This is a genomic window from Erwinia artemisiae, from assembly GCF_051400835.1.
Lineage (GTDB): Bacteria > Pseudomonadota > Gammaproteobacteria > Enterobacterales > Enterobacteriaceae > Erwinia > Erwinia aeris.
Map to the genome: position 1 here is coordinate 269940 of NZ_JBLFFM010000004.1, position 57671 is coordinate 327610.

41 protein-coding genes and 1 riboswitch (1 of these 42 only partly in view) are annotated in these 57671 nt (G+C 56.5%); of the genes, 23 read left to right on the forward strand and 18 right to left on the reverse strand.

Translation table 11 applies throughout. The features are described 5' to 3' along the window. The coding region (locus ACMGEE_RS11765; RefSeq protein ID WP_436830066.1) for a S6 family peptidase at window positions 1-2857 on the reverse strand (2857 nt) is incomplete at its 3' end. Between the two features lie 756 nt (window positions 2858-3613). After that, window positions 3614-3710, forward strand: a riboswitch (TPP riboswitch). Window positions 3711-3742: 32 nt separating this feature from the next. Here ACMGEE_RS11765 and thiM point away from each other — a divergent pair. Together thiM and thiD are read left to right on the forward strand one after the other, a co-directional pair. Next, entirely contained in the window at window positions 3743-4528 is a 786-nt protein-coding gene (thiM, locus tag ACMGEE_RS11770; protein WP_436830067.1) for a hydroxyethylthiazole kinase, read from the forward strand. Then, the gene (gene thiD / locus ACMGEE_RS11775) at window positions 4525-5322 is read left to right on the forward strand and encodes a bifunctional hydroxymethylpyrimidine kinase/phosphomethylpyrimidine kinase (protein ID WP_253460005.1); all 798 of its coding nucleotides are present in this window, start codon (window positions 4525-4527) and stop codon (window positions 5320-5322) included. Before thiM ends, thiD begins: the two co-directional genes overlap by 4 nt. A 169-nt stretch (window positions 5323-5491) precedes the next feature. On the opposite strand, the gene ACMGEE_RS11780 is transcribed toward thiD, so the two are convergent. The 13 genes from ACMGEE_RS11780 to ACMGEE_RS11840 form a co-directional block, all read right to left on the reverse strand. Further along, the gene (locus ACMGEE_RS11780) at window positions 5492-6178 is read right to left on the reverse strand and encodes a GntR family transcriptional regulator (protein WP_436830068.1); all 687 of its coding nucleotides are present in this window, start codon (window positions 6176-6178) and stop codon (window positions 5492-5494) included. A 105-nt stretch (window positions 6179-6283) separates the two neighbouring features. Then, the gene (locus tag ACMGEE_RS11785) at window positions 6284-7741 is read right to left on the reverse strand and encodes a mannitol dehydrogenase family protein (protein ID WP_436830069.1); all 1458 of its coding nucleotides are present in this window, start codon (window positions 7739-7741) and stop codon (window positions 6284-6286) included. A 40-nt stretch (window positions 7742-7781) separates the two neighbouring features. Continuing rightward, the gene (locus ACMGEE_RS11790) at window positions 7782-9065 is read right to left on the reverse strand and encodes an MFS transporter (RefSeq protein WP_253460011.1); all 1284 of its coding nucleotides are present in this window, start codon (window positions 9063-9065) and stop codon (window positions 7782-7784) included. Between the two features lie 117 nt (window positions 9066-9182). Continuing rightward, entirely contained in the window at window positions 9183-10193 is a 1011-nt protein-coding gene (locus tag ACMGEE_RS11795) for a Zn-dependent oxidoreductase (protein WP_253460013.1), read from the reverse strand. 10 nt (window positions 10194-10203) lie between these two features. Then, window positions 10204-11418 carry a D-mannonate dehydratase ManD gene (gene manD, locus ACMGEE_RS11800; RefSeq protein WP_301251126.1) on the reverse strand — a complete coding sequence of 405 codons (1215 nt, stop codon included), beginning with the start codon at window positions 11416-11418 and terminating at the stop codon, window positions 10204-10206. 493 nt (window positions 11419-11911) lie between these two features. After that, window positions 11912-12814: a lipid kinase YegS gene (gene yegS / locus ACMGEE_RS11805; protein ID WP_301251123.1), complete on the reverse strand. Its 903-nt coding sequence runs from the start codon at window positions 12812-12814 to the stop codon at window positions 11912-11914. 245 nt (window positions 12815-13059) lie between these two features. Next, the gene (gene trhP, locus ACMGEE_RS11810) at window positions 13060-14400 is read right to left on the reverse strand and encodes a prephenate-dependent tRNA uridine(34) hydroxylase TrhP (RefSeq protein WP_253460020.1); all 1341 of its coding nucleotides are present in this window, start codon (window positions 14398-14400) and stop codon (window positions 13060-13062) included. A gap of 88 nt (window positions 14401-14488) precedes the next feature. Beyond that, window positions 14489-15196 (reverse strand): envelope stress response regulator BaeR, encoded by a 708-nt coding sequence (baeR, locus tag ACMGEE_RS11815; RefSeq protein ID WP_301251121.1) that lies wholly within the window; start codon window positions 15194-15196, stop codon window positions 14489-14491. A 26-nt stretch (window positions 15197-15222) separates the two neighbouring features. Beyond that, window positions 15223-16614 carry an envelope stress sensor histidine kinase BaeS gene (baeS, locus tag ACMGEE_RS11820; protein WP_436830070.1) on the reverse strand — a complete coding sequence of 464 codons (1392 nt, stop codon included), beginning with the start codon at window positions 16612-16614 and terminating at the stop codon, window positions 15223-15225. Continuing rightward, a complete protein-coding gene (gene mdtD, locus ACMGEE_RS11825; protein ID WP_436830071.1) occupies window positions 16615-18018 on the reverse strand; it encodes a multidrug transporter subunit MdtD in 1404 nt (467 codons plus the stop codon). Beyond that, window positions 18018-21095 (reverse strand): multidrug efflux RND transporter permease subunit MdtC, encoded by a 3078-nt coding sequence (gene mdtC, locus ACMGEE_RS11830; RefSeq protein ID WP_436830072.1) that lies wholly within the window; start codon window positions 21093-21095, stop codon window positions 18018-18020. Before mdtC ends, mdtD begins: the two co-directional genes overlap by 1 nt. Beyond that, complete coding sequence (locus ACMGEE_RS11835) at window positions 21092-24211, reverse strand: MdtB/MuxB family multidrug efflux RND transporter permease subunit (RefSeq protein ID WP_253460031.1); 3120 nt, start codon at window positions 24209-24211, stop codon at window positions 21092-21094. The genes mdtC and ACMGEE_RS11835 overlap by 4 nt, the downstream gene beginning before the upstream one ends. Continuing rightward, window positions 24211-25425: an MdtA/MuxA family multidrug efflux RND transporter periplasmic adaptor subunit gene (locus ACMGEE_RS11840; RefSeq protein WP_301730475.1), complete on the reverse strand. Its 1215-nt coding sequence runs from the start codon at window positions 25423-25425 to the stop codon at window positions 24211-24213. Before ACMGEE_RS11840 ends, ACMGEE_RS11835 begins: the two co-directional genes overlap by 1 nt. 282 nt (window positions 25426-25707) lie before the next feature. On the opposite strand from ACMGEE_RS11840, the gene ACMGEE_RS11845 reads away from it, so the two are divergent. Further along, a complete protein-coding gene (locus tag ACMGEE_RS11845) occupies window positions 25708-26667 on the forward strand; it encodes an aldo/keto reductase (RefSeq protein WP_436830073.1) in 960 nt (319 codons plus the stop codon). Here the strand turns inward: ACMGEE_RS11845 and yegD are convergent, their stop codons facing one another. From yegD to ACMGEE_RS11860, 3 genes are all read right to left on the reverse strand, one after another. Further along, window positions 26668-28020, reverse strand: coding sequence for a molecular chaperone (yegD, locus tag ACMGEE_RS11850; RefSeq protein ID WP_253460040.1), 1353 nt, complete (start codon window positions 28018-28020; stop codon window positions 26668-26670). Between the two features lie 120 nt (window positions 28021-28140). Beyond that, window positions 28141-30798: a diguanylate cyclase gene (locus ACMGEE_RS11855; RefSeq protein ID WP_301251115.1), complete on the reverse strand. Its 2658-nt coding sequence runs from the start codon at window positions 30796-30798 to the stop codon at window positions 28141-28143. Window positions 30799-30945: 147 nt separating this feature from the next. Then, window positions 30946-31575: a phosphatase PAP2 family protein gene (locus ACMGEE_RS11860; protein WP_253460046.1), complete on the reverse strand. Its 630-nt coding sequence runs from the start codon at window positions 31573-31575 to the stop codon at window positions 30946-30948. Between the two features lie 241 nt (window positions 31576-31816). Here ACMGEE_RS11860 and udk point away from each other — a divergent pair, with 241 nt between their 5' ends. The 3 genes from udk (at window position 31817) to asmA (ending at window position 35047) form a co-directional block, all read left to right on the forward strand. Continuing rightward, on the forward strand, window positions 31817-32458 hold the full coding sequence (gene udk, locus ACMGEE_RS11865) for a uridine kinase (RefSeq protein ID WP_125288134.1): 642 nt from the start codon (window positions 31817-31819) through the stop codon (window positions 32456-32458). Window positions 32459-32556: 98 nt separating this feature from the next. Beyond that, the gene (gene dcd / locus ACMGEE_RS11870; protein ID WP_253461273.1) at window positions 32557-33150 is read left to right on the forward strand and encodes a dCTP deaminase; all 594 of its coding nucleotides are present in this window, start codon (window positions 32557-32559) and stop codon (window positions 33148-33150) included. Between the two features lie 64 nt (window positions 33151-33214). Next, entirely contained in the window at window positions 33215-35047 is a 1833-nt protein-coding gene (gene asmA, locus ACMGEE_RS11875) for an outer membrane assembly protein AsmA (protein WP_436830074.1), read from the forward strand. Window positions 35048-35090: 43 nt separating this feature from the next. On the opposite strand, the gene ACMGEE_RS11880 is transcribed toward asmA, so the two are convergent. Further along, on the reverse strand, window positions 35091-36662 hold the full coding sequence (locus tag ACMGEE_RS11880) for a TerC family protein (protein WP_436830157.1): 1572 nt from the start codon (window positions 36660-36662) through the stop codon (window positions 35091-35093). Between the two features lie 788 nt (window positions 36663-37450). On the opposite strand from ACMGEE_RS11880, the gene wbaP reads away from it, so the two are divergent. The 17 genes from wbaP to ACMGEE_RS11965 all read left to right on the forward strand — a co-directional run. After that, window positions 37451-38884: an undecaprenyl-phosphate galactose phosphotransferase WbaP gene (gene wbaP, locus ACMGEE_RS11885; protein WP_253460055.1), complete on the forward strand. Its 1434-nt coding sequence runs from the start codon at window positions 37451-37453 to the stop codon at window positions 38882-38884. 259 nt (window positions 38885-39143) lie between these two features. Continuing rightward, entirely contained in the window at window positions 39144-40277 is a 1134-nt protein-coding gene (locus ACMGEE_RS11890) for a polysaccharide export protein (protein WP_495849201.1), read from the forward strand. 12 nt (window positions 40278-40289) lie between these two features. Next, window positions 40290-40724, forward strand: a complete 435-nt coding sequence (locus ACMGEE_RS11895) for an arsenate reductase/protein-tyrosine-phosphatase family protein (RefSeq protein ID WP_253460058.1) — start codon at window positions 40290-40292, stop codon at window positions 40722-40724. Window positions 40725-40736: 12 nt separating this feature from the next. Continuing rightward, entirely contained in the window at window positions 40737-42905 is a 2169-nt protein-coding gene (gene wzc / locus ACMGEE_RS11900) for a tyrosine-protein kinase Wzc (RefSeq protein ID WP_301251113.1), read from the forward strand. A 96-nt stretch (window positions 42906-43001) separates the two neighbouring features. Further along, window positions 43002-43907: a glycosyltransferase family 2 protein gene (locus ACMGEE_RS11905; protein WP_253460065.1), complete on the forward strand. Its 906-nt coding sequence runs from the start codon at window positions 43002-43004 to the stop codon at window positions 43905-43907. A 33-nt stretch (window positions 43908-43940) separates the two neighbouring features. Then, window positions 43941-45071: an EpsG family protein gene (locus tag ACMGEE_RS11910; RefSeq protein ID WP_125288128.1), complete on the forward strand. Its 1131-nt coding sequence runs from the start codon at window positions 43941-43943 to the stop codon at window positions 45069-45071. 48 nt (window positions 45072-45119) lie between these two features. Continuing rightward, window positions 45120-46175, forward strand: a complete 1056-nt coding sequence (locus ACMGEE_RS11915) for a glycosyltransferase family 4 protein (RefSeq protein ID WP_436830076.1) — start codon at window positions 45120-45122, stop codon at window positions 46173-46175. A gap of 11 nt (window positions 46176-46186) precedes the next feature. After that, complete coding sequence (locus tag ACMGEE_RS11920; RefSeq protein ID WP_301251112.1) at window positions 46187-46987, forward strand: glycosyltransferase family 2 protein; 801 nt, start codon at window positions 46187-46189, stop codon at window positions 46985-46987. A 69-nt stretch (window positions 46988-47056) separates the two neighbouring features. Then, a complete protein-coding gene (locus tag ACMGEE_RS11925; RefSeq protein WP_253460074.1) occupies window positions 47057-49273 on the forward strand; it encodes a phage tailspike protein in 2217 nt (738 codons plus the stop codon). Between the two features lie 293 nt (window positions 49274-49566). After that, on the forward strand, window positions 49567-50796 hold the full coding sequence (locus ACMGEE_RS11930; RefSeq protein WP_301251111.1) for a glycosyltransferase: 1230 nt from the start codon (window positions 49567-49569) through the stop codon (window positions 50794-50796). A gap of 425 nt (window positions 50797-51221) precedes the next feature. Continuing rightward, window positions 51222-52118: a UTP--glucose-1-phosphate uridylyltransferase GalF gene (gene galF, locus ACMGEE_RS11935; RefSeq protein ID WP_301251110.1), complete on the forward strand. Its 897-nt coding sequence runs from the start codon at window positions 51222-51224 to the stop codon at window positions 52116-52118. 47 nt (window positions 52119-52165) lie between these two features. Next, complete coding sequence (gene galE, locus ACMGEE_RS11940; protein ID WP_253460080.1) at window positions 52166-53179, forward strand: UDP-glucose 4-epimerase GalE; 1014 nt, start codon at window positions 52166-52168, stop codon at window positions 53177-53179. A gap of 518 nt (window positions 53180-53697) precedes the next feature. Then, window positions 53698-54777: a dTDP-glucose 4,6-dehydratase gene (gene rfbB, locus ACMGEE_RS11945; RefSeq protein ID WP_301730471.1), complete on the forward strand. Its 1080-nt coding sequence runs from the start codon at window positions 53698-53700 to the stop codon at window positions 54775-54777. Next, on the forward strand, window positions 54777-55664 hold the full coding sequence (gene rfbD, locus ACMGEE_RS11950; protein WP_436830077.1) for a dTDP-4-dehydrorhamnose reductase: 888 nt from the start codon (window positions 54777-54779) through the stop codon (window positions 55662-55664). Before rfbB ends, rfbD begins: the two co-directional genes overlap by 1 nt. A gap of 48 nt (window positions 55665-55712) precedes the next feature. After that, the gene (gene rfbA / locus ACMGEE_RS11955; RefSeq protein ID WP_436830078.1) at window positions 55713-56594 is read left to right on the forward strand and encodes a glucose-1-phosphate thymidylyltransferase RfbA; all 882 of its coding nucleotides are present in this window, start codon (window positions 55713-55715) and stop codon (window positions 56592-56594) included. A 1-nt stretch (window position 56595) separates the two neighbouring features. After that, a complete protein-coding gene (gene rfbC / locus ACMGEE_RS11960; protein WP_436830079.1) occupies window positions 56596-57144 on the forward strand; it encodes a dTDP-4-dehydrorhamnose 3,5-epimerase in 549 nt (182 codons plus the stop codon). 119 nt (window positions 57145-57263) lie between these two features. Then, window positions 57264-57671, forward strand: partial view of a glycosyltransferase family 2 protein gene (locus ACMGEE_RS11965; protein ID WP_436830080.1) — the beginning only. It continues 534 nt past the right edge of the window; the window shows 408 of its 942 coding nt (coding positions 1-408); the start codon lies at window positions 57264-57266; its stop codon lies off the right edge, out of view.

Here is a 57671-nt window from a genome sequence, read left to right on the forward strand (position 1 = left end):
CCGGAGCCGGAGCTTCATCAGCCGGAACTTCGGGCGCCGGAGCTTCATCAGTTGGCGCTTCGGGTACCGGAGCCGGAGCTTCATCAGATGGCGCTTCGGGTGCCGGAGCCGGAGCTTCGTCAGTTGGCGCTTCAGGTGCCGGAGCCGGAGCTTCATCAGCCGGAACTTCGGGCGCCGGAGCTTCATCAGTTGGCGCTTCGGGTACCGGAGCCGGAACTTCATCAGATGGCGCTTCGGGTGCCGGAGCCGGAGCTTCGTCAGTTGGCGCTTCGGGTACCGGAGCCGGAACTTCGTCCGTTGGCGCTTCAGGTGCCGGGATCTCGCTATTACCCGATTCGGATAATAAAATATTTTGCAGACGATAATCCCAGAACTGATTGCCGGAACCGCCGACCTCGCGCTCGCTTTCTGCTGCCTTACCCGGTGCGAAAGCGTAAAGGCCGTAAGCCCAGGCACCCTGGGCCACGTAGTCGCCCGCAAGCCGGAAGCTGTTCTTTGTCGCCTGGCCGCCAACCTGAATAATCGACACGCCTTCTGTATTGTCAGCGCTGCCGTTTTGATTGCTGTCACTGTCGGTCCACGCGCTTTGGCTGTTCACGGTTACCAACACGGGCTCGCTCTCACTGATATCGCCGTCTATTAGCAGCTTATCCGTAGCGCCGGGGCGGAAGCCGCTGTTCAGCGACAGGCCGACCGTTCGCGAGGTGGTCAGCGAACCCAGGCGCAGCGTGGCGTAATCTGCGCTATCGGTCAGCAGCGCGCCGGGATAGATGGTCGAACCGCTGGCCGCCTTCAGCGATTGCAGCTTACCGTTACCCGCCAGCACCGTTTCGTTGGCTATCGTGACCGGGGAGGTGACGTTGCCGTTCAGCGCCAGCGTGCCCGCCAGAAGTTCGGTAATGCCGGTAGTGGTGATATCGCCATCCATCTGCAAGATGCCCGTGCCGTTTTTTATCAGCTGGCCTTTACCGCTGATGTCCGCCGTAATCGTCGAGAAAAGTCCCGCCACGCTGCTGGCCCGTTCGGAAATATCCGCCTGTAACAGGCTGCTTGTCTCAGTCAGTTCGACGCTGCCCGACAGCAAAGTATGCGCGTAGAGATTTAGCGCGGCTTGTTCAAATACGGTGACATCACCTTTCAGAACCGCGTGATCGCTTACCGTTAACGCCGTACCGGACTGTACCTCTACCGTGTCAGCGTAGTAACTTTGCTCGCGCCAGTCGTCGCTGAAGAGTGCGCCGCCCGCATGAGGCGTTTGCTCGCCCGACAGCACCAGTTCGCCGCGTTTGACTTTCAAGGCGGAGACATCGACTCCGCCCGAGAGCGTCGCACGATAAGCGCTGTCGGCAGCGTAATAGCTCAAATTGAGCCGCCCGCTCTCTTGCTCACCAAAATGACCAGCAAAATTAAAGCCGTTGCCGTACAGCGTCACCGTCCCGGTTTTATCCGCGTTACGGTTTACGATCGTTGCGCCGCTGTCGTTATGATTGATTTCGCTAAAGCTCAGGCTGTTGCCGTTGATATCCAGCGTGCCGCCACGATAGCCAAAGCGGATATTTTTCGCCGCTACCTGATCCGCGTCCGCCAGCTTCACTACCGGCCGGCCGCTTACCAGCGTCACGGTGGAGAAAGCCTGCTTCAGGCCGTTTTCGTCCGCCTGCTGATCGAGAACAACCGTACCGTTGCCCACGTTCAGATCGCCGTTGTTGATGCCGGTCGCGTTAACGTACAGGGTTCCCTCGCCGATTTTGTGCAGCGCGTCGCCTGCCAGGCCGTTCACCTGCCACAGGACTGATTTGCCCGCATCCACCTCAATGCCGCCGCCTGCCCACGTATAATGCTGATTATCAGCCGATTTAACCTGATAATTATTAGAAAATTGCAGTTTACCCGCGCCCTGATTAACGGACTGATTGAGCACCAGCGTGCCGCCTTCGCCGTTGAAGCGCAGATCCTTGCTGCTGTCCAGTTCAGCATTGGTCGCGGCGGCAGGGGTCAGCGCCTCAACGCCATGCCATGCCCAGCGATCCGCGCCCTGGATAATGGCTTCCTTATTCCAGTACATCGTGCCGTTTGCCTGAGCATCGGTAATATCAGGATCGCTGTTGGCCGCCATCACCTGCGCGACAAAGCTGTCCTGAATAAATAAAACGTAGGTACGCAAAGAGTAGGGGGCCGATCCGGCGATCGATGTCGCTACGCCAGCCAGTTTCCAGGTTTTCTCTACGTTGTCATAAACCAGCAGCGGGCTGCCGCTGTCGCCACCCTGTCCGGCGCTGTCGAAAGGCTGTACGTCGGGGTTATCCGGGCTGTAGTTATACCAGCGCAGCCGCCAGTTTTCGAAAGTAGGATTAGTTATCGTACCGCCCGACTTCCAGCTATAGGCACCGGCAAGCTGGATTAGAGTCTGCGTATCGGCATCAACCTGATATTGTGTGCCGGCACCCGCACGCGCATACCAGGTATAGCGTTCAGGATTAGCGCGCAGCTCGGTACCGACCATCGAAGGGACAGGAGCGGCTTCGGTAACGACTTTATTTAAGCGAGGTAAATGAAAATCCTGTTCATCATGTTCATTACGATTAATTACTTTATAGATCGTTTTATATTTTGCATCGTTGCCAAAATCTACCGACTGGTAACCGGTATTATGTTTAACGCTTACCAGAAATGAGGGAGAAAACAGCGTCGCGTAGCCACCGGACACCACGGCGCCGAAATCAGGTATGGGGAAGTTAAGTACGCCAGCCAGCGTGCCGTCCGTTTTATAGACCGAAACGTTCTCTTTCCCAACGCCATACTTGCCCAGGTTTTCAGCGAAATCCCGATAGTCCTGCACCGGGACATCCTCACGCATCACGCCTGCAAATAAAGATGGCGATAAACAAAAGTAGCAACATAAAAACGCATTTATTTTAAAGTTCATCGCTCTCTCTTCTGGCTTATTATTGTCGTGTGTCTTCAATGGCAGGATGTTGTTATAATTTTTTATTAACATCGTTACGCAGGCCGCTGTTTTTACGGACTTATCTGATATCTTAGCAATAAGTTATTATTGCGCAGGCTGTTTTTACGCCTGTTTGGCAGAATGATATAAAAGGTTGATCCTGATCAATTGATATTGGTATGGTTAATTATCCTGATTTTTCAGTTTTCTGCTTTTGCCAATTAGTTACTTTTATCTGTTCAAGTGAAATATAATTAATGTGGGCCGGGTTAAGTTTTATATTGGCTTGTAAAAAGGGATTGTCAGACAGCGTGGTGTTATTTCTTTGCTGGATATTATTTATAATTCTTGTAAAAAAGCAACGGCGGTATTATTAAGTGTTCGTTAAATACTGTTGCAGGCATATCAGCAGGGCGACTGTCTGTGCGGATTTTTCAGATGCCCAATCATTAACGTTATTATTGAGTATTCCGCTTTAAACCAGACGGCCTGTTATATATTTCCGCTACGTCAAGGAGGTAATGCTGCGGGCCGGCAAGCGACCCGTACGCTGGAAACCATGATGGCGGAAGCCTGGCGCTGGCAGCAGTGTAAACCCTGGCGCTATCTGCGTTAGCAAGCCGTTCCGCGCTTGCGTAAAACAGCGCGTTTCCCTATGCTGGCAAGCACTACGACTCGGGGTGCCCTTCCTTGTGAAGGCTGAGAAATACCCGTTGAACCTGAACTGGATAATGCCAGCGGAGGGAAGTCAGATGCTTTATCGCATCGCCTTCTTGATCGCCGGTTGGGAGCGCTATGATCCAACCTACTCACTATACGGCCAGCCCGGCCGCGTCTCTTGCTCTGTTCCGCCAGCGGTCGCCGCTGGTTCACTGCCTGACCAATGATGTGGTACAAAGCCTGACGGCTAACGTGCTGCTGGCGCTGGACGCGTCGCCCGCGATGGTGACTGAACCTGTGGAAGCGGCACAGTTCAGCGCCATTGCCGATGCCGTGCTGATCAACGTCGGCACGCTGACCGCTGCACGTAGCGAAGCGATGCTGGCCGCGGTGCAGGGAGCGACGGCGGCAGGCCGACCGTGGACGCTGGATCCGGTTGCCGTCGGCGCGCTGACTTTTCGCAGCGATTTTTGCCAGCGGCTGCTGGCATTCCGTCCTGCCGCCATTCGCGGCAACGCCTCTGAAATTATGGCGCTGGCCCGACAGGCGGTTTCCGGTCGCGGCGTCGACAGCCAGCATCATCCTTCCGCCGCGCTGGAGGCCGCTATTCAGCTGGCGCAGTCCAGCGGCGCGGTGGTTGCCGTGACGGGCGAAACGGATTACGTCACCGATGGACGGCGGCTGCTGGCGGTATCGGGCGGCTCTCCGCTGATGACGCGCGTGGTCGGCACGGGCTGCGCGCTCTCCGCCGTGGTGGCCGCATTTTGCGCACTGCCGGGCGACAGGCTGCTGCATATCGCTGCCGCCTGTCGGGTAATGAGCCAGGCGGGCGAGCAGGTGGCGGCGGCGGCCAACGGGCCGGGCACCTTTGAACCGCTGTTTCTCGATGCGCTCTACCGTCTGTACAAGGAGGCGGTATGAGAGTCAACGCATTGACCATCGCCGGTACGGATCCCAGCGGCGGAGCCGGGATCCAGGCCGATCTGAAAACGTTCTCCGCGCTTGAAGCCTACGGTACCAGCGTGATCACCGCGCTGGTGGCGCAGAACACCTGCGGCGTGCAGGCCGTCTATCCCGTGGCGGCCGATTTTGTTTCGGCCCAGCTAGCCTCGGTATTAAGCGACGTGCGCATCGACAGCGTCAAAATCGGTATGTTGCAGGACAGCGATATTGTGGAGGCGGTAGCAGAAGGGCTGGCAAAGGCGGCGATCCCCTGGCGGGTGTTGGATACGGTGATGCTGGCGAAAAGCGGCGATCCGCTGCTTTCCGGGCGGGCCGTGGCGACGCTGCGGGAAAAACTGCTGCCGCAGGTTTCCATTATCACGCCGAATCTGCCGGAAGCCGCTGCGCTGCTGGAGTGCTCACCGGCCCGCAACGAACAGGAGATGCTGCAACAGGGCAGGGCGCTGCTGGCGCTGGGCTGTCAGGCGGTGCTGATGAAAGGCGGCCACCTGAGCGACAACGAAAGCCCGGACTGGCTGCTGACCCCGGAAGGAGAAGAGCGCTTTACCGCGCCGCGCGTGCCGACTAAAAATACGCACGGCACCGGCTGCACGCTTTCTTCCGCGCTGGCCGCGCTGCGCCCGCGTCATACCAGCTGGCCGGGTACGGTAAGCGCAGCGAAACAGTGGCTGCAGGGCGCATTGCAGCACGCAGATACGCTGGAAGTGGGTAAAGGCATTGGCCCGGTGCATCATTTCTATCGCTGGTGGTAGCGCGCTGGAACGCTATCAGCGGGCAAACTGCTGACGGGCCGGGAGAGGATGATTAGTAGTGCATCGACGAGCGAAAACGTTACGGCTGAACCGGCGCGTGTAGCGGTAGTGATGAGACGCGCGGGTGGAAGGACGCTGACGGCCGGAACCGCTCGCCAGCCCGGCAGGATTACTCCTGTTCAAACCACGCGCCGTTTTGCTCTGCAATCGGCGTGATGGAAAAAATCATCTCCTGCAAATGGCGTCGCAACGCCCGTTCGGCGGCGTCAGCGTCTTTCGCCAGCAGCGCCTGCAGGATCTCTTCATGCTGATTGATCAGGCTTTCCGGCGGCGAAACCTTACTGAGGGTCAGGAAGCGCACGCGATCCATCGTCGCCTTGATATTTTCTACCGTTTCCCATGCCAGCTCACAGTTGATGCTCTGCGCGATAAGGCGGTGGAACTCATCATCCAGCAGCAAAAACGCCTGGCTGTCGTTGCGCTCCGCAGACAGCTTTTGCAGGCGTAAATTATGCTCCAGCCGGGCCAGCGCCTCTGGGGTCGCTTCCGTCGCCGCTCGCCGTATTACCGCCGTTTCCACCGCTTCACGAATAAAACGGCCGTCGGCAACGCGTCGTGCGGAAATCTTGCGCACAAAGGTGCCGCGCTGCGGCAGAATTTGCACCAGATCGGCCTCGGCCAGCTTAATAAAGGCTTCCCGCACCGGCTGGCGCGAGACGCTGAAACGGGCAGAAACCTCTTTTTCAGACAGTAAGGCACCCGGTGAAATCACGCAGGTCACAATATCCTGGCGTAAAAAGCGATAGATTTGCTGATTGACTGGTTCGCTGGCGGTAATGATATAGGCAGTAGACATGCGGCAATTTTCATTTCATTAGTGCGTCGCGAAGCCTGACGCTGGAAACAGCCAGTCTAATCAGCCTGCTGCGCCAGCGCCAGTTCTTTTGCCATTAAGCGGCGGTCAGCCGATAACCTGCCTGACCGTTTCTTTCGCGCCCAACTTCAGTAACAGCGCGTAGTAATGGCCGACTTTTTCGCGGAACAGCGAATTATCGGGCAGATCCTCGCCAAAAACAGCCCGCAGCGAGAGCAGAGCGGCGACGCGCTCATCGCCTTCCTGACTGTCGTTTACCCGCTGCGCCAGCTCCGCACGCAGCGGATCGTTAATGACGATTGGCTTGCCCTGCTCATCCACGCCGCCAACAAAGCGTATCCAGCCTGCCACGCCCAGCGCCAGCAGCGTAAAATCGCTGCCGTTAGCCAGATGCCAGCGAATACTGTCCAGCCAGCGCTGCGGCAGCTTTTGCGTGCCGTCGGTAGCGATCTGATAAGTGCGGTGCTTAATCGCCCGGTTGCGATAACGCGCGATCAGCGAATCCGCATAGGCTGTCAGATCCACATTTTTAGTGCTCAGCGTGGGCGCCTGCTCATCCAGCATCAGGCTGCGGGCGGCCTTGAGGTAGTAAGGATCGTCCATACAGTCGCTGATATGCTCATAGCCAGCCAGATAGCCGAGGTAGGCCAGCAGCGAGTGGCTGCCGTTAAGCATCCGCAGCTTCATCTCTTCAAACGGCAGCACGTCGGCCACCAGTTCCGCGCCCGCTTTTTCCCATGCCGGGCGACCATTCACAAAATTATCTTCGATGACCCACTGGAAAAAAGGCTCGCACTCCACGCCCACCGGATCGGCGCAGCCCAGCTTGCGGCTCAGTTCATCAAAGGCTTCCGGCGTCATGGCGGGCACGATGCGGTCCACCATAGTGGAAGGGAAGGTAAGGTGTTTACGGATATAGTCGGCCAGCGCCGGCTCCTGCTGCTGCGCCAGCTGCGTGATGACGTTGCACGTTACCCGACCGTTTTCCGGCATATTGTCGCAGGACATCACGCTGAAGGGCGGCAGGCCGAGCGCGCGCCGACGTCGGATGGCCGCCAGCACGATCCCCGGAAAAGAAACAGGCTGCTCAGGATGAGCCAGGTCATGCACAATGGACGGATGCGTCAGGTTTAGCTCGCCGCTGGCAGGCTGGTAGCAGTAGCCTTTTTCCGTGATGGTGGCGGAGACAATCGCCACGTCCGGCTGGCAGAGCGCGGTGATAACGCGCTCGACGCCGTCTTCGCGCGCAAAGAGCGCTTCTTTGACCACGCCAACCACGCGGGTGCGCAGCTCGTCGGCGGTTTTTTCCGTTACGCTGTAGAGACAATCCTGCTCGCGCAGCGCTTTAATCAGATCGCCGCTGTTAAGCTGGCATTCGCAATAGCCCCAGTCGCTTTGCTGCTCGGCGGCCAGCCTGTCGGTACACACGGCCTGATGAGCGCGATGGAAAGCGCCGAAGCCAAAATGCACGATACGCGTACGCAGCGCGCTACGATCGTAACGCGGGAGGAGGGTGCCTTCAGGTAACACATCGACAAGTAACATGATAAATCCTTATCAAATAAAAGGCGCCGCAATGCGCCAGTCAGACGGAAACTCGCGCCGCCGCGTTTTTTGGGCTTTTGATCACCAGCAGTACCAGCACAGCGCCCACGGCGGCAATCACGCCGGCCAGCACGAAAGCGCTGTCGAACTTGCCGGTGTGGTGCACGATATAGCCGGTAACGACAGGGCCGATAATGCCGGAAAGGCTGCCGATCAGGTGGATAAAGCCGCTGATGCTGCCGACGCGGCTTTTATGCACCACATCCTGAATAATCGCCCAGTAGATAGCCCCGGTGATATAGAGGAAAAAGATAGAGACCGACATCAGGATAACGGCCGGATAAACCCCTTTTACCGAGCCGGCGAAAGCGACGCAGATAGCGGCGGCCAGCAGCGACACCACCAGCACAATTTTTCTGGAGAGCAGGAGCTTACCGGTGACCTTAAAGATTTTGTCGGAGATTAAGCCGCCCAGCGCCAGCCCGACGAACCCCACCACCCAGGGGATCACCGTAGTCATACTCATCGATTTGATATCAAGGTTATGCGCCTGCACCAGATAGGCCGGGAACCAGCTCAGGAAGAAAAACAGAATATAGTTGTAGCAGAAGAAGGCAAAGGCGGTCACCAGGATAATCGGCTGGCGCAGATAGTAGCCCAGGCCGTGGGACGCCTGCGCCAGCTCTTCGTCCGGCGTGGTTTGCTCCGCTTTCAGACTGGCAATCAGCTCACGCTCGCGCGCGCTGACAAGGCGGCTTTTTAACGGGTTATCCGCGGCGATAAAGAACCACGCCACCATCCAGACGATACCAATAGAGCAAATAATCATAAACGCCGGCCGCCAGCCGAAGGCCAGCGCCAGATAGCCGATAATCGGGCCGGCTACCGCGCCGCCCAGCGGCGAACCGGCGCTGAGAAAGCCCATCGCGGTCGCGGCCTGTTTTTTAGGAAACCAGCCGTTGATCGCCTTATTCGCCGAGGCGCAGATCGGCCCTTCGGCCATGCCAAACAGCACCCGCAGGATCAGCATCGACCAGAAGCCGGTAGCCAGCGCGGTAAAGCCGCAGAACAGCGACCACAGGCCGACGGCAATCCCCAGCACCAGCGTCGGGCCATATTTATCGGTGGCCAGGCCGCCAACAAAGTTGAAAATCGCATAGCCAAAGAAAAAGCTGCCGAAAATCAAACCGAACTGTTCGGCGTTCAGCAACAGATCTTTTTCAATCATCGGCACGGTCAGAGAGAGCGCCACACGATCGAGATAGTTGATCATGTAGACCAGAAACAGCAGGAGTACGATAGTCCAGCGGAGATGCTTGAACATATAAAATCCTTATTTCTTATGGTTTTAAGTGATTCTCTTGACGACTCAGGGAGCCTGGTAACGGGAGGCTGGCCCTCCCTTACCGACTACCGCCCTGACCGTTAAGCCCGGCGTTCGTTAACTGACTTTAAGGACAACTTTGCAGCAGCTGCGCGGATCTTTTTCAAACAGCGTCATCGCTGCCTCCACCTCGCTCAGCGGCAGATAATGCGTGACCAGCTTTTCTGGCTGGATCAGGCGTTTTTCCATCCACTCGATCACCTGAGGGAAACGGTGGCTATTCAGCCTTGAGGTAAACAGGGAGAGCTCTTTGCTGGTCAGGCTTTGCTGCGTTACGGTGCACGGCTCGCCGGAAAAACCCAGTAGCCCGATACGCGCCGCTGGCGAAGCGAGCGCGACGGCTTCGGCCAGAATAGCGGGATGGCAGGCGGCATCGATAATCAGCGTTGGCTTGACCCCTTCCAGCTGGGCAGCCAGCGGGATCTCGCTGTTATCCAGCACGGTATCCGCGCCGTTTTCTTGCGCCATCGTCAGCCTTTCCGGCAGCCTGTCCGCCACAATGACGTTACGCACGTTGAATACGCCTTTCAGCGCCTGGATAGCGGTTAAGCCCATCGGGCCGGCCCCGAAGATCAGCGCAACATCGTCCGGCACGGGCTTCAGGAAAGCACAGATATTGGCGGCGATGGTAAAAGGCTCGATCAGGCTGGCGAGCTTATCGGGGATCGATGGCGGCACCACGTAAGCGTTGCGCGCCGGTACGACGGCATAGTCGCTAAAACCGCCGTCGCGGTGGACGCCGATCACCTGTAGCTCGCTACAAACGTTGGGGCGACCAACGGAGCAGGGATAGCAGTGGCCGCAGCTGACCACCGGATCGACCGCTACGCGCTCGCCAACGCGCGATGCCTCTACGCCCGGGCCTGCTGCCTCGATCACGCCAAAAAACTCGTGGCCGATCACGCGCGGATAGCGGGCGAAAGGATTGTGGCCGTGCCAGATATGCACGTCTGAACCGCAGATGCTGGCATAGGCTATTTTTACCCGTACTTCGCCAGCGGCTGGCTCCGGTAAGGCGCGCTCCTCAATTACCAGCTCGCCGGGTTTAGCAATAACGACGCTTTTCATTTTATTTTCCTCACCAGTTCCATAAAGTGCCGTCTTCAAGGCGGGCTACCGGCAGGTAGGCAGGCTCATAGGGGTATTTCGCCGCCAGCTTCTCGTCAAACTCAATGCCCAGGCCCGGTTTATCGCCCGGATGCATATAGCCGTCTTCAAAAGTCCAGCTGTGCTGGAACACTTCCATCATCTGTTCGGAATAGCCCATATATTCCTGCACGCCGAAGTTCGGTACCCAAAGGTCAAAATGCAGCGCGGCCGCCATGCAGATTGGCGACAGATCGGACGGGCCGTGCGAACCGGTACGTACCTGATAAAGCGAAGCGAAATCGGCGATGCGGCGCATACCGGTAATGCCGCCCGCATGGGTGATGGTGGTACGGATATAGTCGATCAGCTGCTCTTCTATCAGCTGCTTGCAGTCCCAGATGCTGTTGAAGACTTCGCCTACCGCAATCGGCGTAACGGTGTGCTGGCGGATCAGGCGGAAACATTCCTGATTTTCGGCAGGCGTCGGATCCTCCATCCAGAACAGACGGTAATCTTCCACGCTTTTACCAAAGCGGGCGGCCTCAATCGGCGTCAGGCGGTGGTGCATATCATGCAGCAGATGCTCATTAAAACCGAACCTGTCGCGAATGGCGGCAAACAGTTTAGGGGTAAAATCGAGGTATTTTTCCGTAGACCAGAGCTGCTCTTCCGGCCAGTCGCCTTTGGTGGCCGGCTCGTAGGCCAGGCCCTTGCCTTTGGCCATCCCGTAGGTGGTTTTCATGCCCGGCACGCCGCACTGCGCGCGGATAGCCTTAAAGCCCATCTCTTTATGCTTTGCGTAGTCGTCCATGACTTCATCAATGCTGTGGCCGGTGGTGTGACAGTAAACCATCACGCCCTCGCGCGAGGCGCCGCCCAGCAGCTGGTAGACCGGCATATTGGCCGCTTTGCCTTTGATGTCCCACAGTGCCTGATCGACAGCCGAAATGGCGGACATGGTCACCGGGCCGCGACGCCAGTAGGCGCCTTTATAGAAATATTGCCAGATGTCCTCGATCTGATGCGCGTTGCGACCGATCAGCTGCGGGCAAACGTGATCTTTCAGATAGGAGGCCACCGGCAGCTCGCGGCCGTTCAGCGTGGCGTCGCCGATGCCGGTCAGCCCCTGATCCGTGGTGATCTTAACCGTAACGAAGTTCCTGCCGGGGCAGGTAACAAAGACTTCCGCTTTTACAATTTTCATTCTTGTCGTCCTGGTGAAGAGAATGAGGAGAAAATACGTTCTGGCGTACTACCATACAAGTTGCAGGCGACGAAACTCCGATAGCGATCACACTTGTGAAAGCATTGTTATGAGCAGAGAGGCATTTTTGCTGGCGGAAGCCGATGCCGGATCCACCGGAAGCGCGCTTTTCAGCATCCAGACGGAAACGGCGCCGCTATGCGGCAGGAGATAAGATCGGTAACGGCGGAAGAGGGCGCGTGCCGGTTCGCCCTGAACGCTAAGGCTGGCGGTCAGCGTCGGTTTGCCCTGAACGCTAAGGCTGGCGGTCAGCGCCGGTCGCCCTGAACGTTAAGGCTGGCGGTCAGCGCCGGTCGTCCTGAACGCTAAGGCTTGCGGTCAGCGCCGGTCGCCCTGAACGTTCAGGCTGGCGGCCTGCGTGGGACAAGGCTAAAAGCCTGCCTTCGCCTTTATGCATCGCTGTCCAAAACCGGGGCGCAATGGCCCCGGTCGGTCAGGCCAGAAGCTCGCAGGAAGGCGGCAGGCGGCAGGCCAGCGCGGCGGGCAAAATCTCAATACGGAAAGTGGTGCCGCGCAGCGGTTCGCCATCAAGATTAAAGGCCATCTCGTTTGGCGAGGTAATTTCCAGCCACGGCAGCGAAGCGCGAATGATGTTTGGATTTTCATCATCGCCGCCGGTCAGCGAGTTAAACAGCGTCGGCAAAATTTCTTTTGAGGTGACAATGGTCAGCTCCAGCCGGCCGTCGTTGATCAGCGCGGTCGGACAGAGCCGCTGGCCGCCGCCCGCCTGGCGTCCGTTGCCGATGCCGATCACCAGCGCGTCGCCCTGCCAGCTAAAATCCGGGCCGCGCAGTTCGCAGCTGTCCGCCTTAAGCGTATCCATGCGCAGCAGGCCGTGGATCAGATAAGAGACGCCGCCCAGCGCCGATTTGAGCTTCTCCGGCGTTTCGGTGGTAATACGCGTGCCGAAGCCGCCGGTCGCCATATTGATAAAGTAGCGATCCTGATTAACCCGCGCCAGATCGACGGAGGTGGCCTTGCCGACGATAGCCAGACGCAGCGCGTGCTCCATCTCTTCAGGTATGCCCGCGCTGGTGGCGAAATCGTTGGCGGTGCCGAGGGGAATAATCCCCAATACCGGACGTAGCGGCGCATCCACGCCCGCCAGCGCGGTAGCGATTTCGTTAATCGTGCCGTCGCCGCCGCCCGCAACCACGGTCGCCGCGTGCAGATCTACCGCCTCTTTGACGAAGCGTTCGCCATCGCCGTGTTCCCAGGTAACGCGGACTTCAATCTGCAGTCCTTCCTCGCGCAGCGACAGAATAGCTTCGCGCAGTTCCTCATTACCTGCACCTTTACCATTAAGGATTACCAGCGTAAGCGATTGTTGGTCCATCTTCTTTTCCTGTCAAAATGGCCTTAGCCAGACGAGCTTCTGTTATAGCACATCCGACCATCGGTGGAAAAAACCGTGGGCTAAAAGAAAGGCCCGCTCGGCGAGCCGGGCGGGCCAGGAGGTGGTTTTAAAAACCGCTATTTAGAATTTTTCATTCGAGGCCCGTGCATCATAACCGGAAACGGCGCGCCGGAATGTGATGGCATTCTAAAAGTCACGTCAGGAAACTTTTAGCACCCTGAACGTTATGCCGATTCAGGAAAATTGCGCATCAGCAGCGCGAAAGCGAGGTCGATCGCTTCCGGCACCGGGATCCAGACAAAGTGGCCGTTGCCCGGCGCGACGCTGGTCGGTTGGCCTTTTTGATTTTCCATCTGCTCCAGGCGGAAATTGACGTTGCCTGCTGGCGTCATCAGCTCCAGGCTGTCGCCCAGGCTGAACTTGTTTTTTACTTCGACCAGCGCCATGTCGCCACGGCGTTCGCCGGTAAACTCGCCGACAAACTGCTGGCGCTCGGAAGCGGAGAAGCTGCGGTCGTAAGTCTGGTAGCTGTCATGCGTGTGGCGGCGTAAAAAGCCTTCCGTATAGCCGCGATGGGCCAGGCCTTCCAGCGTTTCCAGCAGGGAGGCATCGAAGGGTTTGCCTGCGGCGGCGTCATCGATGGCGCGACGATAAACCTGCGCGGTGCGGGCGCAGTAATAATGCGATTTGGTACGGCCTTCAATTTTCAGCGAGTGCACGCCCATCTTCGTCAGCTGCTCCACGTGCGCCACCGCGCGCAGATCTTTGGAGTTCATAATATAGGTGCCGTGCTCATCCTCAAAGGCGGTCATATACTCGCCGGGACGCATGGCTTCCTCAATCATAAAGACTTTGTCGGTTGGCTGGCCCACGCCCAGCGTCGGCTCGACGTTTTTTACCGGAATGGGCTGATACTGGTGCACGATATTGCCGATTTCATCCTCTTTGCCTTCCTGCACCTTATATTCCCAGCGGCAGGCGTTGGTGCAGGTGCCCTGATTCGGGTCGCGCTTGTTGATATAGCCGGAAAGCAGGCAGCGGCCGGAATAGGCCATGCAGAGCGCGCCGTGCACGAAAATTTCCAGTTCCATTTCCGGCACGCGCTCGCGGATTTCGGCGATCTCCTCCAGCGAAAGCTCGCGCGAGAGGATAACGCGCGTCAGCCCCATCTGCTGCCAGAACCTGACCGTGGCCCAGTTGACCGCGTTGGCCTGCACGGAAAGGTGAACGTCCATCTCCGGGAAGGCATCGCGCACCATCATAATTAAACCGGGATCGGACATAATCAGCGCGTCCGGCCCCATCGCCACGACGGGCGTCAGATCGCGGATAAAGGTTTTCAGCTTGGCGTTATGCGGCGCGATATTCACCACGACGTAGAATCGCTTTCCCTGCGCGTGCGCTTCACTGATGCCGATAGCCAGATTTTCGTGGTTGAACTCATTGTTGCGCACGCGCAGGCTGTAGCGAGGCTGACCGGCATAGACGGCGTCCGCGCCATAGGCAAAGGCGTAGCGCATGTTTTTCAGCGAGCCGGCGGGAGAAAGCAGTTCTGGTTTAAACATAGAGGTCTCAATCCTGGCATAAGGCCGTATGACGGCCTTACAAAATGTGCGGGGATTGTAAAAGCTGGCGGCAGGAATGTAAATTGCGCTAGATCAAGCGGCACACGTCCGCTTCCCAGCGGTAGCCCATGCCGTAGACCGCGCGGATAAAGGGCTGATCGGCATCCAGCGCCTCCAGCTTGCGGCGCAGATTCTTGATATGGCTGTCGATGGTGCGGTCGGTCACCACGCGATAGTCGTCATACAGATGGTTCAGCAGCATCTCGCGCGAAAAGACTTTGCCTGGCTCATGCGCCAGCGTTTTCAGCAGGCGAAACTCGGCGGGCGTCAGCTCCAGCGGCGTGCTGTTCCAGCTGGCCTGAAAACGCGCTTCATCCACCACCAGCAGCGACGCTTTTTGCGCCTCTTCCGGCGTACGCTTGCAGCGCTTGAGGATAGTTTTCACCCGCGCGACCACTTCACGCGGGCTGAAAGGCTTGCAGATATAGTCGTCGGCGCCAATCTCCAGCCCCAGCAGCCGGTCGATCTCTTCTGTTCTGGCGGTAACCATAATCACCGGCAGCTCAGAGAAACGGCGCAGCTCGCGGCACAGCGTCAGGCCATCCACGCCCGGCAGCATTAAATCCAGCAGCATCAGATCCGGCGGCGTCTGCTTAACCCATTCCAGCACCTCGTCGCCGCGCAGCAGATGATGCGTGCGGTAATTGGCGGCCTGCAAATAATCGACCAGCAGCTGGCCGAGCTTGGGTTCATCCTCAACCACCAGGATCAGTGGGCTAAGCGGTTCCTGATTCATGACACTCTTCTTTGCAAGCAGGCGCATTACGCCCGGGTTAGTCTTGCGGGTAAGTGTACCGTAATTTTAAGGCCACCGGCAGCAGAGTGATCCGCTTTGATCGCGCCCTCGTGCGCCTCCACGATATTCTGACAGATGGCCAGCCCCAGGCCGGAACCGCCGCTGGCGCGGTTGCGCGAGCTTTCCGCCCGGTAGAAACGCTCAAAAATCTGCTCGCGCTGCTCGTCGGTAATGCCCGGCGCGCTGTCCTCAAAATCGATAATTTGCTGGCCCTGTTCCGCGCGCAGCGTCACCACCAGGCCGCCGCCCGCATCGGTATAGCGCAGGCTGTTTTCCATCAGGTTGGTGAACAGCTGCATCAGGCGATCCGGATCGCCAAACAGCGGTGCGGAATCGGGCAGGCGAAGCTGCAAAGTCAGATGTCGGCTTTGGTAGCGTCCCGTAAAATTTGCGGCGACCATTTCCAGCAGCGGCACCAGATCGATATCGCTGCGGCGATAGGCCAGCGCGCCTTCGTCAGAGAGTGAAAGCTGATGCACGTCCTCCACCAGCTTGGTCAGCGTCGCGACTTCACCCTGTAGGGAGACAATCGACTCCGGCGTCAGCTTGCGCACGCCGTCCTGAATGGCCTCCAGCTCGCCGCGCAGGATCGCCAGCGGCGTGCGCAGCTCGTGCGAAATATCCGCCATAAAAGCGCGCCGCATACTTTCGTTTTTCTCCAGCGTGCTGGCCAGTCGGTTAAAATCCTGGCCCAGGCGGCCCAGCTCATCGCGGCTGTCGGCCTTGACGCGCGTGGCGAAATCCCCGGCGGCCAGGTGATGCGTGCCCTCGACCAGCCTTTTCACCGGCGCGAGCAGGCCGCGCGACATCAGCCAGGTCACCAGCGCCGCCAGCAGCATGGTCAGGCCGACAATCATCCAGCTGGTGCGCTTCTGCTGCTGATCGAAGTTAATATCCGCGCTGCGGGTCAGCCTTTCCGGCGGCGAGCCGATCACCCAGCCCACGATATGGCCGCTGCTGGTGGTAATGCTGCGGCGGGTGCCTTCCGGCGGCACCGGCCCGCGCGGCCCCATCATCACGCGATATTGCTGATCGATGATCCAGAACTGCGTGCGCCAGCCGTGCGGCGGCAGCTGATTATTCGCCTCCGGGTTCTGCTCCAGCGAATGCAGGATCTGAAACACCAGCTTGTTGTTATGGCGCAGAAAGTCCCAGTTGCCGTGCTGCTCATACTGATCGGCCAGCGCGTCGCTCAGCAGCCCCAGCCGCTGCTCGTTGCCTTTTTTGATATAGTCGATAAAGCCGTGCTCAAAGCTGAGGCGCACGCCCCAGTGCATGGTGATCAGCACCAGCATACAGGTGGAAAAAATAGCGATAAACAGCTTGGCGGTGATGCCGATACGTAATTTTGCAAACATTCAGGGCTTTCTCCGACGGCTCAGCACCACGTTTTTGGTGACGTCTGGCGGCACGTGGCGAAACACCAGCGCGGGCAGAACAATCACCGCCGCCATACAGATCCAGGTTGAAATAAAGGCCTGCTGCATTAGCTCAGGCTGCGACTGTTGAGCAGCAAAGGTGCCGAGCAGCAGCCCGGCCAGCGTGACGCCCACGCTCGTCGACAGCTGCATCACCATCGACAGCAGGCTGTTGCCGCTGCTGGCCAGCTCGTCCGGCAAATCCTTCAGCGTCAGCGTGTTCATGGCCGAAAAACGAATGGCGTTAACCATGCCCTGCAGGAACAGCACCAGCGGCAGCAGCGCCTCCCAGCCAAGCAGCGCCGTCACCGGGAACAGCAGCACCACCAGCGCCAGGGCGACGGTAGCGCCGACCAGCACGTTACGGTAGCCGAAACGGTTAACGATCTGCACCACAATGCGCTTCATGCCCATATTGCCCAGCACCATCGGGATCATCATCAGCCCCGCGTGAAAAGGCGTATAGCCCATGCCGACCTGCAGGAAGATCGGCGTCATAAAAGGCAGCATGCCGCTGCCGATCCGCCCGGTAAGGCTGCCCAACAGGCCGACAGAATAAATACGGTTGTCGAACAGCTTCAGGCTGAACAGCGCCTGGTCGTTGGCGCGGGCATAGAGCAGATAGGACAGCAGGGCCAGGACGCCCGTCAGGATAAACAAACAGAGCAGCAGCGGAGAAAAACCGGCGCCGCGCGAGCCGTCCAGCGCCAGCGTCAGCGTCGCCATGCCTGCGGCCAGCAGCAGAAAACCGCGAAAGTCAAAGCGGCGGCGCGGCAGGCGCAGATCGGGCAGCAGCAGCAGCGTTGCCGCCGCGCCCGCCAGGCCGACCGGCAGGTTCAGCAGGAAAATCCAGTGCCAGCTGGCGTACTGCACCAGCGCGCCGCCCACTACCGGCCCCAGCAGCGGCCCGACCTGGCCCGGCAGCGTCACAAAGGTCATCGCGGCCATATACTGCGCGCGCGGCACCAGCTTCATCACCGTCAGCCTGCCGACCGGCACCATCATCGCGCCGCCGACGCCTTGCAGCACGCGCGAGGCGATCAGCTGGTCAAGGGTGGAGGAGAGTGCGCAAAACAGCGACCCGATGGTGAACAGCACGATAGCGCTGAAGAAGATATTGCGCACGCCGAAGCGATCGGCCAGCCAGCCGCTGACCGGCAGCATCACCGCCACTGTCAGCACGTAGGAAACCACCACCGAATGCATTTGCAGTGGATCCTGGTGCAGGCTGTGCGCCATCGCGGGCAGCGCGGTGTTGACGATAGTGGTGTCCAGCGACTGCATAAAGAAGCCGAACGCCACAATCCACAGCTGCCAGCGCACGCCGGCCGGAAGCGTCTCCATCAGCCGGTCGCGCCTGCGCGCCTGCGCGCGGCCGGTTTTCTGCGCAGCTTATCCATATAGAGATAAACCACCGGCGTGGTGTAGAGCGTCAGCAGCTGGCTCATCACCAGGCCGCCGACGATGGTGATCCCCAGCGGCTGGCGCAGTTCCGCGCCGTCGCCCGTGGTCAGCACCAGCGGCAGCGCGCCCAGCAGCGCCGCCAGCGTGGTCATCATAATGGGGCGGAAGCGCAGCAGGCTGGCCTGGAAGATCGCCTCGCGCGCGCTCAGATTGCCGTTGCGCTGCGCATCCAGCGCGAAGTCGACCATCATGATAGCGTTCTTTTTCACGATGCCGATCAGCAGCAGAATGCCGATCAGCGCAATCAGGCTGAAGGGCGCGCCAAACAGCTCCAGCGCCAGCAGCGCGCCCACGCCCGCAGAGGGCAGGGTGGAGAGGATAGTCAGCGGATGCACATAGCTCTCGTAAAGAATGCCCAGCACGATATAAACGGTGGCGATGGCGGCCAGGATCAGCCACAGCTGGCTGCTTTGCGTCTCCTGAAAGATCTGCGCCGTGCCGGCAAAGCTGCCGCGCACGCTGGACGGTACGCCCAGCGCGGTCATGCTGCGCTCGATAGCCTCGGACGCCTGAGAAAGCGAGACGCCTTCCGGCAGGTTAAACGACACCGTCGAAGCGGCGGAAAGCCCCTCATGGTTCACCGACAGCGGCGCGTTGGCGGGCTGCCACTTCGCAAAGCCGGAAAGCGGAATCGCCTTGCCGTCGTTGTTGATCACGTACATCAGATCCAGCGAGCTGACGTCCTGGGTATAGCGCGGGTCGACCTCCATCACCACCTTATACTGATTCAGCGGCTGGTAAATGGTGGAGATCTGCCGCTGGCCGAAGGCGTTATTCAGCAGGCTGTTGGCGTCGGCGACGTTGATGCCCAGCTGCGCCATGCGGGTGCGATCGTAAACCAGCGCCATCTCGGCGCCTTTGTCCTGCTGATCGGAGTTAACGTCCGCCAGCTCGGGCAGCTTAGAAAACGCCTGACGAATTTTCGGCTCCCAGCTGCGCAAATCGTCCAGATCGTCCGACAGCAGCGTGTACTGATAGCCCGCGTTCGACTCGCGCCCGCCCACTCTTAAATCCTGTACCGCCATTAAAAACAGGCTCGCGCCCGGTTCTTTCGCCAGCTTGCCGCGTAGCCGGGCGATCACCGCCTGGGCGCTGTCGCTGCGTTCGCTGAGCGGTTTAAGCGAAATAAACATTGAGCCGCTGTTGGTGCGCGAGCCGCCGGTAAAGCCGACCACGCTTTCCACCGCCGGATCGTCACGGACGATTTTCATAAAATCTTCCAGCTTGCCGCGCATCGACTGGAAAGAGATGCTCTGATCCGCCTGGATAAAGCCCATCAGCCGCCCGGTATCCTGCTCTGGCATAAAGGTTTTCGGCACCACGACGTACAGGTACATGGTCAGGCCGATGGTGGCGATAAACACCAGCAGCGTCCAGCGCGAATGGTTCAGCACCCAGTTCAGCGAGCGGCCGTAGCCCTGCTGAATGCCCGTCAGCACGCGGCCGAAACCGCGCAGGCGCGGCTGCTCGCGGCGGGCATGCGCTTTCAGCAGGCGGCCGCACATCATCGGCGTCAGCGTCACCGAGATCAGCAGCGAAATGATAATGGAGACGGAGAGCGTCACGGCAAACTCGCGGAAAAAGCGGCCAATCAGCCCGCCGAGCATCAGCAGCGGCAGGAACACCGCCACCAGCGACAGGCTCATCGACAGCACGGTAAAGCCGACCTCGCGCGTTCCCTGCAGCGCGGCCTGAATCGGCTTCATGCCCGCCTCCACGTGGCGGGAAATATTTTCCAGCACCACGATGGCGTCATCCACCACAAACCCCGTCGCCACCGTCAGCGCCATCAGCGACAGGTTGTTGAGGCTGAAGCCGCAGAGATACATGGCGGCAAAGGTGCCGATCAGCGACACCGGCACGGCAACGGCAGGGATCAGCGTGGCGCGGCCCGAACGCAAGAAGGCGAACACCACCAGGATTACCAGCCCGACGGAAATCACCAGCGACTGTTCCACTTCGGCCAGCGACGCGCGGATAGTTGGCGAGCGATCCTGCGCAACATCCAGCTGAATGGAGGCGGGAATGCTGTTGCGCAGCTCCGGCACCGCCGTGCGAATACGATCGACGGTATCGATAATATTGGCTTCGGGCAGCTTGCGGATCAGCAGCAAAATCGCCGGTTTAGCGTTGGCCATCCCGGCGTTGCGCACGTCCTGCACCGAGTCGGTGACGTTGGCGACATCCTGGAGCCGCACCGCCGCGCCGTTGCTGTAGTGCACGATCAGCGGCTGATACTCCGCCGCCGTTTTCAGCTCGTCGTTGGTTTTGATCTGCCAGCGTTGATGGCTGTCTTCAATCGCGCCCTGCGGCCTGCGCTGGTTGGCGTTGCTGATGGCCGTGCGCACCGCGTCCAGCGACACGCCCTGGTTAAACAGCGCCTGCGGATTCAGATCCACGCGCACCGCTGGCAGCGAGCTGCCGCCTACGGAGACGTCGCCCACGCCCTCGATCTGCGCCAGCTTCTGCGCCAGCTGGGTAGAGGCGTAGTCGTACAGATCGCCCTGCGACCAGGCGTCCGACGTCAGCGTCATAATCATAATCGGCGCGTCGGAAGGGTTGATTTTGCGCCAGGTCGGCCGGCTCGGCATCCCCGTCGGCAGCAGGCTTTGCGCCGCGTTGATCGCGCCCTGCACGTCGCGCGCCGCGCCGTTGATATCGCGATCGTAATCAAAAACCAGAATGATGCGCGTGCTGCCCAGCGAGCTGGTGGAGGTCATCTCGCTGACGCCCGCGATGCGGCCCAGTGACCGTTCCAGCGGTGTGGCCACTGACGAAGCCATCGTCTCCGGCGATGCGCCGGGCAGCGAAGCGGAGATTAAAATCACCGGGAAATCGACCTGCGGCAGCGGCGCGACCGGCAGCAGGCGAAAGCTCAGCGCGCCCGCCAGCGCGATGGCGATGGTCAGCAGAATAGTGGCGACCGGGCGGTGAATAAACAGCGCAAAAAATTTCACTGCGCCTCCTTCGACGGCAGACGACGACGGGCGGCCTGCGCCAGGCGATCGAACAGCAGATAGATGACCGGCGTGGTGAACAGCGTCAGCACCTGGCTGACGATCAGGCCGCCCACCATCGCCACGCCAAGCGGATGCCGCAGCTCGGCGCCGACCCCGGTGCTCAGCATCAGCGGCAGCGCGCCCAGCAGCGCCGCCAGCGTGGTCATCAGGATCGGCCGGAAGCGCAGCAGGCAGGCCTGATAGATCGCGTCATAAGGCGTCATGCCCTGTTCGCGCTCCGCCGCCAGCGCGAAGTCAATCATCATAATGGCGTTTTTCTTCACGATGCCGATCAGCAGGATAATGCCGATGATAGCGATCACATCCAGCTCGTTGCCGCTGAGCATCAGCGCCAGCAGCGCGCCGACGCCCGCCGTCGGCAGCGTGGAAAGAATGGTGATCGGATGGATAAAACTTTCATACAGCACGCCCAGCACGATATACATCGCCACCACGGCGGCCACGATCAGCCAGACGGTGCTGGAGAGCGCCGCCTGAAACGCCAGCGTGCTGCCCTGGAACTTCGTGACGATCTCGGCGGGCATTGCCATCGTCTGTTCAGCCTGAGTAATGGCGTTCACCGCCTCCTCCAGCGAATAGCCGTCGCGGACGTTAAACGAGAAGGTGGTGGAAGGGAACTGATCCAGATGATTGATGCTTAACGCGCCGTGACGCTGCTCCACGCTGGCAATAGCGCTGAGCGGCACGCTGCCGCCGTCGGTGCTGGTCAGGCGAATCGATTCCAGCGCGGCAAGGCCCGGCGTGGCGGAAATATCGTTTTCCAGCACCACGCGATACTGGCTGGCCTGGGTATAGATAGTGGAGATCAGCCGCTGACCAAAGGCGTTATAGAGCGCGTTGTCGACGTCCGCCATGCTGATGCCAAGACGGCTGGCGTTATCGCGATCCACCTTGATATAGGCTTCCAGCCCGCGATCCTGCCAGTCGCTGCTGACGTCTTTCAGCTGCGGCAGCTGGTTCAGCGCCTCGGTGAGCTTCGGCACCCACAGGCTCAGCGAATCCAGCGAGCCGGTTTGCAGCGTAAACTGATACTGCGTGCGGCTGAGCTGGGTATCGATGGTGAGATCCTGCACCGGCTGAAGATAAAGGTTAATGCCGGGCAGGGCGGCGACCGCCTGCTGTAAACGGGCAATCACCGCCGGAATGCGATCCTCACGCTCGTCCAGCGGCTTAAGGTTGATTTGCAGCCGTCCGCTGTTCAGCGCCGGATTGGTGCCGTCCACGCCGACAAACGAGGTCAGGCTCTGTACCGCCGGATCTTTCATAATAATCGACGCGACCTGCTGCTGGCGCTGCGCCATGCTGGCCCAGGAAACCGACTGCGGCGCCTGCACCGTGCCCTGAATAATGCCGTTATCCTGCAAGGGGAAAAAGCCTTTCGGGATAGCTATCCACAGCAGCACGGTGATGGCCAGCGTGCCGAGCGCCACGCCAAGCGTCAGCCACTGGTGATCCAGCACGCGCTTGAGAAAGCGGCCATAGGCGGCAATGACGCGATCGAACATCGCCTCGCTGGCGCGCGAAAAGCGGTTCTGCTTGCGCAAGGATTCCACGCTGAGCATCCGCGCGCACATCATCGGCGTCAGCGTCAGCGACACCACGGCGGAAATCAGGATTGATACCGCCAGCGTAACGGCAAACTCGCGGAACAGCCTGCCGACGATATCGCCCATAAACAGCAGCGGGATCAGCACCGCAATCAGCGAGAAGGTCAGTGAGATAATGGTAAAGCCGATCTCGCCCGCGCCCTTCAGCGCCGCGTCCAGCGGCTTTTCGCCTTTTTCGATATAGCGGGAGATATTTTCAATTACCACGATAGCGTCATCGACCACAAAGCCGGTGGCGATGGTCAACGCCATCAGCGTCAGGTTATTGACGGAGAAGCCGAGGAAGTAGATCACGGCAAAGGTGCCGACCAGCGACAGCGGCACCGCGACCGCCGGAATAATCGTTGCCGGCACGTTGCGCAGAAACAGATAGATGATCATCACCACCAGCGCGATTGCCAGCATCAGCTCGAACTGCACGTCGTTGACCGAGGCGCGAATATTGGTGGTGCGGTCGGTCAGCACTTTGACCTCGACCGACTTCGGCAGGGAGGCGGTCAGCGCGGGCAGCATCTGGCGAATGCTGTCGGCGGTGGTGATAATGTTTGCGCCCGGCTGCCGCTGAATATTAAGCACGATAGCCTGCTGGCGGTTAGCCCAGGCGCCCAGCCAGCTGTTTTCCGCTCCCTGTTCCACGGTAGCGACGTCGCGCAGGCGCACCGGCGCACCGTTCTGCCAGCTGATAATCAGCTGCCGATAATCTTCCGCCGACTTCATCTGATCGTTGGCGGAAAGCGTAATCGAGCGCTCCGGGCCGTCCAGGCTGCCTTTAGCCGAATTAACGTTGGCGCTGCTGATGGCGGTGCGCACCGTTTCGCTGGTTAAGCCCAGCGAGGCCAGCGCCTGCGCGTTGAGCTTCACCCGCACCGCTGGCCGCTGGCCGCCCGCGAGCGTCACCAGACCCACGCCGGAAACCTGCGAAATCTTCTGCGCCACGCGCGTCTCCACCATATCCTGCACCTGGGTCATCGGCATACTGGTGGTGGTCACGGCCAGCGTCATGATCGGCGGATCGGCGGGGTTCACCTTGCTGTAAACCGGCGGGTTTGGCAGATCGGACGGCAGCAGATTGGTCGCGGCGTTGATGGCGGCCTGCACCTCCTGCTCGGCCACGTCCAGCGGCAGCGTTAGCTGAAACTGTAGCGTCACGACCGACGCGCCGCCGGAACTCTGCGAAGCCATCTGCTTTAAGCCCGACATCTGGCCGAACTGGCGCTCCAGCGGCGCGGTAACGGCCGAGGTCATCACGTCCGGGCTGGCGCCGGGGTAGAGCGTCACCACCTGAATGGTGGGGTAGTCGACCTCCGGCAGCGCCGAAACGGGCAGCGAGCGGTAGCCCAGAATACCGGCCAGCAGGATAGCGACCATCAGCAGCGTGGTTGCCACCGGACGCATAATAAACTGGCGGGAAGGGCCGCCGCCGGGGTTGGAAGGCATCACCTGCATTACTGGCGCGCTCCCTTAGCGGGCGGCGTGCCGGTGCCCGGCAGCGGCGTGGCCTGCGGCGCGACCACTTCTACCGTGGCACCTTCCGTCAGGCGATCGATACCGTCGGTCACCACTTTTTCGCCTTCATCCAGTCCGGCATCCACAATCGCTTTTTCGCTGTCCTGCACGCTGACGGTGATAGTCTTTTTACTGACCTTGCCGTCGCTGTTAACCACCCAGACAAAATGCCCCTCATTGCCCATTTGCAGCGCCGCTACCGGGATAACAATGGCGTCGTGCAGCGTGTTGACCTGCAAACGCGCGTTGACAAACTGATTAGGAAACAGGCGGTCGTCCTGATTAGTGAACTGCGCTTTGACTTTAATCGTACCGGTCGTAACGTCGATCTGATTATCCATGCTCAGCAGCGAACCGGTCGCCAGCAGCGTTTTGTTGCTGCGGTCCCAGGCTTCTACCGGCACCGGCTGCCCGGCTTTTTGCGCGTTCAGCAGGGTTTCGATCTGGTTTTCAGGCAGGCTGAACACCAGCTCGACAGGATGCGTTTGGGTGATCACCACGATGCCGTTGGTATCGCCGCTGCTGATATAGTTGCCAATATCCACCTGACGCAGCCCGACGCGGCCGGAAATGGGCGAGGTGATGCGGCTGTAGGTCAGGTTCAGCTGCGCGCTGGCAACGCTGCCCTCGTCCGCTTTGATCGTGCCCAGGGTTTCACTGACCAGCGCGCGCTGCGTATCCAGCTCCTGCTGCGAAACCAGGTTGGTTTTCACCAGCTTCTCCAGCCGCGCCAGATCGCGACGCGCGTTGGCAAGCGTCGCCTGATCTCTTGCCAGCTGGCCCTGCGCCTGCGTCAGCGCGACCTGGAAGGGGCGAGGATCGATTTCCGCCAGCAGCTGGCCCGCTTTAACTTCCTGGCCTTCGGTAAAGTGAAGCGCCATCAGATCGCCATCGACGCGGCTGCGCAGCGTAACGGTATTGGCGGCGGCCACGGTGCCCAGCCCGGTCAGGTATTGCGGCACGCTCTGACGCGCGGCGGCGGCGGCCTGCACCGGCGCCAGCGGGCCGCCTGCGGCTTTACGACCGCCGCCGGAAGCGTGCGGGCGTTCGGCTGTTTTTTGCGGCTCGCCGTGGCTGTGCCACCAGTAAAGTCCGCCCGCTGCGATAGCCGCGAGCACCACAAGTATGATTTTAAAACGGCGCCGGGTGTTCATCCTGTTATCAGCTCTCCAAAGACAAAAGTTAGCGTCGGTAAAGCAATCTCGCCGGTCGAAAAGCCTGGCTGTTTTTCGGGGCCGGCCGAGACTGAAGACGCTTAATATTTCAATTTTAACGGATTTATCGATTATAAAAATGAAGGAATTAAGAATAACCGTTCAGCAAGTGTAAGTATTCCTGCCCCGGCGTGCCTGTACCGTCAATCAACAAACGGCTCGTGTGGATATTTGCTACGCTAATAGTCACTTCAGAAACCCTTCCAATACAGGAGTATAAAGATGATCCAAACGCATCGCGAGCTGGGCCGTACCGGTATTCAGGTTCCCACGCTGACTTTTGGCGGCAACGTTTTCGGCTGGACGGTCGATCGGCAAACTTCTTTTTCTCTGCTGGACGCGCTGGTGGAAAAAGGCCTCTTCTTTATTGATACCGCCGACTGCTATTCGCGCTGGGCGCCGGGCAACGAGGGCGGCGAATCAGAAACCATCATCGGCGACTGGCTGAAGAAAACCGGCAAGCGCAATCAAATCGTGCTGGCCACCAAGGTCGGCATGGAGACGGGCGAAGGCAAAACCGGCCTGTCGCCCGCCTATATTCGCCAGGCGGTAGAGGCCTCGCTAAAACGTTTGCAAACCGACTATATCGATCTCTATCAGGCGCACCGCGACGACAGCGACACCCCTTTGCAGGAGACGCTGGCGACCTTCGACGCGCTGATTAAAGAAGGCAAGGTGCGGGCCATTGGCGCCTCTAACTACAGCGCGGAAAGGCTGCAGGAGGCGCTGAATATCAGCAAACAGCAGGGCCTGGCCCGCTATGAAACGCTACAGCCGGAATACAATCTTTATGACCGCCAGGGTTACGAAAGCGGCCTGGAGCAGGTAGCACGTGAACATGGTCTGGGCGTGATCAACTACTATTCGCTGGCCAGCGGCTTTTTAAGCGGCAAATATCGCAGCAAAGCCGACGCGAACAAAAGCAAGCGCGGCGAAGGCGTGGTCGAGAAGTACCTGAACGATCGCGGCCTGCGCATCCTGAAAGCGTTAGACGAGGTGGCGGAAGAGAGCCAGGCCACGCCAACGCAGGTTGCGCTGGCGTGGCAGATTGCCCGTCCGGGCATCACCGCGCCGATTGTCAGCGTGACCTCGCTTCCTCAGCTGGAAGAGCTGAGCAAGGCTGCCAGTCTTCAGCTTAGCGAGGAAGCGATCCGCAAGCTTACCGAAGCGAGCCGCTATTAATTAGCGAAACAGCACCTGCGCCCAGCGCGCCAGACCGGCGGTGACGGAACCGAAGTCATCGCCGCTGGCGAGCGGGATGTCCGGCAGCTGTTTTTGCAGCGCCTCGCGCAGCACCGGCGAGCGGGCGCTGCCGCCCGTCAGATAGATCACGTCCGGTCGGGTGCCGCTGCCGTCCAGCGCCAGCTTCACCTGTTCCTGAATGCGCTCCAGCGGCTGGGCGATAGCGCTTTTCAGCGCGTCCACGCTGATATCGGTCGCCAGCGACTGCTCAATAAAATCCAGCGTCGAGGTGGCCGAAGGCCGATCGGAAAGGGCGATCTTGCTCTCTTCCGCCGCGCGCACCAGGCGATAGCCCAGCCGCTGCTGCCAGACTTTCAGCAGGCGCTGCACTTTTTCCGGCTCGCGGGCGTCGCGGATCAAATCCTGAAGCTGTTTGCGGCTGGCCGTGGCGTAAAAGTCGCTTTGCGCAGGCACGTCGTTGATAGCGATAGCGTTCCACCACGGCAGCGCAGGCAGCGCGATGCCTTTGTGCGTCTGGCCGCCGCTGCCCAGCAGCGGCATCAGCTCTTTAAAGGCCAGCATTATGTCCAGGTCGTTACCGCCGACGCGGCAGCCGCTGTGGCCCAGCAGGCTCTCCTGTCGCTCGGCCCTGTCGTGCCATTGCGGGCCCATCAGCAGCACGGAGCAGTCGGTGGTACCGCCGCCGATATCCACAATCAGCACGCGCGTCTCTTTTTTCAGCGTCGCTTCAAATTCCAGACCGGCCGCGACCGGCTCGAACTGAAACTCAACTTCTTTAAACCCGGCGCGGCTGGCGGCGCGCGCCAGGATGCCCTGCGCCTGACGGTTGGCCTCTTCGCCGCCCAGCCCCTGGAAGTTGACCGGACGGCCAATCACCGCCTGGGTAATGCTTTCCTGCGTCTGCGCTTCGGCCTGCTGGCGGATATGCAGCATCATCGCGCACACCAGATCTTCAAAGAAGGCGACCTGCTGCGGCTTCAGGCCGCTCGCGCCCAGGAAGGATTTTGGCGATTTAACGAACCAGGTATCTTCCGGCTCGGCCATATATTGCGCCAGCGAAGCCAGACCGAACTGCACGCTGGCGGGCGTGACTTCGATATCTTCTTCACGGTTGAACGCGATGGCGCGCCGTAAAATCGCCTGATTTTCGGCTTCGGGCGTTGGCACCTGGTGATGGCGAAACAGCCATTCGCTGACCGTATCGCGCGTCGGCGCGCAGAGCATTGAGGGTAGCAGGCTGGAACCGTTTTCCAGCGGCAGCAGCGCGGGCACGCCCTCTTTCATGATGGCGACCGAGCAGTTTGCCGTCCCGTAATCAAAGCCGATAAACATTCCTTCCCTCCGCTAATAAAAAAAGGGGGCGACTTTAGCCCAGGGGCGGCAGGAGAGCAAGCGCCGGGTAAGCTTTAATTGACGCGCGCGGCGCTGGTTGTGTGCCAGGGCGAGCAAAGGCTACCGCAGCGGGCTGCTGTTATTGCCTTGAGAAGAGAGCTGCTGCGGTAAAATTTGTTCGTTTTCGCGCTGTGACAGCACGGGTTTAAGCGTATCTATCAGCTTTGCTTCATAAATGGAAAACTGGCCGCGACCGTTGTGCTTGGCGTTGTAGCAGGCCAGATCGGCCTGAGCCATCACGTCGCTGGCGTGAGCGTTGTCCTTGCTGAGCTGGGTGATGCCCGCGCTGGCGCCAATGCGGTGCAGCTGGCCTTCCCACAGAAAAGGATAATGATTTACCGCCACCACCAGGCACTCTGCGATATCGCGAGCCTCACCAAGCGCGCAGTCCGGCAGCAGCACGCCAAACTCATCGCCGCCCAGGCGCGCCAGAAAATCGCCGCTGCGCAAATGCTGTTTCATCTGGCCCGATATCTCCCGCAGCAGCGCATCGCCGGCGGCATGACCGGCGCTGTCGTTGACCGCCTTAAAGCGATCGAGATCGATAAAGATCAGCGCGTGCTGACGCTGCTGCTGACTGGCGCTGTGCAGCAGCTGTTTCAGACGCTGCTCGAAGCTGACGCGGTTAGGCAGGCGGGTCAGCATATCGTGCGAGGCGCCGTAGCTCAGCCGCCGCATCATCTCCCGCGATTCGCTGACGTCCTGGATCACCATCACGCTGCCGATATAGCCGCCTTCCAGCGTTTTCAGCGGCGTAATGCTGTAGTGAATATCAAAACAGTCGCCGGAACGAGTATGCAGCACCAGCTCTTCGGCCAGTTCCGGCACCGATTTGCTGTGCGGCAGCCCGCATAACAGCAGGTTTTCCATTTCCGGGCCGTCGCTGCCGTGAGTGATGCGCAGCAGATCGCTGAGCCGTTTTCCTGCCGCCTCTTCCTGCGTCCAGCCGCTCATCACTTCCGCTACCGGGTTCATAAACGTCACCCGCATCTCTTCATCCGTGCTGATCACCGCCTCGCCGATGGCGTCCAGCGTAATGTGCATTCGCTCTTTTTCCTGGTAGAGCGCGTCGGTCAGCTGACGCATCGCTGTCACGTCCTGATTGATGCCAAGCATTCTTTCAACGTTGCCGTCGTCGCCAAAAACCAGCGTCGACTGGCTGTGAATAAAGCGGATGCCGTCATCCGTAGCGATACGGAACACGATATCTACCGGCAGGGATTCTTTGATGCCCTTATCAAAAGCGTCGATGGCCATTTGACGATCGGCAGGCAGCAGGCTGTTAACCCACGTCAGATAGGTCGCCTGGCCTTCTTCCTTCAACCCATAGAGCTGAAACATGCGCTTGTCCCAGTTCATTTTGCCGGTCTTCAGGCTCAGATCCCAGACGCCGATGCCGCCCGCCTCATTAGCCAGCGTAATACGTTGCATCAGGCGACGGTTGGCGGCTTCGGTCTGCTTCAGGTCGGAAATATCTTCAATTTGAGAAATAAAGTAGAGCGGCCGCTGCTCGCTGTCGCGCACCAGCGAGGTTGCCAGCAGCGCCCAAACAATCCCCCCGTCTTTACGCAGATAGCGTTTTTCATGACTGTAGGTTTCGATCTCGCCTGCCAGCAGCTCGTGAAACTTGCTTTCATCAACCGCCAGGTCATCAGGGTGCGTCAGCATCTGAAAGGTCATCGTGACCAGCTCGGTTTGGGCGTAGCCCAGCAGCCGACAAAGCGATTGATTCACCTGTAGAAAGCGGCCTTCCGGCGACACCAGCGCCATGCCGATCACTGAATACTCCATGGCATGACGGAATCTGGCCTCGCTCTGGGAGATATGCTTTTTTTCCTCCCGGAACGAGTGCATCACCTGCGCCATAATATGGCTGGGAATGATCGCCAGCAAAAACGGCAGCCAGGGCGCGCTGTTCACGATAGTCACCGCGTTGGTATATTGCACCAGCTGGTTTAGCGCCAGCAGCAGGCTCATCATCAGCAGCGTGGCGAAGAAAACAATAAAGGCAGACAGGCGCGGCAGGCGTACGGCGCTGTAGAACAGCACCACCATCACAAAGGTAAAAGACCACGGCAGATAGCGTAACGCGCAGTAGCTCAGCGCCAGCGTCACGATCAGCGTCAATAACGTTTCCACCAGCGCGTGCTGGCTAAGGGATTTGCGCAGCTCTTCGGGTCGCCATAGCAGGCAAACCGGGCCGATCGCCAGCATCCCGATGGTTTCCGACACCGCCCAGGTGGTAAAAAAGTGGAAGTTGGCCCGCCCGGTAAAGTTCAGTGACCAGCAGGCGAGCAGCGCGCCGAGCAGCGGCGTAAAGATGCCGACCGACACCACCATCTTGCTCCAGCCGAGCAGCGAATCCAGCGGCGCTTCTCTGTCCAGCAGCCTGCGCAACAGCGCGCCGCCCAGCAGCGCCTGAAGTAAATTGATTAGCGGAAACGTCAATACGACGACGGCTGTGCCTACCATCAGCGCGTTGGCGGCGATAATGCCAACCATACAGCCGCCCAGCAGTCCCGGCAGCCTGCGCGGCGGATAGTGGAATACCAGCAGGGTCATCAGGGCGGTGGGCAGCCAAAGCGAAGAGATTTGAATGCTGACTTTAATCAGTTCCAGACAAAACAGCGTCAGGACAAAGGAAAGCACGCCAAACATCGCTCCCCTGAGCCAGGGGAGAGAGGAGCGGTCAGCGGGGGAAAACGTATCAGTCGTCATAAAAATCCAGCGAGGCAACGGAGAACGGTCAGCTCGAACCAGGTAACTTAAGGCATGCTAACACATTCGTTTTTGAATGCCTGCGCTAATTCAAAAGATCGCTTTATTCGGGCGATTGACCGCCGCGCGCCGCTGGTGGACGGGAAATTACTGCCGAAGCTTCAGCAAATCGTCGCGTGTCCAGGGATGGTCAATGCCGGCAATCTGCACGGAAAGACGCTGTAAAAACTGTTGCGTGGTGGCAAGACGACCGTGGCTCAGCAGCAGCAGAGGCAGCAGGAGCGCAATGCAAAGCTGCAGCGTGGAAAAGCCCTGTACTCTGGCGCGCCGCTGGCTGACCAGGAAAGCCGTGCTCAGGGTAAAGCCCAGGATCAGACCGGTAATCACTTCGCTGGTGGAGTGGTAGCTAAGCAGCAGCCGCGAGACGCCAACCAGGATGGGGATCAGGTAGCCGATACCAACGGCAAACAGACGGCCCTTGTCCGACAGGCGTCCGCTGAGCAGCCACAGCATCACCGGCCACAGCGTCGCCGACATGGCGGTATGGCCGCTGAAGCCGGTAAAGTTCAGGTGCGCGCTGCCAAGGCCAAAGCCCATAAAAGCCACTTTAGAGAGGCTGACCACGGCACCGGCGGTGCAGAACGCCAGCGCCCAATACCAGGCCGCGCGGCGATCGCTGTTTTTCCAGCTAATCAGCCCGGCCATCACGATAGCGGTAGGAATAAGCAACATGCTGTCGCCAAAATAGGTCAAAAAATGCAATGTACGCCAGTACACGGTGTTTCCTTATTATGCTGTGATAACCCGCTACGCTGTTGCAACAGGGTGCCTGCAACGGCCGGGCCGACATTGTGAATCTGACAGCCAACAGTTTAGCGAGAGGGGCAGCAGAGGTATAACGGGAAAGTCTTAAAAGCCTTCCGCCGGTTTTTTCTGGCATCAACACCCCGAAATCCCTATAATTACGCGCGAATTCATCCTCTCCATCTGTCTCAGACACAAATCAGGTCTTTAATTTATGACTGACAAGTCGCATCAGTGCGTCATCGTAGGTATCGCCGGCGCATCTGCCTCGGGAAAAAGTCTTATCGCCAGTACGCTCTATCGTGAAGTTCGCGATCGGGTCGGCGATGAAAATATTGGTGTTATCCCTGAGGATGCTTATTACAAAGACCAAAGCCATCTGACCATGGATGAACGGGTTAAAACAAACTATGACCACCCCAGCGCCATGGATCATAACCTGCTGCTGCAGCATTTGCAGATGCTGAAAGCAGGGGAAGCGATCGATCTGCCGGTTTACAGCTATGTAGAACATACCCGTACCGCGCAGACTATTGAGCTGAAACCGAAGAAAGTCATTATTCTGGAAGGGATCCTGCTGCTGACGGACGCGCGGCTGCGCGCCGAAATGAACTTTTCGATCTTCGTGGATACGCCGCTGGATATCTGCCTGATGCGCCGTATGAAGCGCGACGTCAACGAACGAGGCCGCTCAATGGACTCCGTGATGGCGCAGTATCAGAAAACCGTGCGTCCGATGTTCCTGCAGTTTATCGAACCTTCCAAACAGTACGCTGACATTATCGTGCCTCGCGGCGGTAAAAACCGCATCGCGATCGATATCCTGAAGGCGAAGATCAATCAGTTCTTCGAGTAAACCTGTCCCGGCGGCCGAAAGGGCCAGCCGGGTAGCCCGCGCAGGGAGCGCTCATGCTCCCGCCGCTCAGCCTGTTATTAATTTGGGAGTATCTGTCCATGCGTTTATGCGACCGTGATATAGAAGCCTGGCTCGACAGCGGCCAGCTTGATATCTCTCCGCGTCCGCCGGTAGAGCGTATTAACGGCGCTACCGTTGACGTCCGCCTCGGCAATCAGTTCCGCACTTTCCGCGGCCATACCGCTGCCTTTATCGATCTCAGCGGCCCGAAAGACGAGGTCAGCGCGGCGCTTGACCGCGTGATGAGCGACGAAATCGTGCTGCCGGAAGGCGAAGCGTTCTTTTTACACCCTGGCGAACTGGCCCTGGCGGTGACGTTTGAATCCGTGACCCTTCCTGATAACCTGGTCGGCTGGCTGGACGGGCGTTCATCGCTGGCCCGGCTGGGACTGATGGTGCACGTTACCGCCCACCGTATCGATCCAGGCTGGCAGGGACGTATCGTGCTGGAGTTCTATAATTCTGGTAAGCTGCCGCTGGCGTTACGGCCGGGGATGCTGATTGGCGCGCTGAGCTTTGAACCGCTTTCCGGGCCGGCGGCTCGTCCTTATAACCGCCGTCAGGATGCCAAATACAAAGGGCAACAGGGCGCGGACGCCAGCCGTATCGATAAAGATCAGGACGACGTATAGCGGCGGCGGGGCAGGGCCTGAGCCGGCGGCATGCGTCAGGAAGTGGAAGCTATAAGGGGAAGGCATGAAAAGGTTTATCACCACGTTGGCCATTTTGCTGGTGGTTATCGTGGCCGGCATGACGGCGCTGGTTTTGCTGGTCAATCCCAATGATTTTCGCGCCTATATGGCCAGACAGGTCGAACAGCGCAGCGGCTATCAGCTGGCGCTGAACGGCGATTTACGCTGGCACGTTTGGCCGCAGCTCAGCATTCTTTCCGGCCCGATGACCCTGACCGCGCCCGGCGCGCAGCAGCCTTTTGTCAGCGCCAGCAATATGCGGCTTGACGTCAAGCTCCTTCCTTTGCTTTCTCATCAGCTGGCGGTCAAACAGGTTCTGCTGAAAGGGGCGGTGATCCGCCTGACGCCCGACAGCGCGGCGCAGCGTCCGGCCAATGCGCCGCAGGGCCCGGCGGATACCGCACCGCCGCCGCCGCTGACTCAGCGCTGGACCTTTGATATCGATAATTTGCAGGTTGCCGACAGCCTGCTGATCTGGCAACAGAACAGCGGCGAGCAGCTTAACGTTCGCGATCTGAACCTGCAGCTGTCGCAGAACGCGCAGCGCCATGCCCATATTGAATTTGGCAGCCGCGTCAGCCGTGACCAGCGTGAGCTGTTGGTGAATCTGAATGCGGATGTGGATCTCAGCCACTATCCACAGCATCTTGCAGCAACGGTAAACCAGCTGGACTACCAGCTGAGCGGGGCCGATCTGCCGCGTGAAGGCGTCAAAGGGCAGGCGACCCTGCAGGCGGAGTGGCGCGACAGCGATGCTTTCAGCCTGAAAAATCTGGCGCTAAGCCTTAACGACAGCCAGCTCAACGGCAGCGCCAGCGGGACGCTGGGCGACCGCCCGCAAATCGCGCTGGATCTGCATGCCTCCGTGCTGAATCTGGATCCGTTGTTAGGGCTGGAAACCGAGGTCAACAGCGAAGGCCAAAATATCCAGACTCAGCGCGGCGGCCCTGCGCCCGTTATTGCTCAACCCGTGCAGGATAACGCCAGCTCGCCGTTTAACCAGATGGACGGACAGCTGGCGCTGTCGGCAGATAAGCTTAACTGGCGCGGTATGACGTTTGACGGGGTGACGCTACAGGGCAACAGCAGTAATGGCCTGGTGACGCTGGCGACACTGACCGGCAAAACGGGCAACGGGCAGTTTTCCCTGCCGGGCAGCCTCGATTTCCGCCATGCACAGACGCAGATCGCGCTGACGCCTTCCTTGCAGAATATCGCCGTGGCGCCGCTGCTTAAAGCGTTTGAGCTGCCGGCTTCGCTGAGCGGCGATCTGACGCTGAACGGCAGCTTCAGCGGCGCGGGCCTGAGCGTGCCCGCCTTTAAACATGCCTGGCAGGGCAGTGCCGAAATCAGCCTGAACAACGCGCTGCTCTCCGGACTGAACTTCCAGCGTATGATCCAGCGCGCCGTAGAGCGTAGCAGCAGCCGCGTTCACGCCGCCGCCGGGCCGGAGAACGACTTCCAGCAAATCACGGGTAAGATGTCGCTGCAAAAAGGGCTGCTGGCTTTCGTCGACCTGCACGGACGCGCCTCCATGCTTAACTATAGCGGCAAGGGCACGGTGAATATGGCAGACAAACAGGCGGATATGAACTTTGGCATAACGGTCACCGAGGGCTGGCAGGGCGATAGCGAGCTGATTGGACGGCTCCAGCAGACGCCGGTGCCGTTAAGGATCTACGGCCCGTGGGATGGCCTGAACTATTCGCTGCAAATCGATCAGGTACTGCGCCAGCAGCTACAGGATGAAGCGAAGAAGCGTCTGAAAGCGTGGTCGGAGAAAAATCCGCAAAGCGGCAAAAGCAGTTCGGTACAGAAACTGATTAACGACCTTTGATGGGCAGCGCTGATAAAGCAGCATCGCTTTATCAGCGCCGGTGTTACCAGTCTTCTTCTTCCGTCACCAGAGGGATAATTTGGACTTTCTGCACGCGGTGGCTTTCTACTTTAAGCGTGCGGAACAGGCAGTCGTTAATCTGGATCTCTTCGCCTTCCTGCGGCACCCGCTGCATATGCTCCATCAGCAGTCCCGCCAGCGTGTGATACTCCCTTTTTTCATCCAGCGGCAGCGGCACGTACATAATCAGGTCGTCCAGCGGCATATGCCCGTTGGCCGTCCAGCTGCCGTCTGCGTTTTGCTGGATATCGTAGCGGGGATCGATAGCTTCGCCTTCGTTAGGCAGGTTGCCCGCGATGGTTTCCATCACGTCGCTGAGCGTGACCACTCCCTCTACCGACCCAAACTCATCCACCACAAAGGCAAAATGCGTGCGCGCATTGCGGAACTGCTCCAGCGCCGGCAACAGCGACAGCTGCTCGGGGAACACCAGCGGCTGACGGATCAGCGCGCGGATATCCAGACTGTCGCCGTGCAGCGCCTGCTTCAGCAGGTCAATAACGTGCACCACGCCGAGCGGATCCTCGCTGTTTTCCGTGACCACCAGCCGCGTATGCTGGTTCTGGTCAAGCATCGCCATAATTTCTGCCGGCGACTCGCTGAGATCCACAGAAGCGATATCCTGACGGGAGGTCATAATGCTGCTGACCGTGCGCTGCCCCATGCCAAGCACGCGCGCAATCATCATGCGCTCCTGCTTGTTAAAGATCGCCTGGCTGCTGCTGTCGGCAACCAGCGAAGAGGTTTCCGCATCCAGCTCCGCCTGCTCGTGGCTGCCGCGCAGCAGGCGCAGCACGGCTTCGGCGGTACGTTTACGCAGGGGCGCCTTGGAAGAGAGGAAGCGGCGACGGTTGAAATGCGCCAGCTGATTCAGCGCTTCGATAATCACCGAGAAACCGATAGCGGCGTAAAGGTAGCCTTTAGGAATATGATAGCCAAAGCCGTCCGCCACCAGGCTGAAACCAATCATCAGCAGGAAGCTCAGGCAGAGGATAACGATCGTCGGGTGTTGATTAACGAAACGCGTCAGCGGTTTGCTGGCCAGCAACATTAAGCAAATTGCGATAATAACGGCCGCCATCATTATGGCCAGATGGTCCACCATCCCTACGGCCGTGATCACGGAATCCAGGGAAAAGACGGCGTCCAGCACCACAATTTGCGCTACCACTGGCCAGAATTTAGCCCCACGCTTTTGTGGATTTTCATCCTCATCTTTGCCTTCCAGCCGTTCGTTCAGCTCCACTGTCGCTTTAAACAGCAGAAAAACGCCGCCCAGCAGCATGATTAAATCGCGCGCGCTGAAGGCGTGTCCGCCGACCGAGAAGAGGGCAGAGGTCAGCGAAGAGAGCCAGGAGATAGAGGCCAGCAGCAGCAGACGCATAATCAGCGCCAGCATCAGGCCCGTGACGCGGGCGCGGTCGCGCTGCGCGGGCGGCAGCTTTTCCGCCAGGATAGCGATGAAGACAAGATTATCAATGCCCAGCACCAGTTCCAGCACGATCAGGGTGACAAGGCCAGCCCAGATTGACGGATCGACGATCCATTCAAACATCAGAAGTTCACTCATACAGATTAAGGAAATGCCATGATGATAGTGAACGTCGCCTGATTCAACAAATAATCCCCTGAAAGTCGCCGCAAGGTCGATAAACAGCCGAATAAATCGCCACTCATTCCTGGAATTGCCCGCGCAAAATTTGGCATCTGATTAAAAGGTTTTCAGGAATATTCGCATAGGTCTGCCTGTTGAAATAAGGGATACTTAAGCAATGAAGTAAAGTCAGACAGGAATATTCTGACTGTGACAGTAAAGCTAATCTGAATTTATCGTGAGGATAAAGATGAAAGGTATGGTTTAGCATGGCGCTGAAGGTAGTCTTAATCCTAAAAGCGCGCATGGGTAGCGGCAGGCTCTTGTAAACAGGCCAGTAATAACTAGTATAGCAATGTGTTAGTAAATGGCTGCGTTAATGTAGCAATTAGCACGGTCGCGTCTTAACGTTCTTTTTTATGTTCGGCTTTATGTAGACGCGCCAGTTAGTGCCTTTAGATGGCAGGATAAAACCAACACTTCAGGACAAAATACAGCGCATTGGCAGCTACAAGCCAGGGGCGGTAGCGTGTCCGAAGCGGTGAAAAGACCACGCCTTTTGGCGATAAAATCACCGCAGTTGTTGATTTTACATGTCATTCTCTGATTGTACTGCCAGTTACCATGAGCTTTTACACAATTTCTGAATACGTCTCCTGTGTAATAAAGAGCGTGTCGATAAGATACGCAATCCTTAGCGGTGGGAATTATTAAATCACAGGCTTTTGAAGAAAAAATAAGAGTTAACTATGCGCGATATAGAATTTACATTTAAAGGACTGTTAATAAAAATATCACTGGCACTTTCAGATCTTATTTTCTTTAACGCCTCCTTATTTATTGCTGTTCTGCTGATGAAAACTTTTCCAAACAGTTTGTTGGAAAATATGTCAGAGCAGGATCTGCAATTAAAAATAAGCACACACATCATTCTCTCTGTGATTTGTATCGGCTGGTTCTGGGTTCGCCTGCGCCACTATACCTATCGCAAACCGTTCTGGTTTGAATTAAAAGAAGTCTTCCGCAGCGTGCTGATCTTCTCCGTTATTGACCTGTCGATTACGGCATTGTCAAAATGGGAAATGTCCCGCTGGGTGTGGATTATTACCTGGCTGCTGGCGCTGATCCTTATTCCTGTCGGCCGCGCCATCGTTAAGCGTGTGCTGAACCGTAACGGCCTGTGGAAAAAGCAGTCCATTATTATCGGCAGCGGTAAAAATGCGGAAGAAGCCTATCTGGCGCTGCAAAGCGAAGAGGTAATGGGCTTTGACGTGGTGGCTTTCTACGATGTGGATGGCACTACGCCCGCGCCTGCGCTGTTCGGCATTCCGGTCATTCGCGATGAAACCTCGCTCTGGCAGCTGGTCAACAGCGAAACGCAATTTATTGTCGCCGTAGAATATGAACAGAGTCAGTATCGTGATCTCTGGCTGAAAAATCTGGCGAAACATAATTGCCGTTCCGTTTCCGTTATTCCTTCACTGCGTGGCGTACCGCTATACGGTACTGATATGGCTTATATCTTCAGCCATGAAGTTATGATCCTGCGCGTCAGCAATAATTTGGCGAAGCGCACCTCGCGTTTCCTTAAGCGTACCTTCGATATTGTCGGTGCCTTAAGTATTATCACCATGCTGATGCCTGCGCTGGCCTTCCTGATCTTTATGGTCGCTCGCGACGGCGGCAATCCTATTTATGGGCATGAGCGAGTAGGGCGCAACGGACGCAAATTTAAATGCCTTAAGTTCCGTTCAATGGTGGTGAATTCCAAAGAGGTACTGGAAGAAGTGCTACGCACCGATCCTGTAGCGCGTGCGGAATGGGATAAAGACTTTAAGCTGAAGAACGATCCCCGCATCACCCGCATCGGTCACTTTATTCGTAAAACCAGCCTTGATGAGCTGCCGCAGCTGTGGAACGTGGTGCGCGGCGAGATGAGCCTGGTCGGCCCGCGTCCGGTGATTGAAGACGAGCTGGAGCGCTATGCGGGCGACGTTGACTACTACTTTATGGCTAAGCCTGGTATGACCGGCCTGTGGCAGGTAAGCGGACGTAACGATGTCGATTATGAAACCCGCGTTTATTTTGACTCCTGGTACGTAAAAAACTGGTCATTGTGGAACGATATCGCCATCCTGTTCAAAACCATCGGGGTGGTGCTTAAGCGCGACGGCGCCTATTAATTTGAGCTTTCGACGCGCTCTTCGGAGCGCGTCGCTGTTATAGCGTAGTTTGACTGTAACCGTCATGGACTTACGCGCTCACCACTTTCTTTGTTAAGCGTCGGTTCACAGCGAGTCGGCAAGGCATTAAAAAAGGATAGGGATCGGACGATAATGACTGACAGTTATAGCGATTGAAACGCTTATCTTTACTTTTGCAAGACGCTACACAGCGGCGGATCCGCCACTATCAATCAAATTACTGATAGCGATGAAACAGATGATTACAATCAAAACGAAGTTACTGCCCTTGTTGATATCGGCTACCCTCCTTTCCGGATGTACGGTAGTTCCGGGTTCAAAGCTTTCCACCAGCGGAAAAGACGTAATTAAGCAGCAGGACAACGATTTTGACATTGATAAATACGTTAATGTCTTCCCGATGACCCCAAGCCTGGTTGACCGTATGCGTCCGGCGCCCGTTGTGGCGCGACAGAACGTTCAGCTGCAAAATGAACTGCAAAACTATGAGTATCGTATCGGCGTCGGCGATGTGCTGACCGTTATCGTCTGGGACCACCCGGAGCTGACCACGCCAGCGGGCCAGTACCGCAGCGCCAGCGACACCGGTAACTGGGTTCACTCAGACGGCACCATCTTTTACCCTTATATCGGCCGCGTTCGCGTAGCCGGTCGTACCGTGCAGGAAGTGCGTACCGAAGTCGCCGGCCGCCTGGCGCAGTATATCGAAAGCCCGCAGGTTGACGTCAGCGTCGCCTCGTTCAAGTCGCAGAAAGCGTACGTGACGGGCGAAGTGACCACGTCTGGCCAGCAGCCGATTACCAACGTGCCGCTGACTATTCTGGATGCGATCAACGCCGCAGGCGGCCTGACCGCCAATGCCGACTGGCGCAACGTGGTGCTGACCCACAACGGCAGCGAAGTGCCGGTATCTCTGCAGGCGCTGATGCAAAACGGCGATCTGTCGCAGAACCATCTGCTTTATCCGGGCGATATCCTGTTTGTGCCGCGCAACGACGATCTGAAAGTCTTTGTGATGGGCGAAGTCAGACAGCAGACCACGCTGAAAATGGATCGCAGCGGTATGACGCTTTCCGAAGCGCTGGGCAGCGCCCAGGGCATGGATCAGACCGCCTCTGACGCGACGGGCGTATTTGTTATCCGTCCAATCAAAGGGAAAAACCGCACCAAGATCGCCAACATCTATCAGCTGAACCTGAAGGATGCGTCGGCGATGGTGATGGGCTCCGAATTCCAGCTGGAACCGTATGACATCGTTTATGTCACCTCAACGCCGCTGACGCGTTGGAACCGTGTTATTTCGCAGCTGACCCCAACTATCACCGGTATCTATAACGCGAGCGAAAACGCGCAGATTATTCACAACTGGTAACAGCGGGGCATGATGATTAATTCAATCTTAGTGGTCTGCGTCGGCAATATCTGCCGCTCTCCTACGGGGGAGCGGCTGCTGAAACAGGCGCTACCGGATAAAAAGATCGCCTCGGCGGGGCTGAGCGCGCTGGTCGACCATCCGGCCGACGAAACCGCCAGCAGCGTCGCCAGCGAACATGGGGTTTCGCTGGCGGGCCATCAGGCACGGCAGCTGACCTCCGGCATGTGCCGGGATTACGATCTCATCCTGGTGATGGAAAAAAGGCATGTCGATCTGGTCAACCGCATTAACCCCTCCGTACGTGGCAAGACCATGTTATTTGGCCACTGGCTCAACCAGCAGGAAATAGCGGATCCCTATAAGAAAAGCCGCGATGCCTTTGAAGCCGTGTACGGATTACTCGAAAAAGCTGCCCAGAAATGGGTCACCGCATTAAGCCGATAGTTGGGATACTCGATGAATATAAAAAGTAAGGCGCCGACCGCGTCGAAAGAGGAAGCTGGCGGGTGGGATTTAGCGCACCTTGTCGGACAGCTGGTTGATCATCGCTGGATTATCGTGGCCGTTACGGCCTTCTTCCTGCTGCTCGGCACGCTCTATTCGCTGTTCGCCACGCCTATCTATAGTGCGGACGCGCTGGTACAGGTAGAGCAGAAAAGCCCTAACACCGTGCTGACCGATCTGACCGAGGCGCCGGTGGAACCCGCTTCCGCCACGGAAATCCAGATCATCCAGTCTCGTATGGTGATTGGCAAAACGGTAGACGATTTGGGCCTGAACATACAGGTTGAGCAAAATCACTTCCCCGTAGTGGGCAAAGGCTTTGCCCGCCTGCTGGGCGAAAAGCCGGCCAAAATCGCCGTATCCCGTCTTGAGATGCCGAAAAGCTGGAAAGATGCCAGCGTAAAGGTTGAGATCACCGGCGCCGACAGCTACACCGTTTCGAAAGACGGCGACGATCTGTTCAAAGGTAAAATCGGCCAGTTCCAGCAGCAGCATGGCGTGTCGATGCTGGTTAGCGGCATTGACGCTGAACCGGGCACCACTTTTACCGTCTCTAAGCTGTCCACGCTGGCGGCGATCGGCATGGTCACTAACAACCTTGCCGTGGCCGACAAAGGCAAAGATACCGGCGTGATGGGTCTGACCTATACCGGTGAAGATCCGGAGCTGATTAGCCAGGTGCTGGATCGGGTGATGAGCAACTACCTGATGCAGAACGTGGAGCGTAAATCCGCCGAAGCGCAGAAGAGCCTGGAGTTCCTGCAGCATCAGCTGCCGCAGGTGCGCAGCAAGCTGGACGAAGCGGAAGACAAGCTTAACACCTATCGTCGTAATAACGATTCGGTGGATATGTCGCTGGAAGCCAAATCGGCGCTGGACTCCTCTGTTAGCGTACAGAGCCAGCTGAACGAGCTGACCTTCCGTGAAGCGGAAGTTTCCCAGCTGTTCACCAAGGATCACCCGACCTATCGCGCATTGCTGGAAAAACGTAAAACGCTGGAAGACGAGCAGAAAAAACTGAACCAGAAAATCGGTCAGATGCCGCAGACCCAGCAGGAAATTTTACGTCTGACCCGCGACGTGCAGGCCGGTCAGGAAATCTACATGCAGCTGCTTAACCGTCAGCAGGAGCTGAGCATCAGCAAAGCCAGTACGGTTGGCGACGTGCGCATCATCGACCATGCGGAAACCGCATCCAAGCCGGTTGCGCCGAAGAAAATGCTGATTATGCTGGCCAGCCTGATTGCAGGCCTGGTGATCTCCGTGGGCATCATTCTGCTGAAAGCGCTGTTCCACCACGGCATCACCGCGCCGGATCAGCTGGAAGAAGCCGGTATGAACGTTTATGCCAGCGTGCCGCTTTCCGAATGGCAGCGTAAGAAAGACGTCGAGGCGCTGAACAAGCGCGGCGTGAAGGTCGATCCGCACAACAGCCTGCTGGCGTTGGGCAACCCGACCGACCTCTCTATCGAAGCGATCCGTAGCCTGCGTACCAGCCTGCACTTCGCGATGATGGAAGCCCGTAACAACGTGCTGATGATCACCGGCGCCAGCCCTGGCATTGGTAAAACCTTTATCAGCGCCAACCTGGCGACGCTGGTTGCACAGGCGGGGCAGAAAGTGCTGTTTATCGATGGCGATATGCGCCGTGGCTATACGCACGAGCTGCTGGGCGCGGCCAATAAGTCCGGACTGTCCACCATCCTGTCGGGCAAAACCGCCTTCACGCAGGATCTGATCCAGCACGGCGAATACGGCTTTGACTTTATTCCGCGCGGTCAGGTGCCGCCAAACCCTTCCGAGCTGTTGATGCACAGCCGCATGAACGAGCTGCTGGAGTGGGCGAGCAAAAATTACGATCTGGTACTGATCGATACGCCGCCGGTGCTGGCCGTGACCGATGCAACTATTATCGGCAAGCTGGCAGGCACCGCGCTGATGGTGGCGCGCTTTGAAACCAACACGCTGAAAGAAGTAGAGTTCAGCTACAAGCGCTTTGCGCAAAACGGTATCGATATTAAAGGCGTCATTCTTAACGCCGTCGTGCGGAAAGCCGCCAATGCGTACGGCTACGGCTACGACTATTACGATTACAGCTACAAAGGCAATGCAAAAAGCTAATGCTTAAAAGGATCCGCCGCGAGGCGGATCCTTTCGCCTCTGGAATCAGGCCTGTTTCCGGCTGTTTTATGTATAACGTTTAAAAGGTGCCTTGTGATGAAGGATATTTTCTTCTCGATCGTTATCCCTGCCTATAACGCCTCCGAATCGATCGTCACCACGCTGGACTGCGTTAAAGCGCAAAGCTATAAGCATTTTGAAGTGATTATCGTCGACGACAAGTCGGCCGATGCGGCAAAGCTGGCCGAGGTCGTTAACAGCGATCGCTACAGCGACCTGAAAATTAATCTGGTGCTGTCAGAGGTCAAACTCAACGGCGCGGGCGCGCGCAACCGGGGCATTGACCTGGCGACGGGCGACTATGTCTGCTTCCTGGACGCCGATGATGAATGGCATGAAGACAAGCTGCTGGAAAACGTCAAAAAAATCCAGGAGCTGACTGCCAGAGGCAAAGACCGCTTTGTGATCTACAGCCAGGTGAACATTATGCAGGACGGCGCCTTTTTAAAGGTGATGCCGATCAATTTGCCTGCGCACAATGAAAGCATCGCCGAATATCTGTTTGGCTGCTACGGCTTTATCCAGACCAGTACTATTGTGCTGAAGCGCGAGCACGCGGCGGAAATTAAGTTTGATGAGCGGTTTATCCGTCATCAGGACTACGACTTCTGCATCCGCGCGGATAAAAACGATTTTGAATTCGTGATGATTGCAAAACCACTGGCTAACTACCATATGGTGAGCAAATTCAACTCCAGCCATAAAGGCGAGTCCGTAAAGTACTCCACCTTCTGGCTGAAAAGCATGAGCCCGTATCTGAGCAAGCGGGATGTTTATACCTATAAAGCGTATAAGCTGCCGATCCGCTATAAAATGGATGGCAAGGTGCTGCACGCCAGCCTGAGCTTCGCGCAATATTTCTTTTTAACCAACAAAGGCAATCGCGATTATTTTCTCGGCCGTTTAAAACAGAAGTTCTCAGAACGTATTGCAAAAAAATAGCCCTGATTAAAATAATAAGACGGCGGAACAACAATGGCCATATATTGGATAATCAGTTACAGCATTCTGGCGTGCTGTATTTTTGAGTTGGCAGCAATCAACCAGCTTAACGACCCCAGGATCAAACGCGTCATCATGTGGCTGGCGTTTATCTGCACGATGGCGCTGATCTGTTTCGGCGGCTCGCGCGGTCTGCACTCCGGCATGGATGACAGCCAGTACCTGGACTTTTTCGCGGATTTTTCGGCACAGCTTCACGTCAACACCTATGACGCGATCACCGACACCTATCGCTATGAAAAACTCTTTATGCTGCTGGCCTGGCTGTTTTCACTGGTCACCAGCCAGAGCTACTATTTTCTCTTTTTTATCTGCTTTATTGCGGTTTCGACTAACGCTTACTGCTACAAAAAGTATTCTCCGCTGATCCTCTGTTCGCTTTGTTTATATTCAACTCACCTGTTTATCAACAAAGACATGAACCAGATCCGCTTTGGGTTATCCAGCGCCTTTGCTATCGCCTTTATCTGCTCGCTGGCGACGAAGAGAAACGTGTTGGCGCTGGTATTCCTGGTGCTCAGTACGCAGTCGCACGCCACGGGTTATACCATCCTGCTGGCGGTGCCGTTCTTCTTCCTGCGCGAGCGCAAGTATCTGCCGCTGATTATCGTCTTCGCCTGTATTCCGCTGGGAATTATCGGCGGGAAAAAGCTCTTTCTCGACTCGTTGGGCATCGTGCCTGGCCTGGGCGAACGAGCGGCGGGCTATAGCGGCACCGACTTCGATACCGCCTCGCCGGTGTTTGGCCTGGCCAACCTGAAAAACATCTTCTTTATTGCCGCCTTTACCCTTTACTACTTCCGTAACGGCATCCAGAAAGGCGATCGTCTGGTTTATATCCTGCTGGTCTCGTATGCGGTGGGCGCGGGCGTGCGTATTACGTTCTCCGACTTCAGTATCTTTGGCGGCAGGGTGGGCAACCTGTTCCTTCACGCCGAACCGATACTTTTCTCTTTCTTGCTGCTGCGAATACGCAATCTGCTGGTAAACGTCGCCTTGTTAGCGGGGATCTGTTCTTACTACCTCGCCTATAACACGATACTTTCCGCGCAGTCGATTACCGGCTATAGCGTAGCGCCGCTGTTCCGTATGTTCAGCGGCTAGGCGGCCCTGAGCCGCGCTTTTTGCTCAATTTCAACAGGATGATTGAATATGTACAAATTGCTGATCCTTATTGACGGCATTTCCAACAGCGGCGGTACGGATCGCGTTGCCAGCACCTTATCCAGCCTGCTCAGCAATAATGATTACGACGTCACGCTCTATTCGTTGAACAAAGGCGATCCTTACTATCCGACCGATGCGAAAGTGAAAATTCGCTATCCCGAAGCGACCGCGCGCCTGCTTAAGATCCGCGAGTTTATCCGCTTTGCGAAATCGCAGCCCTTTGACGGCATTATGATTATCTCCATGGGCAAGCTTTCCGTGCAGGCGCTGCTGGCCATGAAGCTGTTCGGCGTGAAGTCAAAAATCATCTGCTGCGATCACGTCTCGATTGAAACCTTTAAAACGCCGATCCGTCGCCTGAAAGTGTTCTGCTATGGCCTGGCGGACAAAATCGCCGTGCTTACCGATCACGATAAAAGCTATCTGGAAAAAAATTACGGCGTGAAAAACGTGCACGTGATGAGAAACATCTCGCCTTTCCATGCTGAAAGCAGCGCCAGCAGCTTTGATGACGTTTTCGCCGGCAAGCAGGATCGGGTGCTGGCGGTGGGCCGTCTTACTTACCAGAAAAATTTCGACCGGATGCTCGACGTATGGCAACGCGTGGATAAGCAGGGCTGGACGCTGCAAATTGTCGGTGACGGCGAAGACAAACCCGCGCTGCTGGCGAAAATTAAAAGCTACGGCATGGAAGCGAGCACGGAAATCATTACGCCCAGCAAAAAGATCAACGATTACTACCGCGCCGCCGGCATCATCATCATGACCTCCCGTTATGAAGGCCTGCCGATGGTGCTGATCGAGGCGAAAAACTTTGCGCTGCCCGCCGTCGCCTTCGACTGCAAAACCGGCCCGGCGGAAATTATCAAAGACGACGGGTTCGTTATCGATTACGACAACGACGACGCCTTTGTGGCGCAGCTGAACATGCTGATCGCCGACGAGCAAAAGCGCAAAACCTTTGCCCACGCGGCCTGGCGCAACGCCGAAAACTACGGGCCGACGCTGATCTTACAAAAGTGGAATGACCTTCTGAATTAACGGGTGATGTTATGTTTTCAGTTCTTATGTCTCTCTATCACAGAGAGAAACCGGAAAATGTTGAGCAGTGCATGCAGAGCCTGTACGAGCAGACGCTGCCAGCTGACGAGATCGTGCTGGTCTACGACGGCCCGCTGGGCGACGATCTGAAAGCGGCGGTCAACAACTGGATGGACAAGCTGCCGCTTGTCATCGTGCCGCTGGAAAAAAACGTCGGTCTGGGCAAGGCGCTTAACGCGGGTCTGGATCGCTGCTCGCATAATATCGTCGCGCGCATGGACACCGACGACATCTGCCTGCCGGAACGCTTTGAAAAACAGATCCCCTATATGGAAGCGCATCCTGATATGGCGCTGCTGGGCGCGGCGGTAATTGAATTTGATGAATTCGGCAACGAGCGTCTAAAGCGTCTGCCGCTGAACAACGCAGAGATCCGCCATTTCGCCCGCATGAAAAACCCCTTCAACCATATGTGCGTGGTGTTCCGTAAGGATAAGGTATTGGCGGCGGGCAGCTACCAGCACCACCTGTTTATGGAAGATTACAATTTGTGGCTGCGTATGCTCTCGCAGGGCTATGACGTCGCCAACCTGCACGATGTGCTGATGCGTGTGCGCTCGGGCAGCGAGATGGTCAGCAAGCGCCGCGGCATGACCTATATCAAAAGCGAGGTGCAGCTGTGGTCGTTAAAGAATCGCCTGCGCCAGACTAACTTCGTGAACGGCACGCTCTATTTTCTGATCCGCACCTCAACGCGGGTGATGCCGGTAAGCGTAATGAAGTTCCTGTACGAGCGGGATCGCAAAGGATAAAAAAGCCTGCACCGGACTATACCTCTGGATGAAACAGCATCGACACTTACCTGATTAACGGAATTTTGTATGAAGCGCAGAGAATTAATCCGAACAGCATTTTCCTCTATCGTGGCAACCGCAGCACTGAGTTCGCTACCCGCAGCCGCCCGCAGTGAAGAAGCGGGTCTGAAGCTGAAGAAAGTGCCGGCCGATGCCATTCCCAAAAATGACGTGCCGATTTTTTCACCTGACGACGTCTTCACCATGCCCGCAGAATTCTGGCATGACTTTAACGGCAAGCTCTATATCGGCAAGGCGGGCACCGATCCCGCTCAGCATCCGATCGACGTTTTTGTTAAAAGCGCCAACGGCGAAGTTTCGCTGCTGTCGCAGCCCGTGTCGTTGAACAGCGATACTTTAAAACGTTTTGTGGCAGCCAAAGGCGCGCTGTGGTCAAACAGCGAATATTCGATGGCGCTCTATAACGATCGCGACGAGCAGCTGTTCTACGTGCCGGATGTGAAAAACAGCGGCGCTTCCGAATTCAGCCGCCGTCTGGCGCAGCCTTCCGGCTACCAGCTGATTGGCGAAATCGGCTCTTACGATGAATTACGCCAGACCCGACCGCTGTTCAACGGCGCAAAAGTGCGGCTTAAGGGCTGGCACGCCGGAACGGAAACGGGCGGCGGCGCCTTTGTCGGCGAGCTGAGCAAAGCACAGGATGACGGTGGCTATATCGCCTCGTCCGGTCAGGATTACCACTGGCGTCGCATCTCTGACGATCTGAACGCGCTGACCATCTTTGACTTTGGCGCGGTGGCCGACGGCCGCACCGACTCGCTGCCCGCCATTCAGGCAATGTTCCACTGGGCGCAGGATAACAACAGAATGTTGTCCGTGCAGTTCCCGGCCGGGCGCTTTTTCGTCTCCTCGTTTGATATTTCCGCTAACTACGTCAGCTACTTCCGCGTATCGGGCGCGCCAATCAACTTCGGCTATTTCCCCTCGACCACGATTGTCTCCGATGGCAAATCGGACTTTGCCTTTAAGGTGAACGCGCGTTGGGTAGAGATCAGTAACCTGAGCTTTGAAGGCCGCAATAAAGAACTGCCGAACACGCAGGGCTTCTATCACAACTCGTGTCCGGCGGGGCAGTACTTCCGCGGTTCCTGTCTGCGCTTTATTGGCGTTGGCGGCACGTCGCTGAGCCTGGTTGATACGCTGGATTGTAAAATCGACCAGTGGTATGCCAATAACTGTACCGGCGATGTGATCAAAGCGACCTGGTCCTATACCAAAAAAGGCAACTGGGACCACAGCACCGCTATCGAACTGTCGAACTTCAACGTGCAGCACTGCTCTAAAGGCATGGCGCTGAACCTGCCGCGCTGTACGCAGTCGATTATTCACAACGGCTGGATTGAGCACACCGAGTTTCCGGGCGATCTCTCTAACGGTCAGTGGATCGTGGATGCGTTAAGCATTGAAACCTGCCCGAACCCGCTGATTGCCCACCACTCGCGGCTGAATATGCGGCAAATCAACCTGCAGGCGAAAAGCTGGATTGATAACTCGCTGCAGGGCGATGAGTGGCTTGGCCCTTACGAACGCGGTTCTACTCGCGTAGAGTCTTACGGCATCGCCGCCGACGGCAGCATGAAGTACAACTATCTGACTTCACGCTTTCGTATTCAGAACAACAGCAACCAGGAAAAATGGTATCTGTTGGGCAACATCCATACGCCGGATGTGGGCGACAGCTGGGAAATTGAGATCCTCGGGCAGTCGCAGTTCAGCAATGGCACCACGTCGGAGCCGCTGCATAATCTGTTGAACGATCGCAACACCGGCGGTAAAGCCGTTATCACCTTGCAACGTAAGGTTCACGGTTTTGAAGGAAGCTGGCACATCGAGGGCAGCAGCCCGATTGTCGACGTGATGTATACCACTACGCACGATGCCGATACGCAGGTCTTTGTGAAGCTGGCAGGCTGGGTCGGCTCGTCCGGCGTGATGATGAAAACCACGGCGCGCGATCGCTTCCTGACCGGCCAGTGCGCCCGCTTCGATGCGGAGATGGACTTCAAAAATCCGCCGCAGGGCGCGCGTCAGGCCGTGCGTCGCTTCTCGCTGCACAATGGCAAAGCAGGGATAGGCGCCAACGAGCAGGGCGATCTGCTGGTGCAGTCGCGGCAGTTGGATGCGGCCGAGGTCGATACCACCAAACCCGGCGGTTTTGTTTCCATGGTGATCAACGGCCAGCAGGTTGCGGTGCCCTGGTATGCGCTAAAAAATCAGGGTTAACGGCTGCTTTCGGCGGTCAGCCTGCTTTTAATCGTAAAAAAGCAGGCTAGCCGGTTGATTTTTAGGATAATTACGCTTGCCTGGCTGCACAGGTTAGCTGCTAGTATTAGATAAAATTGATCAAGCTGTTCGGGGCAGGGCGAGACGTTCCTGCCCTGTTGCTAAAACCGCCTCTTGGTGGATACGACGCTGCGAATATTATGTCTTTCGCCCCGGGCGATCCGCCAGTCTGCGCAGGAGCGCGTTCCCGGGACTTACTACCGAAGACGTCGTCAGTATTTTAGGGTAAATCGATGAAACTAACTTTTTTCACCATGCGTTTTCCGGTAGCGTCAGAAACCTTTGTGCTCAACCAGGTAACCCACTTCATTGACAGTGGATATGACGTAGAGATCATTTCGGTATTTCCGGGCGATCACGTTAACCGGCATGCGGCTTTCGATCGCTACAATCTGGCGGAACGTATTCATTATCTGTTGCCGGAAGAGCAAAAAAGCAACGCGGAAAAGCTAAAGCAGCGCCTGAAAATGATCCTGCCGAAGCTCTTCAAGCCTGGGGTTATTAAGGCCATGAACGTGGGTCGCTATGGCGATCAGTCCATGAAGCTGCTGCTGCCGGCTATCGTCGCCTGGGCTAAGAAACCTATTACTTCAGATGTGTTTCTGGTGCATTTCGGCTACGCGGGCGCGCTGGCCAACAAGCTGCGTGAGCTGAAAGTGCTGCGCGGCAAGCAGGCAACGGTTTTTCACGGCGCGGATATTTCCCGTCGTTTTATCCTCAACGAGCACCGTAAAGATTATCCCATCCTTTTCCGCGATACCGAGCTGCTGCTGCCTATCAGCCATCTGTGGGAAAGAAAGCTGATTGCCATGGGCTGCCCGCCGGAGAAAATCCAGGTCACGCGGATGGGTATTGAACCTGAAAAATTCAATATGAAAGCGCGTGAAGCGCTGCATCAGCCGTTACGTATCCTTACCGTGGCGCGCCTGACCGAGAAAAAAGGCCTGGGTGTGGCGGTGGAAGCCTGCAAATATCTGAAAGAGAAAGGCGCTAATTTCCAGTACACCATTATCGGCAACGGCGATATGGAAGAGCAGATGCGCGACACTATTCGTCAGGCCCATCTGGAAGACTGCGTGCAGATGGTCGGCTTTAAGCCTCAGGAAGAGATTAAGCGTTACCTGGACGAAGCCGACATCTTCCTGCTGCCTTCGCTGACCGCCGCCGATGGCGATATGGAAGGCATTCCCGTTGCGCTGATGGAAGCGATGGCCGTAGGACTACCGGTGGTTTCCAGCGATCACAGCGGCATTCCGGAGCTGATTGAAAACAACGTTTCCGGCTGGCTGGCCCCGGAAGGCGATGCGCAGGCGCTGAGCGATATCCTGTTCCGGCTGTCCAAAGGCGATGTGGACGTCGCGCCCGTGGTCGCCGCCGCTCGCCAAAAAGTGGAAACGGAGTTTAACCAGCATATTGCCTATCAGGAACTGGCGGAAACGCTGGAAAAGCTGGCTAAGCGTTAATAAATCGCACTATTAATTTCAGATAATCTTTATTAAAGCGGCAGAGTAAATTTGCCGCTGAGTGCAGCGTAATTATATTTTTGTGCGGACTTATCGAATACCCGACAATTAATTCAGCGCTAAGCTAAGACAGGTAAAGGCGATTGCTGTGGCAATGGCCTTTTTTTATTTAAGACCGATAAGTTATCGAAACTGAACGAGGTTCACGGCAAAGTCTGGCAAAGCCGCGCCGCCTGCGTTTGCAGGCTCGCAGCTCAAGGGCCGTTTGCCGCGTGCATTTATGAAAATTCATGGGCTAAGCATTAAAATGCCGGTCCTTATATGGGCCAGCCGCAGCTAAATTTTCAGATTAAGATTATACTTGCTGAATATCACTTTAATGCATAATTGCTGAACGTTTTTTACTTCATTTATATGGAAAAAATATGACCAAGCTTAAAGCAGTTATCCCCGTTGCGGGTCTGGGTATGCACATGCTCCCTGCTACAAAAGCCATTCCTAAAGAGATGCTGCCCGTTGTCGACAAGCCGATGATCCAGTACATCATCGACGAGTGCGTAGCGGCAGGCATCAAGGAAATTGTTCTGGTCACCCACGCGTCCAAGAATGCGGTTGAAAACCATTTCGATACCTCTTATGAGCTGGAAGCCCTGCTGGAAGCGCGCGTGAAGCGTTCGCTGCTGAGCGAAGTGCAGTCAATCTGTCCGCCAGGCGTGACCATCATGAACGTGCGTCAGCCACAGCCGCTGGGCCTGGCTAACTCTATTCTGTGCGCTCGTCCTATGCTGCACGATGAAGCTTTCGTGGTCGTCCTGCCGGACGTGCTGCTGGACGACTCTACTGCCGATCCGCTGCGCTATAACCTGGCCGCGATGGTTGCGCGTTTCGAAGAAACCGGCCACAGCCAGGTGCTGGCGCACCATATGCCTGAAGCCGACCTTTCCGAATACTCGGTGATTAAAACGAAAGAAGTTATGGATAACCCGGGTCAGACCAGCCAGATCCTGGAGTTCGTGGAGAAGCCGGAGCAGCCGCAGACGCTGCAATCCGATCTGGCTGCGGTAGGCCGCTACGTGCTGTCCGCCGATATCTGGGCCGAGCTGGAAAATCTGGAGCCGGGCGCCTGGGGCCGCTACCAGCTGACCGACGCTATCGCCAGCCTGGCGAAAAAGCAGCGTGTTGACGCACAGCAGCTGACCGGTACCAGCTTCGACTGCGGCCGTAAATTAGGCTACATGAAAGCTTTTGTCTCCTGGGGACTGAGAAATAACGCGCAGGGCCGCGAGTTCCGCGAAGAAATCAAAAAGATCCTCGCTAAGTAATTTCCCATTATTTAAGGTCGCGCCAGCGCGGCCATAAAGGAGTCAATATGGCTATTTTGGTAACGGGCGGAGCGGGCTACATCGGTTCGCACACGGTGCTGACGCTTCTGGAGCGCGGCGACGACGTGGTGGTTCTGGATAACCTGAGCAACGCTTCCCGCGAATCTATCGTTCGGGTAGAAAAGCTGACCGGTAAAAAGGCCGTTTTTTGCGAAGGTGATATCCTGGATCGCGCCTGCCTGCGCGACCTTTTCGCTCAGCACAATATCACTGCGGTTATTCACTTTGCTGGTCTGAAGGCGGTTGGGGAATCTACCCGTATGCCGCTGGAATACTATCAAAATAACGTGACCGGCACGCTGGTGCTGCTGGAAGAGATGCGCGCTGCCGGCGTGAATCAGTTTATTTTCAGCTCTTCCGCCACCGTTTACGGCGCGGATGCGCCGGTACCTTACGTTGAGACTACGCCAATCGGCGGCACGACCAGCCCTTACGGCACCTCTAAGCTGATGGTTGAGCTGATCCTGCGTGACTATGCCAAAGCCAATCCGGAGCTGAAAGCCATCGCGCTGCGCTACTTTAACCCGGTAGGCGCGCATGAATCCGGCCAGATTGGCGAGGATCCAAACGGTATCCCTAACAACCTGCTGCCTTATATTGCGCAGGTTGCGATTGGCCGCCTCGAAAAGCTGGGTATCTTCGGCGACGACTATCCGACTAAAGACGGCACCGGCGTACGTGACTATATTCACGTGATGGATCTGGCTGAAGGCCACCTGAAAGCGCTGGATCATCTGTCGGCTATCAGCGGTTATAAAGCCTATAACCTGGGCGCGGGCGAAGGCTATTCCGTACTGGAAATGGTGAAGGCGTTCGAGAAGGCTTCCGGTCGTCCGGTGCCTTACCAGGTCTCGCCTCGTCGCGATGGCGATCTGGCAGCGTTCTGGGCCGACGCCTCGCTGGCAGATAAAGAGCTGGACTGGCGCGTTTCACGCGGCATCGACGAGATGATGCGCGACACCTGGAACTGGCAGAGCAATAACCCTAATGGTTATAAATAGCCGTTAAGTGTTTACGTGAAAAAGCCCGGCTTATGCCGGGCTTTTGCGTATCTGAAACAAGATTTAATTTGGTTTGATGCAGGTTCCACACAGTGGAAATGCAATGTAGGTCAAAATTCATGTTCATAAAATAAGCTAAAAAGCTCAGGCGCGTATATAAAGTGGGCGATTTAACTTTCTCTAAGAAATTTCCTAAGTTGCACCGCATAAACAAGGAAAAATTCTTATTTTAGTTAGTTTTCATAATTGCTGAATGATACAATTCTTGACAGTATGTACGGGTTAAGTTGTCAATATTAGCTAAAAATATAGCGTGTATTCAAACCGTTAGGCAGCAGGGCTCTTTGGCTGGCATGTTGACAGGGCTTAAGCAAAGTCATAGCAGGATAGACGTTGACGTACTGGGGATGTATACCCAGGGGCGGTAGCGTGGCTAAATTTCAGGCTGGTAATGTAACTGACATAAATATCAATAATCTACGGTTATTGTTCCGAATCACTCCGTTTAGAGACTTGTTATGAAGATTTTGATCACTGGTGGCGCTGGTTTTATTGGTTCAGCAGTCGTAAGACATATCATCAACAATACGCAAGATGCCGTAATCAACGTTGACAAGTTGACCTATGCGGGCAACCTGGAATCAGTCAAGGACGTCAGCGACAGCGACCGGTATCAGTTTTTCAAACTTGATATTTGCGATACGGAAGGGCTGATCAAGGTCATGAACGAATGCGCGCCGGATGCCATTATGCACCTTGCGGCAGAAAGCCATGTCGATCGCTCCATTACCGGCCCTGCAGATTTTGTGCAGACTAACGTAGTCGGAACTTACAGCCTGTTAGAGGCCACGCGCCAGTACTGGAACTCGCTGGGTGAAGAGAAAAAGCAGGCTTTCCGCTTTCATCATATTTCCACCGATGAAGTCTATGGCGATCTGCCCCATCCCGATGAGATGAGCGGCGAGCTGCCACTTTTTACCGAAACTACACCTTACGCGCCGAGTAGCCCTTACTCATCAACCAAAGCGGCCAGCGATCATCTGGTACGCGCATGGGGACGTACCTATAAGCTGCCGGTCATTATTACCAACTGCTCTAATAACTATGGTCCATACCATTTCCCGGAAAAGCTGATCCCGCTCATCATTATTAATGCGCTGGAGAAAAAGCCGCTGCCTGTCTATGGCAAAGGGGATCAAATCCGCGACTGGCTCTATGTCGAGGATCACGCCCGCGCGCTGTATAAAGTGGTTACAGAGGCTAAGCCGGGCAGCACTTATAATATTGGCGGCCACAATGAAAAGAAAAATCTGGATGTGGTAAAAACCGTTTGCGCGCTGCTGGATGAGCTGAAGCCTTCCGAGGGCCACTATGCGGATCTGATCACCTACGTTAATGACCGTCCAGGCCACGATCGTCGCTATGCCATCGACTCAACTAAAATTCAAAATGAGCTGGGCTGGAAACCGGAAGAGACCTTTGAAACCGGGATGCGTAAAACCGTGGAATGGTATCTTAGCAATGATGAGTGGGTCAGCAATGTAAAAAGCGGCGCCTACCAAAGCTGGATTGAGCAAAATTACGAGAAACGTAACTAATGAACATTCTTCTTTTTGGTAAAAATGGCCAGGTTGGCTGGGAGCTGCAGCGTGCGCTGGCTCCTTTAGGCAACCTGACTGCGCTGGATCGTCATTCCACGGAACACTGCGGCGATCTGTCAAACCCTGAGGGCATTGCCGCTACTATTGCTGCTCTCAAACCAGACGTTATTGTTAATGCTGCGGCCCATACGGCCGTCGATAAAGCGGAATCCGAACCTGAAGTTGCTGCCTTATTAAATACCGAAGCCGTCGCGAAAATGGCTGATGCCGCTGAAAAAGCGGGCGCGCTGCTTGTTCATTATTCCACTGACTATGTATTCAACGGTCAGGGGGATAAACCCTGGACCGAAACCGACGCTACGGAGCCGTTAAGCGTATACGGCAAAACGAAATGCGCAGGGGAAGAGGCCATTACAGCCACGTGCAGCAGCTATCTGATATTCCGTACCAGCTGGGTCTATGCGGCGAAAGGCAACAATTTTGCGAAAACCATGCTAAAGCTGGCTAAAGACAGGGAAGAGCTTTCCGTTATTAACGACCAGTTTGGCGCGCCTACAGGCGCCGAGCTGATTGCAGATTGTACAGCGCATGCTGTTCGTCAGGCTAAAGGTAAACCGCAACTTTCTGGCATTTACCACCTGATAGCCAATGGCACAACGACCTGGCATGAATATGCATCGTACGTCATTGAAACAGGACGTAAAAAAGGTCTGGAACTTAAGGTCAGCAGGATCAATGCGGTACCGACTTCAGCTTTCCCGACCCCGGCTAAACGCCCTGCTAATTCAAGGTTGGATATCACTAAATTCCAGCAAACTTTTGCGTTAACGTTACCTGACTGGCGTATCGGCGTTGAGCGGATGCTTACCGAAGTCATTGGATAAATTCTCTAATCAGCAGTGCTGAATACTGCTAAACGGGTGCAAGGAATTATGGCAAAAAATAAGGGTATTATCTTAGCAGGCGGCTCCGGAACAAGGCTGTATCCGGTTACTATGGCGGTCAGTAAACAATTGCTGCCTATTTACGATAAGCCGATGATTTATTACCCGCTGAGCACGCTGATGATGGCGGGGATCCGCGATATTCTTATTATCAGCACGCCTCAGGATACGCCTCGCTTTGAAAGTTTACTGCGTGATGGTTCGCAATGGGGTCTCTCCATCCAGTATAAAGTGCAGGAGAGTCCTGATGGTCTTGCGCAAGCTTTTATCCTCGGTGAAGAATTTATTGGAGAAGATCCATGTGCTCTGATCCTCGGCGATAATATTTTTTACGGCCACGATTTGCCTCGTCAGCTGGAAGAAGCCTGCAGCAAAGATAAGGGGGCGACGGTATTCGCTTACCACGTTCAGGACCCGGAACGTTATGGCGTCGTCGAGTTCGATGAGGATGGCAAGGCGATTTCTCTGGTCGAGAAACCAGAGCATCCGAAAAGCAACTATGCGGTTACAGGCCTTTATTTCTATGATAATAGCGTAGTGGAAATTGCTAAATCGCTTAAGCCTTCACCACGCGGCGAGCTGGAGATTACAGACGTTAACCGTATCTTCATGGAAAAAGGAGAGCTTTCGGTTTCCATTATGGGTCGTGGTCACGCATGGCTGGATACGGGGACGCACCAAAGCATGAATGAAGCCAACAACTTTATTCAAACGATTGAAACACGCCAAGGGCTGAAAGTGTGCTGTCCAGAAGAGATCGCTTACCGTATGCAGTTTATTAATGCAGAGCAATTGCGAGAGCTGGCAAAACCGCTGTGTAAAAATGATTACGGCAAATATCTTTTAGCGCTGGCGGAGGGAAAGCTTTAACATGAAAATCATTGAAACAGCGATTCCTGACGTAAAAATCATTGAGCCTGCCGTATTTGGCGACGAGCGCGGTTTCTTTATGGAAACCTGGCAGCAAAAGAAATTTGAAGAGTTAGTTGCTCCCCGTAGCTTTGTGCAGGATAACCATTCTAAATCCGCGAAAGGGATTTTGCGTGGGCTGCATTACCAAACGGAGAACACTCAGGGCAAGCTGGTCCGCGTTGTGGCCGGAGAAGTGTTTGATGTTGCTGTAGATATGCGACACTCTTCCCCGACCTTCGGCCAATGGGTTGGTGTGCTGCTTTCTGCCGACAATAAGCGACAGCTCTGGGTGCCGGAAGGTTTCGCACATGGATTCTATGTTACTTCTGACTCCGCTGAATTTGTCTACAAATGTACGGATTATTATAATCCGAATCATGAGCACACCTTACAATGGAACGATCCAACAGTAGGCATTGAATGGCCTGTTGCTGAAGGTATTGAACCTTTGCTGTCTGAAAAAGATCGAACAGGAAAATTATTCAATGAAGCGGTCTTTTTTGACTGAGTCACTACCGGCAAGTTAAACTTCCATCACGGGCCAGCCGATGTTATCCCGCTGCTTTTTTCTGAGGCGATCGGACTGGCTTGTATTTCACTGGAAGCCAACAGATAGTGCGATTTTAAATGTCCAATAATGATGAAATAAGCATTCTCTTTTGTAGCTATAATGGAGAGCTGTATCTTCGTGAGCAACTGGATTCGATCATTAATCAGACTCATGAAAATTGGAAACTCTATATTTCTGATGATGGCTCTTCTGATAACACATTAAATATAATTGAAGGCTATAAGAAAAGCTTACCTGAAGGTAAACTGCATATTATTCATGGCCCACGCAATGGCTTTGCGGCTAATTTTCTCTCATTGATAAAGAATAAAAAGATTTCTTCACCCTGGTACGCCTTCAGTGACCAGGATGACATCTGGCTTGAGAATAAGCTGGAACGTGCTTTGACGACCGTTTATCGCGCCAACATTGAGGATGCTCAGAAACCAGTGTTGTATGGTGGTCGAACTCTGCTTGTTGATGAA

What these genes read in the sequence shown, in the direction of transcription:
- rfbA (WP_436830078.1), top strand. Translation starts at nt 55,713, where the DNA reads ATGGCAAAAAATAAGGGTATTATCTTAGCAGGCGGCTCCGGAACAAGG.
- ACMGEE_RS11855 (WP_301251115.1), bottom strand. Translation starts at nt 30,798, where the DNA reads ATGACGACTGATACGTTTTCCCCCGCTGACCGCTCCTCTCTCCCCTGG.
- wzc (WP_301251113.1), top strand. Translation starts at nt 40,737, where the DNA reads ATGAATATAAAAAGTAAGGCGCCGACCGCGTCGAAAGAGGAAGCTGGC.
- baeR (WP_301251121.1), bottom strand. Translation starts at nt 15,196, where the DNA reads ATGAATCAGGAACCGCTTAGCCCACTGATCCTGGTGGTTGAGGATGAA.
- dcd (WP_253461273.1), top strand. Translation starts at nt 32,557, where the DNA reads ATGCGTTTATGCGACCGTGATATAGAAGCCTGGCTCGACAGCGGCCAG.
- yegS (WP_301251123.1), bottom strand. Translation starts at nt 12,814, where the DNA reads ATGGACCAACAATCGCTTACGCTGGTAATCCTTAATGGTAAAGGTGCA.
- ACMGEE_RS11925 (WP_253460074.1), top strand. Translation starts at nt 47,057, where the DNA reads ATGAAGCGCAGAGAATTAATCCGAACAGCATTTTCCTCTATCGTGGCA.
- ACMGEE_RS11905 (WP_253460065.1), top strand. Translation starts at nt 43,002, where the DNA reads ATGAAGGATATTTTCTTCTCGATCGTTATCCCTGCCTATAACGCCTCC.
- yegD (WP_253460040.1), bottom strand. Translation starts at nt 28,020, where the DNA reads ATGTTTATCGGCTTTGATTACGGGACGGCAAACTGCTCGGTCGCCATC.
- galE (WP_253460080.1), top strand. Translation starts at nt 52,166, where the DNA reads ATGGCTATTTTGGTAACGGGCGGAGCGGGCTACATCGGTTCGCACACG.
- ACMGEE_RS11790 (WP_253460011.1), bottom strand. Translation starts at nt 9,065, where the DNA reads ATGTTCAAGCATCTCCGCTGGACTATCGTACTCCTGCTGTTTCTGGTC.
- ACMGEE_RS11910 (WP_125288128.1), top strand. Translation starts at nt 43,941, where the DNA reads ATGGCCATATATTGGATAATCAGTTACAGCATTCTGGCGTGCTGTATT.
- ACMGEE_RS11895 (WP_253460058.1), top strand. Translation starts at nt 40,290, where the DNA reads ATGATTAATTCAATCTTAGTGGTCTGCGTCGGCAATATCTGCCGCTCT.
- galF (WP_301251110.1), top strand. Translation starts at nt 51,222, where the DNA reads ATGACCAAGCTTAAAGCAGTTATCCCCGTTGCGGGTCTGGGTATGCAC.
- baeS (WP_436830070.1), bottom strand. Translation starts at nt 16,614, where the DNA reads ATGTTTGCAAAATTACGTATCGGCATCACCGCCAAGCTGTTTATCGCT.
- thiD (WP_253460005.1), top strand. Translation starts at nt 4,525, where the DNA reads ATGAGAGTCAACGCATTGACCATCGCCGGTACGGATCCCAGCGGCGGA.
- rfbB (WP_301730471.1), top strand. Translation starts at nt 53,698, where the DNA reads ATGAAGATTTTGATCACTGGTGGCGCTGGTTTTATTGGTTCAGCAGTC.
- manD (WP_301251126.1), bottom strand. Translation starts at nt 11,418, where the DNA reads ATGAAAATTGTAAAAGCGGAAGTCTTTGTTACCTGCCCCGGCAGGAAC.
- ACMGEE_RS11840 (WP_301730475.1), bottom strand. Translation starts at nt 25,425, where the DNA reads ATGAACACCCGGCGCCGTTTTAAAATCATACTTGTGGTGCTCGCGGCT.
- udk (WP_125288134.1), top strand. Translation starts at nt 31,817, where the DNA reads ATGACTGACAAGTCGCATCAGTGCGTCATCGTAGGTATCGCCGGCGCA.
- asmA (WP_436830074.1), top strand. Translation starts at nt 33,215, where the DNA reads ATGAAAAGGTTTATCACCACGTTGGCCATTTTGCTGGTGGTTATCGTG.
- ACMGEE_RS11890 (WP_495849201.1), top strand. Translation starts at nt 39,144, where the DNA reads ATGATTACAATCAAAACGAAGTTACTGCCCTTGTTGATATCGGCTACC.
- wbaP (WP_253460055.1), top strand. Translation starts at nt 37,451, where the DNA reads ATGCGCGATATAGAATTTACATTTAAAGGACTGTTAATAAAAATATCA.
- ACMGEE_RS11845 (WP_436830073.1), top strand. Translation starts at nt 25,708, where the DNA reads ATGATCCAAACGCATCGCGAGCTGGGCCGTACCGGTATTCAGGTTCCC.
- thiM (WP_436830067.1), top strand. Translation starts at nt 3,743, where the DNA reads ATGATCCAACCTACTCACTATACGGCCAGCCCGGCCGCGTCTCTTGCT.
- ACMGEE_RS11915 (WP_436830076.1), top strand. Translation starts at nt 45,120, where the DNA reads ATGTACAAATTGCTGATCCTTATTGACGGCATTTCCAACAGCGGCGGT.
- rfbC (WP_436830079.1), top strand. Translation starts at nt 56,596, where the DNA reads ATGAAAATCATTGAAACAGCGATTCCTGACGTAAAAATCATTGAGCCT.
- ACMGEE_RS11920 (WP_301251112.1), top strand. Translation starts at nt 46,187, where the DNA reads ATGTTTTCAGTTCTTATGTCTCTCTATCACAGAGAGAAACCGGAAAAT.
- ACMGEE_RS11835 (WP_253460031.1), bottom strand. Translation starts at nt 24,211, where the DNA reads ATGCAGGTGATGCCTTCCAACCCCGGCGGCGGCCCTTCCCGCCAGTTT.
- ACMGEE_RS11780 (WP_436830068.1), bottom strand. Translation starts at nt 6,178, where the DNA reads ATGTCTACTGCCTATATCATTACCGCCAGCGAACCAGTCAATCAGCAA.
- ACMGEE_RS11880 (WP_436830157.1), bottom strand. Translation starts at nt 36,662, where the DNA reads ATGTTTGAATGGATCGTCGATCCGTCAATCTGGGCTGGCCTTGTCACC.
- ACMGEE_RS11930 (WP_301251111.1), top strand. Translation starts at nt 49,567, where the DNA reads ATGAAACTAACTTTTTTCACCATGCGTTTTCCGGTAGCGTCAGAAACC.
- ACMGEE_RS11795 (WP_253460013.1), bottom strand. Translation starts at nt 10,193, where the DNA reads ATGAAAAGCGTCGTTATTGCTAAACCCGGCGAGCTGGTAATTGAGGAG.
- ACMGEE_RS11785 (WP_436830069.1), bottom strand. Translation starts at nt 7,741, where the DNA reads ATGTTACTTGTCGATGTGTTACCTGAAGGCACCCTCCTCCCGCGTTAC.
- rfbD (WP_436830077.1), top strand. Translation starts at nt 54,777, where the DNA reads ATGAACATTCTTCTTTTTGGTAAAAATGGCCAGGTTGGCTGGGAGCTG.
- trhP (WP_253460020.1), bottom strand. Translation starts at nt 14,400, where the DNA reads ATGTTTAAACCAGAACTGCTTTCTCCCGCCGGCTCGCTGAAAAACATG.
- mdtD (WP_436830071.1), bottom strand. Translation starts at nt 18,018, where the DNA reads ATGGAGACGCTTCCGGCCGGCGTGCGCTGGCAGCTGTGGATTGTGGCG.